The organism is Catenibacterium sp. AM22-6LB (genome assembly GCF_003435615.1).
GTDB lineage: Bacteria > Bacillota_I > Bacilli_A > Erysipelotrichales > Coprobacillaceae > Catenibacterium > Catenibacterium mitsuoka_A.
The window spans coordinates 1-47,825 of record NZ_QTUM01000010.1 but is presented as its reverse complement, the minus strand read 5'-3'; the positions used below and the strand labels follow the sequence as shown (position 1 = coordinate 47,825).

48 protein-coding genes are annotated in these 47,825 nt (G+C 34.1%); 9 read left to right on the top strand and 39 right to left on the bottom strand.

Annotated features, from left to right (window positions below; translation table 11 throughout):
* Nucleotides 1–452 precede the first annotated feature (452 nt).
* Genes DW269_RS03980 through DW269_RS03935 form a run of 10 tightly spaced genes read right to left on the bottom strand, consistent with a single transcriptional unit; the run spans nucleotide 453 to nucleotide 10,477 of the window.
* Nucleotides 453–1,088 carry a V-type ATP synthase subunit D gene (locus tag DW269_RS03980; RefSeq protein ID WP_117458656.1) on the bottom strand — a complete coding sequence of 212 codons (636 nt, stop codon included), beginning with the start codon at nucleotides 1,086–1,088 and terminating at the stop codon, nucleotides 453–455.
* The gene (locus DW269_RS03975; protein WP_022425827.1) at nucleotides 1,081–2,529 is read right to left on the bottom strand and encodes a V-type ATP synthase subunit B; all 1,449 of its coding nucleotides are present in this window, start codon (nucleotides 2,527–2,529) and stop codon (nucleotides 1,081–1,083) included. Before DW269_RS03975 ends, DW269_RS03980 begins: the two co-directional genes overlap by 8 nt.
* 11 nt (nucleotides 2,530–2,540) lie before the next feature.
* Nucleotides 2,541–4,292 (bottom strand): V-type ATP synthase subunit A, encoded by a 1,752-nt coding sequence (locus DW269_RS03970; protein ID WP_117458655.1) that lies wholly within the window; start codon nucleotides 4,290–4,292, stop codon nucleotides 2,541–2,543.
* Between the two features lie 19 nt (nucleotides 4,293–4,311).
* Entirely contained in the window at nucleotides 4,312–4,902 is a 591-nt protein-coding gene (locus DW269_RS03965) for a V-type ATP synthase subunit E (RefSeq protein ID WP_117458654.1), read from the bottom strand.
* Nucleotides 4,903–4,913: 11 nt separating this feature from the next.
* Entirely contained in the window at nucleotides 4,914–5,222 is a 309-nt protein-coding gene (locus DW269_RS03960) for a V-type ATP synthase subunit F (protein WP_006506823.1), read from the bottom strand.
* A gap of 9 nt (nucleotides 5,223–5,231) precedes the next feature.
* Nucleotides 5,232–5,666, bottom strand: a complete 435-nt coding sequence (locus DW269_RS03955; protein WP_006506824.1) for an ATP synthase subunit C — start codon at nucleotides 5,664–5,666, stop codon at nucleotides 5,232–5,234.
* A gap of 14 nt (nucleotides 5,667–5,680) precedes the next feature.
* Complete coding sequence (locus DW269_RS03950; protein ID WP_117458653.1) at nucleotides 5,681–7,579, bottom strand: V-type ATP synthase subunit I; 1,899 nt, start codon at nucleotides 7,577–7,579, stop codon at nucleotides 5,681–5,683.
* Between the two features lie 13 nt (nucleotides 7,580–7,592).
* Entirely contained in the window at nucleotides 7,593–9,119 is a 1,527-nt protein-coding gene (locus DW269_RS03945; protein ID WP_117458652.1) for a V-type ATPase 116kDa subunit family protein, read from the bottom strand.
* 10 nt (nucleotides 9,120–9,129) lie between these two features.
* Nucleotides 9,130–10,164: a V-type ATPase subunit gene (locus tag DW269_RS03940; protein WP_022425821.1), complete on the bottom strand. Its 1,035-nt coding sequence runs from the start codon at nucleotides 10,162–10,164 to the stop codon at nucleotides 9,130–9,132.
* Nucleotides 10,165–10,174: 10 nt separating this feature from the next.
* A complete protein-coding gene (locus DW269_RS03935; protein WP_187012230.1) occupies nucleotides 10,175–10,477 on the bottom strand; it encodes a hypothetical protein in 303 nt (100 codons plus the stop codon).
* 421 nt (nucleotides 10,478–10,898) lie between these two features.
* Here DW269_RS03935 and DW269_RS03930 point away from each other — a divergent pair, with 421 nt between their 5' ends.
* Together DW269_RS03930 and DW269_RS03925 are read left to right on the top strand one after the other, a co-directional pair.
* Nucleotides 10,899–11,663: an HAD-IIB family hydrolase gene (locus tag DW269_RS03930; RefSeq protein WP_117458650.1), complete on the top strand. Its 765-nt coding sequence runs from the start codon at nucleotides 10,899–10,901 to the stop codon at nucleotides 11,661–11,663.
* A 139-nt stretch (nucleotides 11,664–11,802) separates the two neighbouring features.
* Nucleotides 11,803–12,957 carry a homoserine dehydrogenase gene (locus tag DW269_RS03925; protein ID WP_117458649.1) on the top strand — a complete coding sequence of 385 codons (1,155 nt, stop codon included), beginning with the start codon at nucleotides 11,803–11,805 and terminating at the stop codon, nucleotides 12,955–12,957.
* Nucleotides 12,958–12,967: 10 nt separating this feature from the next.
* Here DW269_RS03925 and DW269_RS03920 read toward each other — a convergent pair whose 3' ends face one another.
* The 5 genes from DW269_RS03920 to DW269_RS03900 form a co-directional block, all read right to left on the bottom strand.
* Nucleotides 12,968–13,513: a CDP-alcohol phosphatidyltransferase family protein gene (locus tag DW269_RS03920; RefSeq protein ID WP_117458648.1), complete on the bottom strand. Its 546-nt coding sequence runs from the start codon at nucleotides 13,511–13,513 to the stop codon at nucleotides 12,968–12,970.
* Between the two features lie 83 nt (nucleotides 13,514–13,596).
* Nucleotides 13,597–15,216 (bottom strand): peptide ABC transporter substrate-binding protein, encoded by a 1,620-nt coding sequence (locus DW269_RS03915; RefSeq protein WP_117458647.1) that lies wholly within the window; start codon nucleotides 15,214–15,216, stop codon nucleotides 13,597–13,599.
* Between the two features lie 222 nt (nucleotides 15,217–15,438).
* Nucleotides 15,439–17,058 (bottom strand): peptide ABC transporter substrate-binding protein, encoded by a 1,620-nt coding sequence (locus DW269_RS03910; protein ID WP_117458646.1) that lies wholly within the window; start codon nucleotides 17,056–17,058, stop codon nucleotides 15,439–15,441.
* Between the two features lie 282 nt (nucleotides 17,059–17,340).
* Nucleotides 17,341–18,327, bottom strand: coding sequence for a hypothetical protein (locus DW269_RS03905; protein ID WP_117458645.1), 987 nt, complete (start codon nucleotides 18,325–18,327; stop codon nucleotides 17,341–17,343).
* A 79-nt stretch (nucleotides 18,328–18,406) separates the two neighbouring features.
* Nucleotides 18,407–19,747, bottom strand: a complete 1,341-nt coding sequence (locus DW269_RS03900; protein WP_233502463.1) for an MATE family efflux transporter — start codon at nucleotides 19,745–19,747, stop codon at nucleotides 18,407–18,409.
* 153 nt (nucleotides 19,748–19,900) lie between these two features.
* On the opposite strand from DW269_RS03900, the gene DW269_RS03895 reads away from it, so the two are divergent.
* Nucleotides 19,901–20,446 (top strand): hypothetical protein, encoded by a 546-nt coding sequence (locus tag DW269_RS03895; protein ID WP_117458643.1) that lies wholly within the window; start codon nucleotides 19,901–19,903, stop codon nucleotides 20,444–20,446.
* The gene (locus DW269_RS03890; RefSeq protein WP_117458642.1) at nucleotides 20,446–20,709 is read left to right on the top strand and encodes a DUF1292 domain-containing protein; all 264 of its coding nucleotides are present in this window, start codon (nucleotides 20,446–20,448) and stop codon (nucleotides 20,707–20,709) included. Before DW269_RS03895 ends, DW269_RS03890 begins: the two co-directional genes overlap by 1 nt.
* A gap of 27 nt (nucleotides 20,710–20,736) precedes the next feature.
* Here DW269_RS03890 and DW269_RS03885 read toward each other — a convergent pair whose 3' ends face one another.
* The 14 genes from DW269_RS03885 to DW269_RS03815 form a co-directional block, all read right to left on the bottom strand.
* The gene (locus DW269_RS03885; RefSeq protein ID WP_117458641.1) at nucleotides 20,737–21,228 is read right to left on the bottom strand and encodes a methylated-DNA--[protein]-cysteine S-methyltransferase; all 492 of its coding nucleotides are present in this window, start codon (nucleotides 21,226–21,228) and stop codon (nucleotides 20,737–20,739) included.
* Between the two features lie 50 nt (nucleotides 21,229–21,278).
* The gene (locus DW269_RS03880) at nucleotides 21,279–22,727 is read right to left on the bottom strand and encodes a glycoside hydrolase family 1 protein (RefSeq protein ID WP_117458640.1); all 1,449 of its coding nucleotides are present in this window, start codon (nucleotides 22,725–22,727) and stop codon (nucleotides 21,279–21,281) included.
* Between the two features lie 33 nt (nucleotides 22,728–22,760).
* On the bottom strand, nucleotides 22,761–23,627 hold the full coding sequence (locus DW269_RS03875) for an N-acetylglucosamine kinase (RefSeq protein ID WP_117458639.1): 867 nt from the start codon (nucleotides 23,625–23,627) through the stop codon (nucleotides 22,761–22,763).
* Nucleotides 23,628–23,639: 12 nt separating this feature from the next.
* Nucleotides 23,640–24,992 carry a PTS sugar transporter subunit IIC gene (locus DW269_RS03870; RefSeq protein ID WP_117458638.1) on the bottom strand — a complete coding sequence of 451 codons (1,353 nt, stop codon included), beginning with the start codon at nucleotides 24,990–24,992 and terminating at the stop codon, nucleotides 23,640–23,642.
* A 14-nt stretch (nucleotides 24,993–25,006) separates the two neighbouring features.
* Nucleotides 25,007–25,339 carry a hypothetical protein gene (locus DW269_RS03865; protein ID WP_117458637.1) on the bottom strand — a complete coding sequence of 111 codons (333 nt, stop codon included), beginning with the start codon at nucleotides 25,337–25,339 and terminating at the stop codon, nucleotides 25,007–25,009.
* 11 nt (nucleotides 25,340–25,350) lie between these two features.
* Nucleotides 25,351–26,250 carry an N-acetylmuramic acid 6-phosphate etherase gene (gene murQ, locus DW269_RS03860; protein ID WP_117458636.1) on the bottom strand — a complete coding sequence of 300 codons (900 nt, stop codon included), beginning with the start codon at nucleotides 26,248–26,250 and terminating at the stop codon, nucleotides 25,351–25,353.
* Nucleotides 26,251–26,364: 114 nt separating this feature from the next.
* Nucleotides 26,365–27,201, bottom strand: coding sequence for a MurR/RpiR family transcriptional regulator (locus tag DW269_RS03855; protein ID WP_117458635.1), 837 nt, complete (start codon nucleotides 27,199–27,201; stop codon nucleotides 26,365–26,367).
* Between the two features lie 387 nt (nucleotides 27,202–27,588).
* Nucleotides 27,589–28,839, bottom strand: coding sequence for an RNA-guided endonuclease TnpB family protein (locus DW269_RS03850; protein WP_117458634.1), 1,251 nt, complete (start codon nucleotides 28,837–28,839; stop codon nucleotides 27,589–27,591).
* 370 nt (nucleotides 28,840–29,209) lie between these two features.
* Nucleotides 29,210–29,509, bottom strand: a complete 300-nt coding sequence (locus DW269_RS03840) for a hypothetical protein (RefSeq protein ID WP_117458632.1) — start codon at nucleotides 29,507–29,509, stop codon at nucleotides 29,210–29,212.
* A gap of 41 nt (nucleotides 29,510–29,550) precedes the next feature.
* The gene (locus DW269_RS03835) at nucleotides 29,551–29,760 is read right to left on the bottom strand and encodes a hypothetical protein (protein ID WP_199410061.1); all 210 of its coding nucleotides are present in this window, start codon (nucleotides 29,758–29,760) and stop codon (nucleotides 29,551–29,553) included.
* Nucleotides 29,761–30,033: 273 nt separating this feature from the next.
* On the bottom strand, nucleotides 30,034–30,639 hold the full coding sequence (locus DW269_RS03830) for an RpiB/LacA/LacB family sugar-phosphate isomerase (protein ID WP_117458631.1): 606 nt from the start codon (nucleotides 30,637–30,639) through the stop codon (nucleotides 30,034–30,036).
* A complete protein-coding gene (locus tag DW269_RS03825; RefSeq protein ID WP_147321680.1) occupies nucleotides 30,639–30,860 on the bottom strand; it encodes a hypothetical protein in 222 nt (73 codons plus the stop codon). The genes DW269_RS03830 and DW269_RS03825 overlap by 1 nt, the downstream gene beginning before the upstream one ends.
* Before the next feature lie 102 nt (nucleotides 30,861–30,962).
* Entirely contained in the window at nucleotides 30,963–31,946 is a 984-nt protein-coding gene (locus DW269_RS03820; RefSeq protein WP_117458629.1) for a hypothetical protein, read from the bottom strand.
* Between the two features lie 13 nt (nucleotides 31,947–31,959).
* Nucleotides 31,960–32,349, bottom strand: coding sequence for a MerR family transcriptional regulator (locus DW269_RS03815; RefSeq protein ID WP_117458628.1), 390 nt, complete (start codon nucleotides 32,347–32,349; stop codon nucleotides 31,960–31,962).
* Nucleotides 32,350–32,536: 187 nt separating this feature from the next.
* Between DW269_RS03815 and DW269_RS03810 the strand changes: the two genes are divergently transcribed.
* Nucleotides 32,537–32,869 carry a nucleoside triphosphate pyrophosphohydrolase gene (locus DW269_RS03810; protein ID WP_117458627.1) on the top strand — a complete coding sequence of 111 codons (333 nt, stop codon included), beginning with the start codon at nucleotides 32,537–32,539 and terminating at the stop codon, nucleotides 32,867–32,869.
* Nucleotides 32,862–33,821, top strand: coding sequence for an HNH endonuclease domain-containing protein (locus DW269_RS03805; RefSeq protein ID WP_117458626.1), 960 nt, complete (start codon nucleotides 32,862–32,864; stop codon nucleotides 33,819–33,821). Before DW269_RS03810 ends, DW269_RS03805 begins: the two co-directional genes overlap by 8 nt.
* Nucleotides 33,822–34,109: 288 nt before the next feature.
* Here the strand turns inward: DW269_RS03805 and DW269_RS03800 are convergent, their stop codons facing one another.
* The 9 genes from DW269_RS03800 to DW269_RS12575 form a co-directional block, all read right to left on the bottom strand.
* Complete coding sequence (locus DW269_RS03800) at nucleotides 34,110–34,484, bottom strand: helix-turn-helix domain-containing protein (protein ID WP_117458625.1); 375 nt, start codon at nucleotides 34,482–34,484, stop codon at nucleotides 34,110–34,112.
* 14 nt (nucleotides 34,485–34,498) lie between these two features.
* Entirely contained in the window at nucleotides 34,499–34,873 is a 375-nt protein-coding gene (locus DW269_RS03795; RefSeq protein ID WP_117458624.1) for a YxeA family protein, read from the bottom strand.
* A gap of 744 nt (nucleotides 34,874–35,617) precedes the next feature.
* A complete protein-coding gene (locus DW269_RS03790; protein ID WP_117458623.1) occupies nucleotides 35,618–37,729 on the bottom strand; it encodes a heavy metal translocating P-type ATPase in 2,112 nt (703 codons plus the stop codon).
* Nucleotides 37,730–37,765: 36 nt separating this feature from the next.
* Entirely contained in the window at nucleotides 37,766–37,993 is a 228-nt protein-coding gene (locus DW269_RS03785; protein ID WP_117458622.1) for a DUF6110 family protein, read from the bottom strand.
* 85 nt (nucleotides 37,994–38,078) lie between these two features.
* Nucleotides 38,079–38,933 (bottom strand): EamA family transporter, encoded by an 855-nt coding sequence (locus DW269_RS03780; protein ID WP_117458621.1) that lies wholly within the window; start codon nucleotides 38,931–38,933, stop codon nucleotides 38,079–38,081.
* 48 nt (nucleotides 38,934–38,981) lie between these two features.
* On the bottom strand, nucleotides 38,982–40,955 hold the full coding sequence (tkt, locus tag DW269_RS03775; protein ID WP_117458620.1) for a transketolase: 1,974 nt from the start codon (nucleotides 40,953–40,955) through the stop codon (nucleotides 38,982–38,984).
* Nucleotides 40,956–41,024: 69 nt separating this feature from the next.
* The gene (locus DW269_RS03770) at nucleotides 41,025–42,212 is read right to left on the bottom strand and encodes a M20 family metallopeptidase (RefSeq protein ID WP_117458619.1); all 1,188 of its coding nucleotides are present in this window, start codon (nucleotides 42,210–42,212) and stop codon (nucleotides 41,025–41,027) included.
* A gap of 9 nt (nucleotides 42,213–42,221) precedes the next feature.
* A complete protein-coding gene (locus tag DW269_RS03765) occupies nucleotides 42,222–42,611 on the bottom strand; it encodes a MurR/RpiR family transcriptional regulator (RefSeq protein ID WP_117458618.1) in 390 nt (129 codons plus the stop codon).
* A complete protein-coding gene (locus DW269_RS12575) occupies nucleotides 42,608–42,772 on the bottom strand; it encodes a hypothetical protein (protein ID WP_158546302.1) in 165 nt (54 codons plus the stop codon). The genes DW269_RS03765 and DW269_RS12575 overlap by 4 nt, the downstream gene beginning before the upstream one ends.
* Before the next feature lie 340 nt (nucleotides 42,773–43,112).
* Between DW269_RS12575 and DW269_RS03760 the strand changes: the two genes are divergently transcribed.
* Nucleotides 43,113–44,804, top strand: coding sequence for an ammonium transporter (locus DW269_RS03760; protein ID WP_117458617.1), 1,692 nt, complete (start codon nucleotides 43,113–43,115; stop codon nucleotides 44,802–44,804).
* Nucleotides 44,805–44,821: 17 nt separating this feature from the next.
* Here the strand turns inward: DW269_RS03760 and DW269_RS03755 are convergent, their stop codons facing one another.
* Nucleotides 44,822–46,138, bottom strand: coding sequence for an MATE family efflux transporter (locus tag DW269_RS03755; RefSeq protein WP_117458616.1), 1,317 nt, complete (start codon nucleotides 46,136–46,138; stop codon nucleotides 44,822–44,824).
* 70 nt (nucleotides 46,139–46,208) lie between these two features.
* Here DW269_RS03755 and DW269_RS03750 point away from each other — a divergent pair, with 70 nt between their 5' ends.
* The gene (locus DW269_RS03750; RefSeq protein WP_117458615.1) at nucleotides 46,209–46,823 is read left to right on the top strand and encodes a Crp/Fnr family transcriptional regulator; all 615 of its coding nucleotides are present in this window, start codon (nucleotides 46,209–46,211) and stop codon (nucleotides 46,821–46,823) included.
* Between the two features lie 61 nt (nucleotides 46,824–46,884).
* Nucleotides 46,885–47,724 (top strand): HAD family hydrolase, encoded by an 840-nt coding sequence (locus DW269_RS03745; RefSeq protein ID WP_117458614.1) that lies wholly within the window; start codon nucleotides 46,885–46,887, stop codon nucleotides 47,722–47,724.
* The last annotated feature ends 101 nt before the right edge of the window (nucleotides 47,725–47,825 follow it).

Below are 47,825 nucleotides of genomic sequence, written 5' to 3'. Positions count from 1 at the left end.
TATAAAATCAATAAATTCTAGAAAATTTAACTATTTATTGACATTTAATAGTTTGTCTTATCTATATTTCATTTTATTTGTACATCAGTACTTCTTGTCGACATAATTAGTATATATTCTATTAAAAGTGAATTATGTATGATTTTTAATTTTTTTATGCATTTATTTCAATAAGGTAGTTTCAAGAATCATGGCTAAAATAAAAGACTGTCAACATTTTAGTTTGTCAACAGTCTAAAAACATCCACTCCTGCTTCATATATACTCTCGATAAGCATAGAAGATAGTCAAAGTTCATTAAAATAATACTTTTATACATCCTTTACGAAATTTTCAAAAAGATGAATGACAAGATCAAACTTGTAAAAACGATATGTTTATAGCTATACAACTAAAAAAAGGAGATAGCTTTCGCTATCTCCTAGGCCCTTCCACTATTGACTTAGAGCCTCTTATGCCTTTCTTTTTGCAGCTTCTTGTCTATTCTTTTGTGCTTTAATAACTTTCTGTCTTGAGAATTCTTCTCTGTCCTTTTCATCCAAGGCTTCTGTAATCATCTTTACAGTCGCTTCAAAACGAGGAATAGAGATATTCTGTAATGCGTTAGCACGCTTTTGTGTCTTACGAATATTATTCGCTAGACGATATACAGAGTTTTCTACTTCTGCAAGCTTTACTGTCATTTCTTTTACATGATAGAAACAGATATAAGCATAGTCTACCTTAGAGTTCGCACGTTCAAAACCATAACCAACTCTTAATGGTGTTTTCTCATATTCAATCTTAGGTAATTCTACACCCATAACTGAACGATACTTAACACTAATACCATCATCAATAGGTACACCCTCTACTACATCAGAAATAATACCTAAAGATTCATTTGCTTCACGTAATGCTGCATAAGCACGATCATAAGAATCAGTGATGTCATCACGGATTTCTTTTACATCATCAAGTAATGACATCATTTCTTTAATTAAGACATTTCTTTTCTTATCGAGCAGGTCATAACCAAGTCTAGCAAGCTCAAGAGACTTCTTGGTTGCCATCAAATTCCCTTTAGTAGGGACAACCTGATTAGCCATTAGTTACAGCGTCTTTCAATTCTTTGATGACTACATCTTCGTGTAAATTAAATTCTTTGACTGCTTTTTCATGATCATAGAATTTATCTACAACAGCATTATCAATACGGTCCAATGTATTCTTTGGAAGAACTGATAATAGTAACCATCCAAGGTCTAGGGTTTCTTCGATAGATCTGTTTGTATCGAATCCCTGATTAAGGAAGTGCTGCTCGAAAAGACGACCAAATTCCATATATTTCTTATCAGCTTCTGATAATTCATCTTCACCGATAACTGATGTTAATGATTTAACATCCTGTACATGGGCATAACATGCAAATAACTGGTTGGCAACATCCTGGTGGTCAGCTCTTGTAAAGCCTTCACCGATACCATCCTTCATAAGTCTTGAAAGTGATGGAAGAACACCAACTGGTGGATAAATACCAGTCGCATTTAATTCAGGATCAAGAGTAATCTGTCCTTCTGTGATGTAACCAGTTAAGTCAGGAACTGGGTGTGTAATATCGTTGTTAGGCATTGTAAGGATTGGAATCTGTGTAACAGAACCTTTAGCACCCTTTGCAATACCAGCTCTTTCATATAATGAAGCAAGGTCAGAATAAAGATAACCTGGATAACCTTTACGACCTGGGATTTCACCTTTGCTTGAAGAGAATTCACGTAATGCTTCACAATAAGAAGTAACATCGGTATAGATTACAAGAACGTGCATATCATGTTCAAATGCTAGATATTCAGCAGCAGTTAATGCACAACGAGGTGTTAAGATACGTTCGATGATTGGGTCATTAGATAAGTTCATGAACATAACAACTCTCTGCATAACCCCTGCTTCTTCAAATGATCTTCTGAAGTAGTTAGCTACGTCATTAGTAACACCCATTGCAGCAAAGACAACAGCGAAACCTTGTCCTGCTTCATCAGCAATCTTAGCCTGTTTAACAATCTGTACAGCTAACTGGTTATGAGGTAAACCAGAACCTGAGAAGATTGGTAGCTTCTGACCTCTGATTAGGGTCATTAGACAGTCAATAGAAGAAATACCTGTATTGATATAGTTTCTTGGATATACACGAGAAACTGGGTTAAGAGGCTGACCATTGATATCAGCACTCTTTTCAGCATAGATATCTCCTAGACCATCAATTGGTCTACCTGCACCAGAGAAGACACGGCCAAGCATTTCCATTGATAATGGTAATTCCATTGGATGACCTAATAGTCTTGTCTTAGTATTCGCAAGTGATAAAGCGTTTGTTCCTTCAAATACCTGAACAACAACTCTTTCACCTTCAATTTCTACAATACGACCAGAACGTGTTGAACCATCTTTTAACTGTAGTTCAACCATTTCATCATAAGATGCATCTTTAACGTGATCTAATACGACGAGTGGTCCATTAATTTCACTTAAACCTACATATTGAAGTGCCATGTTACCCCTCCTTAGTCAATAGATGCACAAATTGCATCAATCTTCTTATAATAGTAATCAAATTTACTTAAATCATTATTAGGTACATCATATTTCATTTTAACAACTTCATCGAAGATACCTGTTTCAATGATTGTACGAATAGGTTTACCCTGAGCAACAACCTGCTGACAACGGTTATTTAAGTAAAGGATTACTTCCATCATCTTAAGCTGTTTTTCAAGTGGTACATAAGTATCATCTTTATGGAAAGCGTTCTGCTGTAAGTAACCAACACGAACGACTCTGGCTACTTCAATAACAAGCTTCTGATCATCTGGTAAAACGTCAGAACCCATTAACTGTACGATTTCCATTAATTTAGTTTCTTCTGCAAGAATAGAAGCTAATTCCTGTCTATCTCTCATGAATTTAGAATCAACATTCTTTGAATACCATCTTTCAAGATCTGGAATATATTCTGAATAAGATAAGTTCCAGTTGATAGCGAAATAGTGTCTTGCATAAGCTAATGCTTTATCAAGTGCCCAGAATGTACGTACGAAACGTTTAGTATTCTGAGTAACTGGTTCTGAGAAGTCAGAACCCTGTGGAGATACGGCACCGATGATTGTAACTGAACCATTTGTGTTATTTAAGTTCTCCATATAACCAGCTCTTTCATAGAACTGAGATAATCTAGAAGGTAAGTAAGCTGGGAAACCTTCTTCTGCTGGCATTTCTTCAAGACGACCAGAGATTTCTCTTAAGGCTTCAGCCCAACGAGATGTTGAGTCAGCCATGATAGCAACATGGTAACCCATGTCACGATAATATTCAGCAAGTGTTACACCTGTATAAATAGATGCTTCACGGGCAGCAACTGGCATGTTTGATGTATTAGCGATTAGGACAGTTCTGTCTACTAATGGCTTACCACTCTTAGGGTCAACGAGTTCACGGAATTCTTCAAGAACCTGAGTCATTTCGTTACCACGTTCACCACAACCTACATAGACGATAATGTCGGCATCACACCATTTAGCAAGCTGATGCTGAGTCATTGTCTTACCAGTACCGAATCCTCCTGGGATTGCAGCTGTTCCACCTTTAGCGATAGGGAACAATGTATCGATAACACGCTGACCAGTAACAAGTGGCATACTGATAGGTAAACGTTTATTAACTGGACGAGGTGTCTTGATTGGCCATTTCTGAGTTAATGTACATTCATGAGCTACACCTTCATCATCAGTGAAGACCATAACTACATCGTTGATTGTATACTGACCATTTTCTTTTACTTCAGTAACTGTACCTGACATACCTGGCATAACCATACATCTATGTTCGATCATGTCTGTTTCAGGAATCTTGGCATATACAGTACCACCTTCAACATGGTCACCCACTTTAACTGTTAAAGTGACGTCCCATAATTTTTCTGTATCAAGTGGTTCTACAGCACTACCTGTAGGAATGAAAGCACCACTTTCTTTTGCGATTTCTTCTAGTGGTCTTTCGATACCATCATAAATATTTCTTAAAATACCAGGACCAAGTGTTACAGAAATAGGCTGACCTGTTGGGAATACTGGTTCACCTGGTTTAAGACCTGTAGTTGTTTCATAAACCTGGATAGTAGTAAATTCTTTAGTAATAGAGATAACTTCACCCATCAATTTACTGTTACCTACATAAACCATTTCAAGCATTGAAAAGGCATCTGTATCTTTTACTTTAACAACCGGGCCGTTGATTGAATAAATTAAATTTTCTTTCAACTTGTTTATCCCCCTTCTTTTATTTATTAATGATTAAACCAGAATGCTGGTTAAACCATTCCTTCTGATTCTTTAATGCGAATTCTAATGTTTCGTTATGAACAATAGAGCTGTCTGTATTTTCAACAATTAAACCACCAATAGTGATCTCTCCAGCTTTCACTTCAGCATCACCATAAGCAGCTTTTAAATCATCAGCAAGACCTAAATCTTCTTCTTTTACATAAATAACTGAATGAGGCATATAATCACCTGCAAGCTTCTTAGCCTTGTTGACCATGAACTCTTTGTATTCAGGTGTTTTTGTAAATGCGACTAATTCTTCTCTTGCATTCTTGAAGATAGTAGCCACATACTCATCACGTTTATTAATAAGCTTTTTCTGTCTCTCAACATGGGATTCAGAAATTTCTGCAGCTGATTCTGACTGCATTTCATCTAATTCCTGTTTTAGTCTTAAATCTGCATCTTTCTTAGCTTCAGCACGCATAGAAGAATAAGCTTCTTCTTCCATCTTCTTTACTTCAGCCATGATGGCATCGACTTCTCTTTGAGACTGTTTTTCAATCTCATTCTTCATTGAGAGAAATACTTCTTGATTTTCTTCCATTGTATACTCTCCTATAACTTAACGCCTATTGCTTCAGAGACATAACCATCGATGGCTTCACCAATCTTAGAATGACCATGACGGTCAGGAATCTCTGTAATAAGAGGCTTTGGCTGTTTTAATTTAATTTCTGAGATAATATCAGGACAAAGTTCAATTAACTTAGTAGTCACTAAGATAATTGCAATTTCAGGATCTCTCATCTTATTTTCAAGTAAGGTTAAGAAATCATGACGGGTATGAACAACTTTGCCTTCAATACCCACGAGTCTTAGACCAGTGAGGGTATCGATATTATCACTGATCAGAAAGAACTTCATAGTAATCTCCTATAGTGTGTTGATAATTAAGATTGAGATTAATAGACCATAGATGGCAACACCTTCACCTAAGGCAACGAAGATCAATGATTTACCGAAGTTTTCAGCATTTTCAGAGAATGCACCAATTGCAGCAGGAGCAGCAGCAGCTACGGCAATACCAGCACCAAGAGCAGATAAACCAGTTGCAAGAGCAGCACCAATGAAACCAAGACCCTGAGCGATAGAACCAGTCATCTTGTCAGCACCAGCAGCTAATACTGGGCTATTTGCATATGTAAGGAATAATACAAGTGCTACAGCACCAAAGAAACCACAGATATGAGTACCAAGACGCATTTTAGCGCTCTTAGCAGTAACTTTACCTTTGAATACATTTACTAGTGGTAAAGATAATAATACAACAATTAATGCAGGGATAATGAATGTTAAGATAGTAGTCATTTTTTCTTCCTCCGTTATTCTAGACTTTCTTTCATAGATACAAATGGTTTACCATTACCTTCATAGTAACGACTGAATAATTCATAGAATTCAAGACGTAATACCTGGATACCGACAATTAATCCTTCTAGACACATTACAAATGCGTTACCAATAATAAGAACGATAATATAACCGAATCCACCAACCATTTCAGCTAATGTGTAAACAACAAGCATCATACCAGCGTGTGATAAGACGAAACCGCCGACACGTAGGAATGACATAGTGTTGGCAACAAATGTCAACAATACTTCGATCATTTCGAAGAATGATTCAGTAAAGAAGTTACCAAATCCATGTGGGAACATCTTCTTACCTTCAAGTTTGTAAGTAAGAGGTTCTTTTAAGAAGATCATTACAAGTGGGGCAATGATAAAGATTGCGACATAGATACCCATAGGGATATTTAAGCCAAGGTTTAATAACATATTCATTGCGAGTACTAATACTGCAACATAGAATACTAAACCAGCGACACCATTTTGAGAGAATAATAATTCTCCCCAATGTTTCTTCTTCAAGTTTAAATAGATATTGAATAGGATTGAGATGATGATTAAACATACACCTACACCAATTGCAACACCTAATAGCGTCATAGTATTTTCAGATGCCATTGGTGCAAAGAATGGAACGAGGATTTCTTCTGATCCAAATACTGAACCAAAGATAACACCAAATATTGCAGATGAAATACCAATACGCATACCTACTTCACCAAGCTTCATGCCTTTTAATTTATAAGCAAGGAAACCAATGATTGAAAGCAGGATACCTTGACCAACATCGGCGAACATCATACCGAATAAGAATGTATATGTTACCGCAACGAAATTTGTTGGGTCAAAGTCTGTATAAGATGGAACACCATACATCTCAACGAACATCTTGAATGGTCTTGAGAACCAGTTGTTCTTGAGTTTTGTAGGTGGATAAAGTCTTGAATCTCCCATTGCTGGTTTGATTTCAACATGCACCTTGTCCATCTGTTCGAGTTCTTCTTTTAAAGAGTGTGCATAATGTTTATCACAGAAACCATAGATAGCAGCATTGTTTCCAAATACCACGACATATCTCTGTGCTTCACTTGTCTTATTAAGTTCCTGACATGAAGCATAAATGATTGATAAATCTTTTTCTTTTTTACTGAATAAATCTTTTAATTTACCATCACATTTCTTGATAGAGGCTTCTGCAGTTGCATTCTCTTCTTCAATAATTTCTAATGATTCACCTGGAGTTCCATGAAGGAATTCAGGAATATGAATACGTTCAAAGAATAGTGAAGAGAATATGTTATCTATTTCAGGTGCATTAGAAGGAGATGTTATATAGAAACAATAACATGTCTTTGCATCCTGATAGATTGATTTAAATAAGAATTCCTGTGAATCATAATAAGATAACTTATCAAGATTCATTGTAGGTAACTTACCAAATCTAACCTGAATATATTCGCTTGAGAAAAGGTCATCGAAGTCCATCTCGAGATCCTTCATATATTTCAAGTACTTCTTGGCCTGATTGTTTTCATCAATCATTACCTGTAATTCATTTTTAACACGTGAGATTTTGTTTGCTTCATCAAGACATTCGCAGAAGTAATCATCTGCTTCTACAATATTGATGATCTGAGGCTTTTCTGATGTATTGATATTAATACCATACTTCTCTGCCGCTTCATCCATACGTCCTAATAAATCAGCATAAGGATTGTCCTTATTCATGACCTTAAGACCTCTTACTGAATCCACAAACTTTGATGCTGGCTCTGGATGAAATTCTTCTGAATCAACAAGCTTAGATAATATTTCATCACTCATTGTTTCAGGGAATTCTATCTCAACGAGCTGCAATTTTGAGATAGCCATAGTATCCTCCCTTCTATTGTTTCTTATCGAGCGCTTTCTTAATGAAGTTCAATACAATGCCTAATACAAGTACAACAACTAATGGTAAATAAGAGACATGCCAAGTTGTATCTACAGCAATTGCAACATAAGCAGCTACTGCAAGTCCCATGACGATGCCAACGACACCCTTAATAGAGAATACCTTATTAATCATTGATTGTTCGTTATAGATAGCTTTTACTTTACCAATGCAGAACTGTCCTACAATAAGTAAGAGAATCGCATTAATGAAGCGCTGATAACTAAATGCATCTGCAACAGGGATTACTGATGGATAAAGATGAATACTATAGAAAGCATCACCATAAATTAAACCTCCCACAAAAGATGCAATACCAAGAACAGTAATCATCTTTCCTGAAGTTTTCTTTCTCATAAGTAATCCAAGTAATACAAGCACAACACCTAAACCAATATCACCTAGCATTAATGCAAATACTAAGATAAATAGTACTGCAGTGGCTAAAGTAGTATCCACATGATCACTCTGTTTAACTTTAGAGATCACTTCAAATGGTTTAGCCCATGGATAGTTATTAGTAAGTGTTGGTGCAATAATCTGCTGATCACCATAAATATTTGCAGGCAAGTCCTGATATTCTACGTTGTACTTTTCAAAAGCCTTTTTAATATCTTTAGCGACTCTTACAGGTACAAATCCATAGATAGCATATTTAGATTGATAATCAACAACAAATACTTTGAATTCTTCAATTCTAGCAGCAAAAGTAAGATCAGCAAACATCTTTAATAATTCTTCTTCATGTGCATCTCTAATACCTTCTAAACGGCTGTCTGCTTTACGAATAGAAGCATTCATACTTTCAATTTCTTCTAGTAATTCCTTCTTTGCGTCTTCCATTCTACCATGGACGAAATCAGGAATTTCAATTTCTTCAAAGCCAACTGACTGGAAGATGTTATCTACCTTTAAGATAGCTGCCTTAGTTGTCATATAGAGACAATAAACACTTTTAGCATCTTCACCAAGATCTAAGAACATAATTGACTGTCCTCTATAATAGTCAAGTTTGTCTTTGTTTCTTCTAGGAATACGGCCAAATCTTGCTTCCATATATTCGCATTCTTTAACCTCATCCATATTTAATTCTGTATTAGAAAGACCTTCTAGGATTTCATAAGCAGCCTGATTCTGTCCACGTTCAGTCACAAATTCTTCTTTAATATCAAGATATTTCTTTGCTTCTTTTGTCACATCATCGAGTGCCTTACGATAATCTTCTTTTGCGAAATGAATAGATCCTTCTTTTACACTTGATGTATCAAGCTTTACATGTTCAGCAAGCTCTTTTAATTCATCAAGCATGTTCTTATAATCCTCATCAGGTGTCATTGTAAATACATCTTTAACGTTATTTACAATCTTTGTAGCTGGCTGAGGATAAAAATACTTTGTTTCTTTTAACTGACATAGAACCTCTTTTAAGTATTTCTTATCAAAGGTCATGTCCAGCAATTCCATTTCTTCTATTGCCATGTTATTCCCCCTAGTAGATAAGCAGCTGGGCTATTTTTTCAGCCTCTTCACCATATCTTAAACCTTCAATGATATGTTTTAGATTTTCAACTTCGTTTTCGAATACAATCAGATATGTCATGTAAACCATGGCAGCATCTGTAGTAAATCTCATATATCTCTTTGCAAGATTATATTTAATTTTATCTGTATAGTATTCAATATAAACGAATTCCTGATCATCCACATATAACTTGTAAGGTGATGAAGCAAGCTTCTTTAAGAACTCCTCTGCATCTTTTGTTTCAATCAATTCATTCATTACTGATTGTGGAATACGTGAGTAATCCAAGATCAACTGTTTCTTGATTTGTTCAGGCTTAGAATTAAAGAATCGTTTAAATCTATAGATCTTCGTAATATTTTCTAACTCAATCTGAGTATAGATCATAGTAAGTAGATCCTTCTGTTTTTTACCTTTAAATGTAGATTTCACTGTTTCAACGAATAACTTATAGTAAGCACGCTTGAAATCAAGTTCCATCATGTTTGTATCGATCTTCTCATCATCTACAGGCATATATTTCTGTAATATATGGTAATAACGTGTTTTTTCCATATATCTTAATAATGATGGGTAATCTTCAATACTTAATAAGCCATAAAGATCAAACGTTGAATAACGAGGTAGGTATGAAGGTATATCTAATTCGGAATTCAATGTCTCATCACTATTGAATAAACGTACTTTACTCAATAGCACAGCTATTTCACGTCTAATAATACCTAGCTGATAAAACTTCTGGTCACCCTTAGGTGCATAATGAATCAATCTAATAGCACGTAAGAATTCTTCTTCATCAAGAAGTGATTCTAACTGTCCTCTATGAATACTTGTTTCTTTCAAGCCTTCAAGAATAGGACCATAAGCTGTTTCACTCTTTAAGTAACTGACAACATCGTTGACAGTTCTTTTCTTTAGAAGTTCATCATAGCTTTCAGGAGTGAGATGTTTACCATACATAGATCTTGCTTTAGCAAGAACTGCATTAGATGAAAAACTCATAATCTCACCTCTAAACTTCTTTACATCTGTCTACGATAGATGCAACCCACTCCTCCTTGTGGGCTTCATAAAGGCTGGTGATCTTCTCAACAGAAGAATTATAATCCTCTTCATTCTTCTTCTTTGTTGCGTCAATTCTTTCCTGTAACTCTTTCTTCTTTGCATCAAGTGTAACCTGATACTCTTTAACGAAAGAATCGTAGATTTCCTTCTTCTTACTGTTCATATCTGCAGTTGTATCCTGTCTCTTCTTTTTGGCATCTTTTACAGCCTGAGCACATCTGTGGTCTACAGCTATGATATCAAGAATCATTTTATCCAATCCACATACCTCCTTCTCTTTGATTCTATAGGATAATACTCCTAAAAATTTTAAAATTCAACCAAAAACACTTCATCGTGATAAAAAAGCATCATCTATATCAAACAGACATATTCAGATATATCAAATGTATATGTATCTTGGTTGATGAATCCATTATACTCTTAATTTTGTAAAGCGTTAACATAATTTTTGTGAAATAACGAACATAATGAATATCTTTTTTAGGAAATAGGCAATATGACCATAAGTCATTTATTTCATACCTATTTTCTGCATTAGTTATACACCTTTCGTATGAATGCAACAATAAACAAATATCCATCTTTGTTTAATGTAAGCGTTTCACTTCATTTTGGTATGGCTTTTTTTGTTTATTTTCCTTATTCTTATATATATAGGAGAGAAAAAGATGAAAATTTTGGCGAGTGATTTTGATAATACATTATTTTTTAGTGATGGTGTACACAAGGAAGATGTAGAAGCGATTCGTACATTCCAGAAACAGGGAAATCTATTTGGATTATGTACAGGAAGACAGTTAGAAGGTATTAAATACCCTTTTGGTGGAAATAGAGAGCATCCATTAACTGATATAGACTTTGATTTCTATATTACTTTAAGTGGTGGTTTGATCTTTAATAAGAAAGAAGAAGTTATTTTTGAAAAAGATATCCCTATGAATATAGTAAAAGAAATCTCAGAAGCGATTCCTGTACATATGTCTATTGTATATAAGGATGAGATTTATATGTATCGTCCAGAAGATGAAAGCTGGGGAACTACTATTGATTCTTTGGATGAACTTACATTTAATGATTCAGATGCATTCTCATTTCATTTTCCTGAAGGGGATCTTGAAGATGCGAAAAACGCTATGGATTATATTAATGAACATTATAGTAATACATGTGCGGCATTCCAGAACAAGAATCATGTAGATGTATGTGGTGTAGGATGTTCTAAGGGAACAGGAATTAATCACGTTGTAGATTATTTTAATATTAATAAAAGTGATGTATATGGTATAGGAGATTCATGGAATGATCTTCCTTTATTAGATAGTGTTAAACACGGTTATACATTTACTTATGCCCCTAGTGAAGTAAAAAACAAAGCTGAAAAGGTTGTAGGAAGTTTAAGTGAAGCCATCCAGGATATTTTAAAAGAGGATTAATTCCTCTTTTTTTGTTTAATTTCTAAATAATCCAATATTTATCGCATATTATACAAATTTTAGTTTATAGATAATTGACAGTATTATATGAATATGGTAAATTTGATACAATTCTAATACTATCGGGGAGGAATTTTAAATGATTATTGGTGTTATTGGTCTAGGAACTGTTGGTTTCGGAACTGTTGATATTCTTACAAAAGAAAAAGAAAGACTAGAAAAAACAATCGGGGAAGAAGTAGTCGTTAAGTACGGTTGTGCACTTGAGGATGTAAACCTTCCTGATGGTATTATTTATACACAGGATTATCATGAAGTGATTAATGATGAAGATGTAGATGTTGTTGTAGAACTTATTGGTGGTACAACTATCGCTAAGAAGATCATCTTAGATGCATTAAATAAGAAGAAACATGTAGTTACTGCAAATAAAGCTCTTATTGCCCATGATGCGAAAGAACTCTTTACTGCTGCAAGAGAAAATGGTGTCAACCTTTATTATGAAGCAAGTGTTGGTGGAGGTATTCCAGTTGTAGTACCTGCTAAGGAAGATCTAGTAGCAAACAATATTAATAAGATTGAGGGTATCTTAAATGGTACAACTAACTTTATTCTTACATTAATGGAAAGAGATAATCTTGATTTTGAGGAAGCGTTAAAGATTGCTCAGAATCTTGGTTATGTAGAAGCCAATGCTGCACTAGATTTAGATGGTTATGATGCAGCACATAAAATCTATATTCTTACTATGAATGCTTTTGGTACATTCTTTGATTTTGATAAGATCAAATGTACTGGTATCCGTAATGTCACTAAGAAAGATATGGATTATGCAAAGAAGCTCGGTTATAGAATTAAGTTGATTGCGATGAGTAAAAGACTAGAAAATGGTTTAGGTATTGATGTATCTCCTACTCTTGTTCCAATGAGTGAAATTGTAGGTAATGTCATGGATGCTTATAATGTAGTAGAAATTACATGTGATTATCTAGAAAACGTATTATTCTATGGTAAGGGTGCAGGACGTTATGTCACTGCAAGTGCTGTAGTGGCTGATATTATTAAGACAGCTAAGAAAGATGTATGGACACATGATTATGATTATACTGAAGACGTCTATCCTATTACATCTTCTAAGTATTATGTAAGAAGTGAACAGCCACTCAATTTAAATTATGATGAATACTATTCATTTGGTGAAGATCATATTTATATTACTGATAAAGTAGAACTTAAAGATTTAGAAGACGCTTTAAATGATACTCCAGCAACATATTTCAAAGTAAGAAGCTAAAAGGTGGAATTTAACCCACCTTTTTTAGTATGTTGATATTCTCTTTTGCATATAGGTAGAATGATAGAAGAATAAGAAGTGTAGAGATAATTGTAAGAACAATAGAAAAAGTATAGGAAATATTATAGAAGACAATATGCACAATAATCATGAAATCTAACATGAATGTAGCAACTTTACCATGCCACACTGCCCCATGTACTTCCCCTGTTTCCTTAATAACAATCATACCAATACAACTCATGAACATTTCTTTAATAAGAATACAAATAAAAGGAATAGCAAGCCATCTAAAGCGTGTCATAAGACATAGGAGTACTACTGCTTGGGTTGCTTTATCCGCCACAGGATCAAGTATTTTACCTAGATCACTCATCATATTAAATGTGCGGGCTATATACCCATCTAACAAATCAGTCAGACCTGATATAACTAATAATATTCCTGTTAAGACATAATCTTTTTGGTTTATATAGGTATATACAATTACCGGCAACAGCAACAATCTAAACATAGATAATATATTAGGTATTGTGAATATATTCTTATTTCTCATTCTATCACTTCCTTATTATTAATACTAAAGTGTATAGCGTGAATTATCAACATAAAAGAGGCAGTTGCCTGCCTCTTTGTTTGTTATTTAAGTGTTACGTATTTGAATGTATAAGGAGTTCCAGTTGCTGAATGAACTAATCCCTTAACATTCTTAGCCTTTAATGCTGCAGCACCCTTTTCGAATACTGGAATATAAGCTAAATCATCAAGTGCAGTCTTTTCTACCTGAACCATTAAGTCCCAACGTTTATTTACGTCTGATTCAGTCTGAACCTGTTTCATTAATGAATCAACCTTTGCATTGCTGTACTTACCAAAGTTATTTGAGTTACCAGTCAAGAATAAGTTTAAGTAAGTTGTTGGATCAGCGTAGTCTGGACCCCAACGAGTACATGCAATCTCGTAGGTACCATGTTCTTCTCTGTTGTAGATTCTGTCTTTCTTAACAGTTGCAACCATGTTTACCTTTAAGCCTTTTAACTTAGAGAAAGAACCCTGTAAGTATTCAGCCATAGTATCCATTGGTGATTCATCAGTACCGTATAATAAATCAACTGTGATTGTATCAGTACCTAATTCCTTCTTAGCTGCATCTAAGTATTCCTGAGCCTTCTTAACATCATAATCTACAAGAACACCTGCAGTATCACGGAAGTCTTTACCAGCTGGGCTAGTAGATAACTGTGATGGAACCATACCAGTAGCAGCTCTAGAACCATCCTTTAAGACTTTTTCACATAAGTCTTTTCTGTTGATTGCATAAGATAATGCTTCTCTTACGTTCTTATCAGCAAGAGTCTTAACTTGGAAATTTAAGTTTAAGTAGAATAAGAAACCTTCATTGAAAGTTGTGAAAGTATCTTTACCTTTATACTTATCTACTAATGTAGAGTTGATTGTTGCATAGTCAACTTTGCCATTGTCAAAGTTCTGTGCAGCAGTCTTAGGATCCTGTACTAGGAACATTTCAAGGTTCTTAGTCTTAACTGCTTTAGCATCATAGTACTTATCGTTCTTAGTGAATGCTGCTTTGTTACCTTTGATCCACTTAGTCATTGTATAAGCACCATTAGATAATGTGTATTCTGGTTTAGTACCATAGTTCTTACCACATTTTTCAACGAACTTTTCGTTCTGTGGGAAGTAGCATGGGAATGCCATTAAGTCTGTGAAATATGGAACCTTGTTGTTTAATTCAACAACTAAAGTCTTATCATCAGCTGCTTTAACACCTAAAGTGTTCATCTGTTCATCAGTTGCTTTTGGGCCTAGGTCAATCAACTGACTCGCATTCTTAACTGATGCACCATCATCACCTAACATGTAAGCATAGGTACCTGCATTTTTAATAATTTTCTTCCAAGAATAAACGAAATCGTTGGCAGTGACTTCATCACCATTTGACCACTTAGCATCTTTTAAGTGGAAAGTGTAAGTCTTACCATCAGCACTTACATCCCAGCTCTTAGCTAATGCTGGAACTGTCTTGCCTTTGTCATTTACTGCTGTTAAGCCGTCTGTGATTGCGTGGATTGCGTTGTATGACATACCATCATCAACTACTGTAGAATCCATACCCTGGATATCTAATTCACTTGCAAATCTGAATGTATCAGTATCTGTCTTAGAACCACAGCCAGCAAGCATACCTGCAGCAGTAGTTAATGCAAGCAATACCTTTACTGTTTTACCTGTTTTCATTAATTTTCCCTCCAAAATTTATTATTAATGTTAACTGTTGTGTAGTTTACGCTTTACGTCAGATATAGTCAATCGTTTTGTACATTTTCTTTGTAATAATATTAAAATTTCATTACTTTTTAGTGATATCAGAAATATTGTAAATGTTTAATCAAAACACAAAAAAAGGAGACAGCATTTCTGCTATCTCCTAGGCCACTCTGTTTTGACACAAAGCAGAGGTTATTTTAATTTAACATATTTGAAAGTATATGGAGTTCCTACTGGTACCTGTACTAATCCTTTTACGTTCTTAGCCTTTAATGCTGCAGAACCTTTTTCGAATACTGGGATATAAGCCATATCTTCCATGATGACTTTTTCAGCCTGGATCATTAAATCCCAACGCTTAGTTAAATCTGATTCTTTCTGGATCTGTTCCATTAATGCATCATACTTAGCACTAGTATATTTACCATAGTTGTTTGAGTTATCAGTTGTAGCTAAGTTTAAGTAAGTTGTTGGATCTGCGTAGTCTGGTCCCCAACGAGTACATACTACCTGGAAGTTACCATTTGCTTCTCTGTTGTAGATTCTGTCTTTCTTAACAGTTGCAACCATGTTTACCTTTAAGCCTTTTAACTTAGAGAAAGAACCCTGTAAGTATTCAGCCATAGTATCCATTGGTGATTCATCAGTACCGTATAATAAATCAACTGTGATTGTATCAGTACCTAATTCCTTCTTAGCTGCATCTAAGTATTCCTGAGCTTTCTTCTGATCATAGCTTACATATTTATCTGCATCATCACGGAAGTCTTTACCAGCTGGGCTAGTAGATAACTGAGATGGGACGAAACCAGTTGCAGCCTTAGAACCATCTTTTAATACGTTTTCACATAAATCTTTTCTGTTAATTGCATAAGCTAAAGCTTCTCTTACGTTCTTGTTAGCAACAGTATCGTTCTTGAAGTTTAACTGTAAGTAGAATAAGTAACCTTCATTGAAAGTAGTGAATGTATCTTTATCTTTATACTTATCTACTAATGTAGAGTTGATTGTTGCATAGTCAACTTTGCCATTGTCAAAGTTCTGTGCAGCAGTCTTAGGATCCTGTACTAAGTACATTTCAAGATTCTTAGTTGCTACTGTTTTAGCATCATAGTACTTATCGTTCTTAGTGAATGTTGCTTTGTTACCCTTAACCCACTTAGTCATCTTATAAGCACCATTAGATAATGTGTATTCTGGTTTAGTACCATAGTTCTTACCACATTTTTCAACGAACTTTTCGTTCTGTGGGAAGTAGCATGGGAATGCCATTAAGTCTGTGAAATATGGAACTTTGTTTTCAAGTTCTACTACTAAAGTCTTATCATCTTTAGCTGTAACACCAAGAGTAGCCATCTGTTCGTCAGTTGCATTAGCACCTAATTCCATAAGGGCATCTGCATTCTTAACTGAAGCACCTCCGCTACCTAACATATAAGCATAGTTACCAGCATCTTTGATGATCTTACGCCAAGAATAAACGAAGTCATTTGCAGTAACCTTATCACCATTTGTCCATTTTGCATCTCTTAAGTGGAATGTATAAGTCTTACCATCATCACTTACATCCCAACTCTTAGCAATTGCAGGTGCAGTCTTACCTTTTTCGTTAACGGCTGTTAAACCATCTGTAATAGCATGAATAGCGTTGAATGACATACCATCATCAACTACTGTAGAATCCATACCCTGGATATCTAATTCACTTGCAAATCTGAATGTATCAGTATCTGTCTTAGAACCACAGCCAGCTAACATTCCTGCAGCAGTTGCAGCGGTAAGCAATACTTTTACTGTTTTACCTGTTTTCATATATTCTCCTCCTGTAGTATTTTGTTTTCTACTATGGTGATAAGTTTAGTCTAAAAATTGTATACTGTCAACATAATTTCACACAAATTTTTGTTTTTTAGTGACATTTATTATTTTTATTACTGTATTTACTAAATTTCAAACAAGTGTATCTATTTTTTGGTAACTTTTTATCACTTTAATAATAGATTGTGCTAAATTTTGTACAATATTTTAAATTGTAAAGGACGTATATACAAAAAATGAACAATACAATCCTGTATTGTTCACTTTATGTGTTTTCTATTTTTTTAACTTATTTTGATAGTCCTGCAGGGCATCTGTAGCATAGGATCTTGCATTAGATTCATTGATCTGATTGTAGTATTTTGCCTTATTTGTGACCTTTGTAGAGAATTCTTTCTTATAAGTGGCAATGATACGATAGTCAAACAACTTACTATAATCACTGCTCATTGTGTCATAAGATTCTACAAGGGCATATTCATAAGCATGATATATACTATGAAGCAATGCCTCTAGTAGAGTTGTAGAAGAAGCATGATCTAATTGACTGATATCAAAAGTAATCTCTTTTGATTTATTATTATACTGACAATAGGCATGTGTTAAGTTACTTCCAGCCCCTACTTTGATTCTTGCAGATATACCGAGATAGTCTCTTTCGTTATTACATACAGTTTGTAATGAATTGAGCTTCTCTTTACGTGTGAGTTTAGACCAGTTATGTAAGCTTTCAAGTGATTTTTCATCATATTTTCTCATATAGACATCTGTATTATTTGTAATCTTTGTAGATGATTGAATGATAGAAGAACCAAATAAAGTAAAGCTTAATACAATAACAAGTGATAAGAGAGAAGCCAAACCAATCACAAGCTGTGATTTTTCTAATAATGAATTATAGTTTCTTCTTTTTACTTTATAAAAGTAAAATCCTACATAAACTAGATCAAGACCAATAAGTAATACCCATACTATTCCTAGTGGTATAGGAAGAAGTAACATATAGGCAAGTGTTGTATAGATACCAAAAGGTATGAGTACGTTTGTCGCAATGCTTAAGTAGTTTCTTCTATCATCCTTTTCAAAGTAGATGAGTCCAAAGCTAAGTACTGTGAGCAAGAATAATACAAGCTTAGATTGTAGTAATGAACAGCCTGGGATGACTTTGAATATAAATAAACAGAATATAATAAGAGTGACACAATATGCAATGACTGCCCTAATAATGAAATCTTTAAGTGTAAATGTATTATGTTGTTTCATAACTTCCCCCCTCCTAATATTAATTATATCGTAAATACAAGTGAAAAAGAAGGCCAAAAGAAAAAGCCAGAGAACTGGCTTAGTCATTCGTGAGTTTTTTCTTTTTTACAACTAAATAGGCAATCACAATAGATGCAGAAGTCACTGCCCAGCTGATTGGGTAGACAACTAACACTGACTGGAATGTATGAATTCTTGCGAAGGCAATAAAGATCCAGGCCAATCTTAGAGCACAAGTGAAAACGATACAGAGTACTGTAGAGATCATTGGATTTCCTAGTCCTCTAAGTGCACCTGACATGATTTCTATAGTCATATTGAGTACTTCAAATGTGACTACAATAGAAATACGAACACAGGCTATTTTCACAATAGCAGGATCTGATGTAAAGATTCCTGCTAGGACTGGTGAGAACGATACGAAGAGTGCACTGATAGCACCTGTAAAAAGTGTACCAAGTAACATACACCATCTAATAGACTGGATACATCTTTTGTAGTTCTTTGCGCCATAGTTTTGTGATGTAAAGGTAATAGCTGCCTGAGCAAATCCTGTAATTAAGAAATAAGAATACATTTCAAAGTTTAAGGCAACAGTAGATGCTGCAACAATATCAGCACCTAAGCTATTAATAGCTGATTGAATAATAATATTAGAAATATTGAACAACATTCCTTGTATTGCAGCAGGAATACCTATAATAAGTATTTCTTTTGTATAGACCCATTCCATCCTCATATTGTCTAATCTAACCTGCAAAGCGCCTTCTTCTTTATACAGAATTCTAAAGAGTAATAAAGAACTAGTTGCATCAGCAATCGTAGTAGCTAAGGCTACACCAGCGACATCTAACTTAAAAAGAATGACAAATACTAAGTTCAATACAACATTAATAGTACCTGAAATAATTAAACAATAGAGTGGTCTTTTGGTATCTCCACCTGCTCTTAGTATGGCCGATTCAAAGTTATAGATAGTTAAGAAGAACATCCCTATGAAACATACTCTTAAATACAGTACAGCAAGAGGTAGTACTTCTTTTGGTGTGGACATAAGTTCTAGTAGTGGACGAGCAATAATTTCTCCAATAATAGAAACAATAAAACCAGTAATAATAGATAATACAAGTGCTGTATGTATGGCCTGATTAGCTCTATCTTCTCTTTGTGCTCCTAAAAAACGTGAAATAATCACATTAGCTCCTACTGAGAAACCTACAAAGATTGTGATAAATAGATTAGTGATTGGGGCCGTACTCCCTACTGCCGCTAGTGAATGACTTCCTGAAAACTGTCCTACAGTCGCTACATCACAAGAGTTAAATAACTGCTGAATAATACTTGTAGCTGCTAAAGGTAATGCGAATGCAAGGATCTTATCCCATAACGATCCTTCTAATGGATTAATTCTTTTAGCCATAATTTCCCCCTTCTTGCCTATTCTATCTTTAAAGCACGCTTTAAGGTCAATACTTTTCCTACTAGAATACTATACTTATTTATTTTTTATGATGCATTATTTCACAATTAGAAATTATTTTCCTATATAATTAATATGAAAGGAGGTCTCGGTATGAAGAAACTATTTACATTATTATTATCGTGTATGGTAGTGTTTGGTTTAAGTGCATGTACCAACAATAATAAGGATACAGGACAGAGTAATCCTACTAAACAAACTGATACACCAACACAAACAGAACAATCAATTGATGAAGCATTCTATAAGGATTTTAAAACAGCATTAGAAGAAAGATGGAAAATAGAAGAAAATGATGCAGAACTCACTACAGAACTCTATACTCGTTATGTAGATACTGAACTTAAATATCTAAGCAAGTATGAACATAAAGAAGATTCATTTAATAATCATGAAATTGGTGATGCTGCTGAAGATTATGTAGAAGCCTTAGTTGAAGGTAAACAAATGGCTTACCTCATCGATAAAGATTATACTAAATGGCACCAGGAGTATGAGGATGAAGTATTCGAAGAAAGTACTGAAGCTATTTATAAGTTGAACGCTATAAAGAAGATTACTTTTGAAAATGAAGAGAACCAGAAGAAGTTTGATCGTCTTGTGAAATATGGTGAAGAATATAGTAAGAGGGATGACTAATGGATAATATTGTCGTATTGAATGATAATGATGGAAATGAATTAGAGTTTGAATATCTTGATTTAATTGAACATGATGAAGAAACATATGTTGTATTGTTACCAGTAGACGAAGAAGCAGATGAGGTAGTGATTTTGAGATGTGAAGAATCAGAGGATGATTCTGATGAAGAAAACTATCGTTCAGTAGATGATGAAGCACTACTTAATGAACTATTTGAAATCTTTAAAGAAAAAAATGCAGATAAGTTTGATTTTGATTAAGAACGAGGGGCACCTGATGGTGCCCCTTTATTGTGCTTCTAATTTTAATAACGCTTCTTTTCTATCTATACCACCTGCATAACCTGTTAAGCTTCCATTACTGCCTAATACTCTATGACAAGGGACTATAATACTTATTCTATTATGTCCTACTGCTCCTCCTACTGCCTGTGCAGAGAATCTTTTAACACCTCTTCTTTGTGCTAATATATTCGCTATTTCTCCATAAGTCATTGTATGGCCATAAGGAATATCACATAAAATTTCCCATACTTCTTTTTGGAAATCTGTACCTATGAAGTGAAGAGGAAAATCAATGGATGGCTGTTCTTTCTTAAAATAGAGATCAAGCCATCTTTGTACTTTTAGAATTAGTTCTGTGTCTTTTTCTTCATAAGGTTCTATTAATCCTGATGCATAATACTTCTGATTTTCAAACCATAAACCATATACACCTATTTCATCTGTCGCAATAAGTATATCTCCTAATGGTGATTGATAGTGTCCAATATAAGTCATATGAAATCCTCCATATGTCTATCATATCAAAAAAGAGACTCGTAAGTCCCTTAATTGAATTGTTTATGCTTATTTTCAATAAAGTCATGATACCATTTAAAGCTATCCTTCTTATATCTCTTATAAGTACCCTGACCTAGATTATTGGCGTCCACATAAACAACGCCATAACGTTTCTCCATTTCACAGCTTCCTGCAGAAACGATATCAATCACACCCCACATGATATAGCCAATAACGTCTACACCATCATCAATCGCTTCATCAATTTGTTTAAAGTGCTGTTCAAGATAATCTATTCTATATGGATCATGAATCAAACCATCTTCCATAATATCATGTGCACCAAGTCCATTTTCACATATAAAGACAGGTTTCTGTGTTCTATCATACATCTTATTCAACATGATTCTTAGTCCTACAGGATCAATCTGCCATCCCCAGTCACTTGCCTTAAGATGAGGGTTCTTTGTAGATACAACGAGATTACCCGCAGTCTGTTGACCATCTTCCTTACATGTTGCGATAGAACTTGAATAATATGAGAAGCTGACAAAGTCACATGTATATTTTTTAAGTAATTCTGAATCTTCTTCTGTAATAGTTAGATGAATATCATTTTCTCTAAAGAAACGATCCATATAGCTTGGATAATGACCATTCGCAAGTATATCCACCGCAAACCACTGATGGATTTCTTCATCTCTGACTGCTTTTAAGTTATCTTCTGGAGTAGAAGTAAGCGGATAGTAACAGAAACATGCCACCATACATCCAGATTGGCTCTTAGGAGAGAGTTTTTTCGCAATCTTAATTGTCTTAGCACTTGCTACAAATTGATGATGTAATGACTGGAATACGAGTGTCTGATTATAAGGCTGATCCTTTTCTTTTACTAATCCTACACCATTATAAGGACTAAAGTATCCAGCATTTATTTCATTAAACGGGAGGAAGTAATCAATATATTCTCCCCAGTTTTCAAATACAACTGTCGCAAATCTTTCATAGAATTCAATCAGTTTTCTATTTGTCCATCCACCATAATGTTCTACTAGGTATAATGGAACAGCATAATGATTCATTGTGAGAAAGATCTTCATACCTGCTTTATGTACTTCTTTGAAGATATGATCATAGAACTTAATTCCTTCTTCATTAGGTGTTTCTTCATCTCCATGAGGATAAAGTCTTGCCCAGCTGATTGAGAAACGATAGATATCAATACCTAATTCTTTAAGTAAGGCAATATCTTCATCAATATGATGGTAACCATCACTACCCTGCCTAAATGGGTAGTGACCTATTCCTTCACATTTCTTTGCTTCATCAATAATATCTTGTGTAAGTAATCTTGTAGATGTTGTCGCATCAGATGTTCTTTTTAAATAGGGTCTACAATCCTGTGTATCTAAGCCTTTACCGCCTGCTTTATAACCACCTTCATATTGACTGCTAGCAGTGGCTCCACCCCATAATATATCTTTTGTCTTTTTCATAGTTGTCTCCTTTATTTAAAAAAACTAAGGTTTTCACCCTAGTTTCTTTGCAAGCTTGTAAGCACCATATTCCGGTGTATGGATAGGTGAAATAAGATGATCTATTGTTTCATTCAAAATAGGTAGAATATAGTGAGAAGCATGATCAAATACGCCTCCAATATAAGAAATACGAGGTGTTGAATCATATTGTTTTAAGAGTGTTTGTAAGAGTGAACGAATTTCTAATGCTGCCTGTTTATATATTTCTATCGCATAAGGATCTCCCTGATTGGCAGCTAATCCATTGATATAAGCATAGGATGCAATAGATGTACGATCAAGACTATTCATAAATGTGATAATATCATAGTCAATATCTAGATCACATTCTTCCATAATTAGATCATAAAGCACTGTCTTTTCTAGTCTGCCATCTATTTCTTTACAGAATGTATGAAACATCTTCTTCGCAATCCAATAAGCACTGCCTTCATCGCCTAATTGATAACCCCAGCCTCCACAACGTGTGAGCTTATTATTCTTAAGTGATAAGGCAATACTGCCTGTTCCTGCAATGACCACAATACCATCATGCCCATCTAATGCACCTTCTATCGCAATTCTTACATCACTTTCTACGACAAAAGGTCTATCTCCAAATGCCTCTTTACATATATATTCTATTGTGTCTCTTAGTTCTTTCTGTTGGCCATATCCTGCAAGTCCTGCACCAATAATGGCAGTATGATCAGGATCTAGCTGATTGACACCATCTCTTAATATTTCAATAGATTGATCTTGTGGCTGAGTTAAAACATGTACTGTAGGAAGGATTAATTCTTTTAAACGAGATCCGTTCTCATCAAAAAGAACCATCTTTGTTTTTGTACCTCCACCATCTATACCTATATACAACATTTCTGTTACCTCTTAATTCTCAGATGCTTCGTTTGCCTTTTCTTCTTCTAATAATTCATTATCATACATCTTAAAGAATGGATAATACATGATTACTGAAAGTAGGATTAATACAATACTTAATACTGCTGCTCTCCAGTCACCACCACATGCCAAATAGGCACCAATTGGGCCAGGAAGTGTCCAAGGGGCAATAGTTACTGCACAGTTTACTAAATGCATAGCTGTTGCAATCCAAGCAATAGTTGCAAGAACTAATGGGACTAAAATAAATGGAATCAACAACATTGGGTTTAATACGATTGGTGCACCAAAGATCATTGGTTCATTGATATTAAATAATGAAGGAAGGATAGTTGTTCTACCAAGTGTTTTACCATATTTACTCTTAGCTGCAAAACAGAATAGAATCGCAAGTCCTAAAGTAGCACCAGAACCACCAATATGGACAAACCACTGTAAGAATGGTTCTACACCAATATGAGTGGCAGCCTTACCTGCTGCAACTGCTGCAGTATTCTGATCTAATAGAATTAACCAGATTGGTCTAGCAAGTGAACTGACAATAGAGTCACCATGAATACCAAATGACCAGAAGAACATGATTAAGAAAATAATTAATAATGTAGAAGGTAATGTATCAGTCGCATTAACCAAAGGTTTAATTAAGTTACCCACAATGCTGTGAACATCTACACCTAACCACATAGTGAGCGTAGAAATACCTAAGATAATGATAATAGTAGGTGTCAAAGATTCAAATGATCTTGCGACTGCAGGTGGAACAGCTGCAGGCATAGTGATTTTTAATCCTTTCACCTGTGTGAATCGATATACTTCTACACCAATAAAGGCAGAAATGATACCTATAAACATACCTGCTGAACCTAAGTGTTCTGCAGGAATAACATAACCAGATGGCAGCTGCTGTAAAAATGCATTTAATTCAGCATTCTTAGTTGCAAGAGTCGCAATAGAGTCTGTAACATCTGGAATAGATGCTGGTACAACTGTAAGCAAGAATGTAAGTTCTGCCATGATTGCACCACTTAAACCATCTAAATCATATGATTTAGCTAAAGAGTAACCAATACCAAATACAGCATAAAGTGTCATGATATACATTGACATTCTATATGGTAGTAGAATTGCGACTGCATTCGCTTTAATGAATTTTGCGAGCGCCCAGTCTGCAGGCATCTGGTTGTAAGAAAAAGCAACAACCATTAATAATGAACTGACGATGATGATTGGTAATGTCGCAATAATACCATCACGGATCGCACGTAAATGTCTTTGATTAGAGAGTTTTTCTAAAGGACCCGCTAATTTACCCTCAATGACGTTTGTAATTGCATCGAACATAATTTAATCTCCTATTATTTAATCATTAATATTAATACAAAGGCCATCAAAGAGAAGAGACCTGTTACAAGATAGAAGTTTTTACATAATCCTTCTTTTCTTTCAATGAAATACTGGGAATAAGCAACACTGAGTCCACATGCAAGACCACTAATTAGTGCGTTAGGGAGTCTGAAGTCGATGTGGAGGTAAGTGAATCCATTTACACAGATGATAAGTGACAACATAGTAGAAACAAGAATAAGTAATGCACTCTTGAACCCAAACATAGGGATATCATAATCCGTCATACCAAAGACATTCTTGTTTTGTTTATTGTTTTGATTCTTTACAACGTACTTATTCATCTCATACCCTCCTATAGATTACTTTTTACAGTTTTACTGATATTTCCATTGTTTTTAAGAAGAGCTTCTTCACATTCTTTTTCATCTTTACCTGTTAAACCAGATAGAATCGCAATCTTTACATTGTAGTGACATTTAGTTAATAGTGCGATTGATTCTTCTTCAGAACAATCTAAAGATTGTGAGACAATGTTGACAGCTCTGATCTTAAGTTTTTCATTAGTAGGCTGTACATCAACCATAAGGTTTTTATAGACCTTTCCTCTTTTGATCATTACAGATGTAGAAAGCATATTTAAGACAAGTTTTTGTGCGGTACCTGCCTTCATTCTTGTAGAACCAGTCACGACTTCTGCACCTGTAATTACTTCTATTGGATAGTGGGAATATTTTGATATTTCCCCATTGTGAACACAACAGATAGAAACTGTCTGGCATCCTAGTGTGCGCGCATAGTGAAGTCCGCCAATGACATAAGGTGTTCTGCCTGATGCTGCAATACCACATACAACATCTTTGTCTGTTAAGTGGATATTCTTTAAGTCCTCTACAGCGAGTTCCTGAGAATCTTCTGCACCTTCTATTGCAGTTGTGAGTGCGATGTTCCCACCAGCGATTAATCCTTTTACTAGACGAGGATCAACACCATAAGTAGGAGGACACTCTGATGCATCTAATACACCTAATCTCCCTGATGTACCAGCACCAATATATATCAGTCTGCCACCTTGACTCATCTGTTGATAGATACAGTCAACAGCATCACAGATTTGCGGTAAGACGTCTCTTACAGCTAATGCTACCTTCTGATCTTCATTATTAATAGTAGTGAGAATATCTATCGTAGACATTTCATCTATATGTAATGAGTCAGGATTTGACTGTTCTGTATCTAAATTATTTAAGTTCATTCTTGTTCCCTCCTTCCAATATCATTATAGACTTGTTGAAATATTATTTCAAGTATATTTCATTATAAATGAAATGTTATTTCTAAAATAAAAGACTCATAGTGAAATATGAGTCTACTTTTTGAGTATAGAGACATTGTCTTTAGAATCTATGAGATTCTTTTTATGTTCTTCAAAGTTCTTCTTAAATACACCATAGTACAATAAGTCAGTTATCACAAATGAAGAGATACGAGAAGAGACAGCACCAATACGCAAAGCTTTTTCTTCACTTGGTACTTTGAGTGAATAGGTACTGAGTTTAGAGATTGGATTAGAGTTAATTTGTGTAATAGATATAAATGGTATTTGTTTTTCATGTAACACTCTAGCAACGTCTACTAAACCAGTCGTAGAACCTGAGTAACTAATAATAAGTGCTGCATCATTTTGATCCATGCTTTGGGCGAAGGTCATCTGTACATGTAAATCAGCGTTATAGATCACCTTCTTGCCTATACGCATTAACTTCTGGTAGATATCTAAACCAATAACTGATGAACCACCTACACCAAAGAGATAGATAGTAGAAGCATTATTAAGTAAGTCTATTGATTGTTCAAGGGTATCAATATTTATTAACTGATATGTTTTTAAGACTGTATTCATATTTAATCTACAGCCTTTTTCTACTAGTGTACTGATATTATCTTCTGGTTCAAAGATGAGATCTACTTCTTGTTGTTTCTCTTCTTTAGTAGATTGAGCTAAGTTCATCTTTAGATCACTAAAGCCTTTAAAACCTATTTTCTTTGAGAAACGGATAATAGCAGCTGCAGAGGTATTTGTCTTCTCACCTAGTACCTGTGCAGAATCCTGTAGGATATCATTTTCTAGTATGTATTCAGCTATAAGCTTTTCTGTTGCAGTATAGCTATCATTGTATTCTTTAATTCTTAAATATGCGTTCATGAGATCACCTCCGATTAACCTTATTATAGCATATAGAAAGAGTTGTTTTGTATATAAAAATATCCCCTAGAGGGGGGATTGGAAATCATGAGGTTCCGTACTTGCCATTTTATACTGTCAAAAATTCAGTTTTCAACTTTTTATAGAAAACATCATAATTAAGTTGTTCACATCATTTTAATCAGTGCTTAAAAAGATTACCAAGATTCAACCTATTTCATTGTCCTTCTTATGATTTTTTGTTTATTATTCTTATCAAATTATATTTTCCCTTCAAGAATTAAATATATCACTTTACCGTGAACTACCCATCACCTAAAGGTAATGGGCTTCAGAGAGCCTAACGGCTCTTTTTAAGAAGTTTGATATTTAAGTTTCCACCTATTGCTAGGCAATCTTTATTCTTACAGGCGTGTCCACCTCGCCTCTACTGTATAGCCCCACAAGGGACACAACATTACTTTTACGCAAAATATTTAATGCACCATTTACATCAGCATTAAGACATTTACCATTCAAACATTGATACATACCTCTATGTATTCGCTTTCCACTAAATGTATAGCTTTGCGGGTTGTCGTTATTGTAAATAGGAATATCATCCTTATCCCAAAATGATGCTTTTGAAGTATAGCTTTCTTCCTGCTTTACAAAGACAATGCCATTAATCTCACAAAGGTACTCTACCTTAAAACGAAGTTGTCCATAAGGTATATTTACAAATGTCTGATTATTGACTTTACCAATACTACTGTTCTTCTGGAAAGTTTCATTATAGCCAACTACAAGTGTTCCAATATCATTATTGATGCAATAATCTATGATTGTGCGTGCAGTCTTGTTCATATAATCATTAATCTTATTATTCCTGCTGCGAGTATTGGCTTTTTGCTTATTGGTAGGTCTTTTCCCAATATTTTGTTTATCTTTTATAGACTGTAAACGTGCATTTTGCTTATTGTACCACTGATTTATGGATTTAAGTCGCTTACCATCAATGATGAATGTCTTGCCATTACTTGATACCGCTGTTACAAGATTATTAATACCAAGATCAATTGCCAGTGCATTATTTATATTTAAGTTTCTTTGAATACATTCAGCTTCATAGATATATTGAATTTCAAAGAACCTGGCGTTTGCTTTCGGTATGATACGGATTTCCTTAACTTTCTTATCAAGTAATATAGGTGGGATGGTAATCTCTACACATTTATGTGCTTTCTTGTAAGCATTTGAATATGGTAAAATCAGTTTATTACCATTAAGTCTTACAAAACCTATGACAAGCGTAGTATATCCATCTTTTGGAAGATAGTTTGGCAAACGACAATCCTTAAAAGCATACTTGCCTTTTTTAGCAAGTTTAAGTAGTCCAAAGAATGATTTGAAACTGCCATCGACCTCTTTAAGTATCTGTTGAGCCATATTTGAATTCAGCATCTTGTAATTGTTAGATGTTTTTAATAGAGCATAGTTCTTTTCATAATTAAGGTATTCGCCCTCGTTAAAGTAATACTGTCTTACATTATAGATTGCTTGATTAGTGAGATTCTTTGCTATATGGCAAAGATGCTTAATATTTTTGTAATCTTCTTTTGAAAGATGTTTTACTTGTTGCTTTACTGTAAGGTACATAGCATTTCTCCTTTCTAAAGATTTAGAGAAATGTTCTCCATGTACCTATTATATCGCATATTCTAATGTAATATCATCATTTCAGTAAAATATATAATTTCTTGTCGCTTATATCCCATCACCTAAAGGTAATGGGTTTTACGCTCATCTCCTATAAAATATAATTCTTTTTACCTTTATGTTTTTTAACTTTTTTCCTCTATTCTTACCTGACAACATTTTATTCCAATATTTATCTATTTCTTCATCAGTCAAACTATCGTCAAATACCTTTGAATACTTAATAAATTGTTCTCTGAACTCCTCATTAGTCGAAGGATTTTGAGAATATTCCCCAACAAAAACCTCCATTCTATTCCCAAACATACCTTTACCGTATATATACTTCAAATTTATCGTTTGATACACTAACTATATCAGGTCTATCTGTTCCCCTTAGTATTCTCATACTTACCATACCACTGGTAATATCTGGATCATTAATTTCATTATATTTATTCAAAAAAGAATTAATACTTTTATCTTTTTTATAAATCAACTTTTCTTTTACCTTTTTCTTAACTCCAAAGAAACTATTTTCTAATGTGTGTTCAGTTGTACTTTTTGATTTATTTGTTGTACCGCAGCTTACTAATACTAAGCAAAGAAGCAGTATGATTATTTTTCTCATATCAACACCCCTTATTCATTTCACATTTACATTAAGCATTCCTATTTGTTAAATCCGTATTTTAATTTCACATTTAACCCATATCCAATTATTGCACCAACTATACCACCGACAATATGTGCGATATTTGAAATATTGTTCTGAACTGCAATACCCTCATATACCTGCTGTCCAATATGCAACCAATAGAAATGTAATAAGAATTTCTTCTTCTTTAAAATCAATAAATGAAACAAACATAATAAAAGCAAAAACTGCTCCACTCTACTTCTTGTTGTTTTTCTTCTTTAGTAGATTGAGCAAGATTCATCTTTAGATCACTAAACCTGTTTTCTTTAAGATACTGATATTAGCTATTGCAGAATCTTGTAGTATATAACTAGCTATTAGCTTTTCTGTAGCAGTATATTGTCTATTCTTAAGTATGCATTCATAGGACTACCACCGATTAACTATATTATAACATATAAAAAGAATTGCTTTGAATATGAAAATATCCCTCGAAGAGGGGATTGAGAACTATTTTAAATAATCTTAATTACATTACTTGTATCTATCAAATTAAAACTATTGTGCATTTTATGTTTTACTTTCTTAACCATATCCAAATCTAACTTATTCAAAAACATTTCAAAATCAATTTGTGATTTTGCTTTAATTTCTTTTAGTTTTTTAGCATCCGCAATCTTTCTTTTTGCTTCACTTTTAGTATATCCACCACCAAATGGTTCTAAAAATAATGCTTTGATTGTTTCCTCTAAATTCTTTTCACCTGTATATGTATATTCTTCTCCAAGAGGTAAAGATACTACATTTCCATTATTGATCTGTGCAAATAAATAGGCATCTTTCACAGTTGGAACATACCCGCACAAAACACCAGGCATACTATTACAAGCAAGCATCATCCCTTGTCCTGAAGAACACCCAGTTACCACAAAATCAACTATACGACTGTTTATGAGTATTCCAATCAACAACGCAATCTCAACATAAGTATAGTTTTCATCTTCATCTACAAAACATCCAAGATTAATAACTTCTGCATCTTTAGCATATTTCTTTGTATATTTATAAAGCATCTCATTTTTTGATACTTGTGAACTTGCTTGTACGACTGCTATCTTCATTAATATTCCTCCAATAGTGTATCTATGTTTTTAAGACTGTATTCGTATTTAATCTGCTTTTTGTTTTTCTTCTTCAGTAGATTTATCTTTAGATTAATAAACACTTTAGAGCCTGTTTTCTTTGAGAAACGGATATTAGCTGCTGCAAAATCTTGTAATATATAACTAGTTATTAGCTTTTCTGTAGCAGTATAAATATCTATTTTTAAGTATGCATTCATAGTACTACTACCGATTAACCATATTATAACATATAGAAATAGTTGTTTTGAATATGGAAATACCATAAGCAAAGGACCTAGAATCAACCTAGGTCCTTTACCTTAAAATTCTATTTCATACTTTAAAATACTTTTCTCTTCATTTTGTACTTCACTTAATACAGTTGTATTCCCAGCCATCTTCAAACTTTTCAATATCATATCAAGCTTTGCAGCATCATTTTCTTTTAAACCTGATGTACTGCTTAATTTGATACTTAGTGTCTGATGGTTTATAGGTCCCTTAGTATCCATACGCATATCTATTAAGTTTTGAACATTCTGATCATACTTCAGATATCTTACATGAGGTTCAGCTGGATCATGTCCTGGGAAACTATTTTCAGCTTCAATTTCTACTTTATCGTATTGTTTTGATAGTTTATCACCATCAACTGACACTGTACCATCTCCATCTTTAGCTTTTCCGTCTGCTTTTCCATTCCACTTCTTCTTAATAAGTGAAGATTTTTCTCTCATATATGTAACTCTGAATTTTTTTGCACCTAAATCTTGTGCAATCTTCTGTAATTCATTCACACGAGCCTGCTTCAAACGATCAAAATATTCATCTAGCACAATATAGTTATCTTTATCAGTAGGATCTACATAATAGAAATTAACATCTTCGTAAGGATAGAAATTCAGCCCAAACTTATTGACTGAATCTTTAAAGATATTCACCCATCTCTCACCCTTACAGGTAGCCCAATATCCAATTGATCCTCTACATACTTCTATATCAAACTTCTTATCTCTTTCTACAATTCTCACAAGTCGTGAATATTGCATACCATTTAAATCTTCAGAGAAGATTGGTTTCAGTCTTTTCAAATCCCATTGACGTTTCATTTCATCCATCTTTACTGCAACATCATGAGCTTTTTCTAATGTAGCATCTTCAAGTTCTTTTGCCTTACCTCTTGCAGCATCCCCAATTTCCTTAGCATGCTTATCTAACTCTGCATCATCAACTGCTTTAACTACTTTCTCTCTTGCATCATCAATACCATCTTTAACACCATCAACCATTTTACTAATTTTCATAAGTTCTTCCCTCCTACATACCTTGTTCTTTTCTTATTAGTTTTATCTGATCTTTATATGTCTTATTATTTTCTTCACTCTTTACTGGAATAGAATATCTCTGTATATATTCTATCACTTTCTTTTGTTCCTCTAATACTCTTATCGTATTATTGATTTTATTTACTTTCTCTTCTATTACTGTTTCCTGTTTCACTCCTTCTAAAATCAGCTTGATTTCCTTTAAATCAAAACCCATTTCCTTATACCATAAAATTTCCCATAGTCTTTCCATTGTCTCATCATCATAAAGTCGATAATTATTCTTAGTACGTTTCACAGGTAATATACCTTCATCATCATAATATTGTAATGCACGCTTACTGACTCCTGATAACTTACTCACTTCATCAATCTTCCACACGTTATTTACTTCCTCGTAACTTGAGGATACGCTATCACGTTAACGTGATAGCAATACCCACACTACGAATCTCCTTTCCATTAGAAAAGATGTAAATTTCGCGTATTTAAAAAGATGATAATCGTATCATCACCAATGCTTTTATATCTGTTTTAATAGTTGTATGATTAATGAAGAGGTGATACCAATGAAACATATCTACAACAAGCTAATTAGAGATCGTATTCCTGAAATCATAGAAAATGATCATAAGACTTGTGCAACAAGAATACTCAATGATGAAGAGTATCTCAGATGTTTAAAAAGCAAGTTATTAGAGGAATGTCATGAAGTAATAGATGCTGAAGGTGAAGATATTAAGAAAGAGATAGCTGATGTATTAGAAGTATTAGAAGCATTAGAGAATACACTTCATATTGATCATCAAGAAGTACTTTCTATCAAAGAAAAGAAGGCACGTAGTAACGGTGCCTTTGATAAGAAAATCTATCTAGAATATGTAGAGGATTCCTATGAATAAGTATATACAGGATTGGCTTGACGTAATTGAGTATATGAATAATGATAATACATATAAGTTAGCCTGGGGCCGTGCTATTCTTGAGAATGTTTATACACTTAATCACATTGAAGAAAACAATGTAATTACTTTTGATGCAATAGCGCATAAGATGGTGAAGTATTACTGGAATCAGTCATTCTTTTTTAACTTAAGACAAGGATCTAACATTAAAAAGAAACCTGTCATTGTTCAACAGGTTGATTTACTAATTGATAAGTATAAAGAATTAACAGGGTCTTCTATTCCTATCTGGTTTGATAAAGCTGAAGAAGAGCTTAATAAGGAACAAGATTTCTATAAGAGTGTATTGAAGAAGTGTGCAAGAAAGTTAAAAGATGATGTATCCTGGCGTTTTATGAATGTGAATAAAGAGAAAAAGGATCTTTATGTACTCAATAAGGATTATCTCTACATCTCCATCAACAAAGAGCAGGTATTGTTGCTGAAAGAGTATGGTTTTGTCTTATCACAATTACTCAATTATAAATGGGCACAGTTATTAGAGAAGTTCAATAATGCGCCACGTATTACATCTAAAGTAAAGGGTATCTCTGACAATCAGATTAGAAGAAATAATCTTACAAAATATAAAAACATATTACTAGAGAATATGAATAAACCGATTGATTTCTATACAGGTGATGAATTAGATATGGATGATATTAGTGTAGATCATGTGATTCCTTGGTCATTCATGTATAGTGATGATATCTGGAATCTTGTACTCACTTCTAAGAGTCATAATTCTTCTAAATCAAATCATATTCCTAGTAAAGAAGTCATTGAACAGTTGAACCAAAGAAACAAAACTCTTATTGAAACTATCAATAATAGTAAATACAAGGAAGAACTTAATATTGCGATTATGAACAACTATGTAGATAAGTTCTACCTATCAATGAAACTATAATTTTTTCTAGTTTTTTGAATTTTATTGAATTTAGTAATAGAGTTTTCTACAATAATCATAGAGGAACTTAATTGATATTAAGTGTACTCCTTAAATAAAAAAGCCTATTGAGATGCTCATCTCGCCAGGCTTTTTTAGTTTGTATAACATAATATTTATAAGGGGTTTTAATTTAAGTTTTTTATTTGTTTTTTTGTATTCATTTGCATTGATATCAGGAATTTATTAGTATACTTATAGAATGTTTTTTTCATAATATATTTTCCTTTTTGTCTGGCCTGTCTGTTATTAGACAGGCTCTTTTTCTTGTATACATTCAAGTAAATCTACAGCTTCAATCTTATATAATCTTGACAAAGCAATTAGATTGGTTGTATTAGGTTCACTTGTTCCATTCTCCCATTTAGAAACAGCTTGTCTACTTACACCTAATGTTTCTGCGACAAATTCCTGAGTCATATTACAACGCAAACGTTTTTCTTTAAGAGCTTCTCCTAAAGATTCCGCGTTGATTTTCTTCTCTTCTCTTATATCCTTAGAGTTAATATATTTCTTTAGAGCTTTCACTATTAATATGAAGAGATAGATGGATGCGCAAAGGAAGAAAATCATAAATGCAATGTAAAGAATGGCAATAATATAACTAATCACTTCATAATACATATCTCTTTTCCTTTCTATGTTGTTCCATAGCATTTTATTTGATTTAAAGCACGTTGAGGAACTTCTGATCTTGATACAATCCTTTGGTCAATGACTACATTCTTTTTTGTTTTTAACTTAATGTAAGTTCCTGGACAGTAGGTGTTGATAAATGTAACACGCTTTCTTTCTCCTAATGCATTAAAAGATACAAGAACATATTCTTTTCCAATAGGTTGTTTATGACCATAATCATCGATGAGCCATGATTCTCTATTCACATTACTACAAGGAATCTGTGTATAGTAGCAGTCAGATACAGTGTGGTCAGTACTTAAGTATCTCACTGCTGTAATTGTAACTATACTGATTAAAATGATAAATACAACCGATATGCCTTTCTTTTTCATAAAACCCCTCCAATCATTTTTTATTGAATAATAGAAAGAAAATAAGACTTCCGATGAGCAGGAAGTCTTATATGAGATGGGTTATAGGTATTAAGCAGGATGTGACAGAAGAACATGTTGACTACATATTGAAAGCTTTATTACATTATCCGGTTTTTATCTTCTGTTTTCTAGGAAATTGAGAGTATCCGTATTTTTCATTTAATCCTATTATGAGTGGAAAGAAGTCGAGAAATGTCTAATTCTTGTAAAATTGAATAATTAAAATAACCTATAACCCCAATATCTCATATTGGCATAACTATTCACCCTATGCGGTGCGTGACAAGTGGTTAATATAATAACTAGAGAGCATATCTTATAAAAGATATTTATTGGTACATTAGGCAGGAGAATAACTGATGTCCATTTTGTGCAGGATCGTGTGAGAAGATACGATATCATTAGGGCATATTCTACTTTCTTAATATCTTTCATCAGATAGTAATCGTAAAGGTTCTAAGATGCTTGTCTATTTTATAGGGTAAGAGTTGTTCCCCTCTACTATGCCATATATATTTCCTTGTTCAGATGCCGGTTCATAAGGAAAGGGGGATATATAGCCTAGTACAATTCTTTTCTATGAATAGTGCCTCTACAAGTGTAGGCCTAAAATACAGTTACCTCCACCAACTATCATGTAAACTTAAGTTGACATTTGTATTTTTCCTAGGAAATAAAAAAGCCCCAAAATGGGGCTATACATCAATTTTCTAATAATGATGTAGAAGATGACATCGCAAATATAAATGTAGAACCATTATGAATAAGTGATGTTGTACTTGCTGGTAAAATACCAAACATACCTAATAATATTAAACCAGTATTTAAAGTGACTATTCTTGTATAGTTACGTTTAATACGTTTCATTAATAGTGCAGATAATTGTTTAAATACGACAATTTCTTCTAGTGAAGAAGATGTTAATGTAACATCTGCAAGTTCTCTCGCAATATCTGAACTATCCTGTAAGGAAATAGATACATCTGCACAAGATAAGGCTGGGGTATCATTAACACCATCTCCTACCATAACAACGGTATGTCCTTCATCTTTAAGTTTCTTGACATAATTAGCTTTGTCTTCTGGTAATACACCAGCTAAATAGCCATCAATATTGAGTTCTTCTGCAATATGCTTAGCAGCATTCTCACTATCACCTGTTAACATGATGATATTCTTAAAACCACTACTTCTTAAATTTTGAATAGTTTCTTTCGCTTCTGGTTTAAGTGGATCATAAATAGAAATAATACCAGCAAGTTCTCCACCTATCGCTAAGAATATTAAAGAGCTTGCTCCTTCACTTTGTAAATTATTAATAAGTGTTTCTATTTCTTCTGTTTTAGTAATATGTTCATCTTCAAATACAAAGTGATCACTGCCAATGACAGCGCGTTGATCACGATAAATAGTCGCAATACCATGCGCAATAATATACTTCACTTCAGCATGTTCTTCTTCATGATGTAATTGTTCGAGTGATGCCTGTTTTACTATCGCATTCGCTACACTATGTGGGAAATGTTCTTCTAAACAAGCTGCAATACGTAATACTTCTTCACGTGTATAGTTTCCTAATGGTGTCACTTTCTGAACAAATGGCTGAGCATTTGTAAGAGTTCCTGTTTTATCAAATACAATCGTATCTGCTAAGTCCATTGCTTCTAGGTATTTACCACCCTTGACCATGATTGAATGACGACCTGCTTCCTGCATTGCACTAATTATAGAAATAGATGTAGAAAGTTTGATAGCACATGAATAATCTACAAGCAATACAGAAGATGCACGTGTCAAACTTCTTGTGGCAAGAAGTAATCCAAAGAAGGCAATAAAGCTATAAGGAACAATCGCATCAGCTAGATGTTCTGCACCTGATTGAATACCTGCTTTAAGTGATTCATTTGTATCAATCATATCTACAATCTTATTAATACGACTGTCTAATTGTAGATTTCTTACCTTGATATAAATCTTTCCTTCTTCTACAACAGTACCTGCAAAGACGGAACTACCTTGTTTAACCATCTTACTGAGTGGTTCACCTGTAAAGCTTGATTCATTGATCATAGCTTCACCACTCTCTACTTCACCATCTACTGGAACCATAGAACCTGTCTGTACAATCACAATATCTTCTTTTTGTAAGTGTGAAGTAGGAATCTGTTTTTCTTTTCCTTCTTCTAATACCCATACTTTATCAATATTAACAGACAATGTTTCTTTAAGCTGTAATGATGTTGTTTTCTTTGTATAGTCTTCAAGTAATGAAGAGATATTCAATAAGAACATAATATTACGTGCTGTACCCCATTGTCCTGATAATAATGAAACAGAAATACTTGTTGCATCTAATACTGGTACATCAATACGCTTATGTACAAGAGAATTAAGTCCTTCTTTTACATAACGAATTGTATGATAAATAGTTAATACGTTTCTTACTGGTAATGGTAAAAACCATTTAGAGGCATATCTTCTAACAATAATACCAGTAAATTTTCCAATGTATTGATCGTTGATATCACGGTGATCTATAAGATACTTATTTTCTTTAATGATCTTTTCATAGGGTGCATTATCAAAGTGAGGGATATCTAGAGAGTTGATTTTGTCAATCAAAGCATCTCTTTGATCAACACTGTACGTGAACAAAATAGAACCTGTTCTTTCATTGACATCGGCTGATTCAACCATATCCCATTTACATAATGCAAAATGTAAGGCTAGTGCCTTATTTCTAGAAAAGCGATAACGTCCATAACGTATTCTCATACGTCCTGGTATGTCATGTACTATACGATACTCTAACATTCTCTTATCACCTAAAAAATAGGAAATGACTATTTCCTATTTTGCTTCTTTCTTGCTTTTTGCTTCAGCATAGATATCTTTTGCGTCTTCTACAATTGTATCATATGATGCAAGTGCCTGATCCTTTAACTGCATACCAGTAGCAACTGATTTTACAGCTGCATTTCTTGCGCAATCGCTCTTTACGAACTTACTACCTGCCACTGTAGCGGCTACACCACCTACAAATGACCATAATAATTTGTTTTTAAATAAGTCTTTCATATTCTTTTCCTCCTCTGTTAGTCCTAACTAACAAAATTATAATAACACTATAGAGAAGGTTTGTGAACAAAAATGTTAGAGTTTGTTAGAGAAGCATAACCAAGGTACCAGATACTATTAGTATTAATCCAAGTAATGATTTCTTAGAGAGTTTCTCATGAAAAATAAGATAAGAGAATATTACAGTAAAGAGAATACTCAACTTATCAATAGGAGTGATAAGACTTGCTGGTCCAATTTGTAAAGCGTGATAGAAGCATAGCCATGAACCTCCTGTTGCAAATCCTGACAACACAATAAAGAGATATTCTTTCTTAGGAATACTTTTCATATTCATTTGACTATGTGTCACAAGGACCACAATCCAGCTCATAATAAGTACAACACTTGTACGAATGGCTGTACCTAGATTACTTTCAATATTTGTGATTCCTATCTTACCAAGTATAGTCGTCAAACTTGCAAAAATAACTGAAAGCACGGCATAAAGTAACCAGGCATTATTTGTCTGTTTATTATCTTCCTTCTTTTCTACCATTAAATATGTACCTGTTGTAAGAATGATCATACCTATGATCTTATAGACTGTGACACTTTCTTTAAAGAATATAAGAGAAAGAATAATCGTCAATACAACACTTGTCTTATCTACAGCTGTGACTTTATTAATATTACCTAGCTGTAATGCCTTAAAGTAACATAACCAGCTCGCTCCAGTAGATATTCCAGAAAGAATTAAGAATAGGAATGTCTTATGCGTGATTGTACTAATAGAAGAGAATGATCCAACTATTCCTACCATAATCCATGAGAAGACAAGTACCACAATTGTACGTAATGCAGTCGCTAAGTGAGAGTTTGTATGTTCAATACCACATTTTGCGAGAACTGCTGTAAGTCCTGCAAAAAAGGCAGAACCTAATGCAAAAAGAATCCACATAAAAAAGCCTCCTTATAATACTATTATAGGAGGCTAAAACAAATTTGTTTAGAATTCTTTGATAGCTTTGATTACATCTTCTACAGTTAAATGGAATTCCTTGAATAAGTCTGCTGGCTTACCTGAAGCACCAAATGTATCCATAGTGACATATTTGCCCTTGAGTCCTACAAATTCACCCCAAGATAAACGGCTTCCTGCTTCTACAACAATTCTATTTTCTACACATGATGGTAAAATAGATTCCTTGTATTCTTCAGACTGTTCTCTGAATAATTCCTGACAAGGCATAGAAACGATTCTGATATTTAAGTTAGAGTCTTTTAATTGTTCTTTGGCTTTGACTGCTAAGTCTACTTCTGAGCCTGATGCAATGATGATGATATCTGGCTTACTCATACAGTCATCAATAATATAACCACCTCTTAAGGCACCTCTGTTACTTCCTACCATCTTAGGTAAGTCCTGTCTAGAAAGGATGAGAGATGTAGGTGTTTCTTTTGAGCTCATTGCGACATACCAGCCTGCTTTTGTTTCAAACTCATCACATGGTCTAAATACATACATGTTAGGCATTGCACGAAGCATAGTCAACTGTTCTACTGGTTCATGTGTTGGTCCATCTTCCCCTACGCCAATACTGTCATGAGTAAATACATAAGTAAGTGGAAGCTTCATTAATGAAGATAAACGAGCCATAGGTTTTACATAGTCACTAAATACAAAGAATGTAGCCACATATGCTTTTAATCCACCATACAACATTAAACCATTACCTACTGCAGCCATAGCCTGTTCTCTTACACCAAAGTGAATATTACGTCCACCATAGTTGTCTGCACTGAATTCACCTTCACCATTTAAAACTGTCTTATTAGAAGGTCCTAAGTCAGCTGAACCACCAATGAAGTTAGGGGCAAAGTTCTTAATAAGGTTCATTGTTTCACCACTTGCAGCACGTGTTGCAATATTGTGATGTTTATTAGCCCAGAATAATGGGTTATCCTTAAAGATTCTTGCAAAGTCAGGGTTAAAATACTGTTCCCATACAATCTTCATTTCTGGATATTCTTCAAAATATTTATCCTGCATAGAAGTCCATGCATCATATAAATCATCTACACGTTTTTGTGTAGAAGCTAGATAGTCATATACGTCTTCTGGTACATAGAATTCTTCCTGTGGAAGACCAAGTTTTTCTTTAAGTGCTTTGATGTTATCAGCACCTAATGGTGCACCATGAGTGCTTTCTGAACCTTCATTTGGACTATCTTTACCGATTGTAGTCTTGATTTCAATGAACTTAGGTTTACCTTTAATAGTTTTTGCTTTTTCTAATGCAGCAAGTACTTCATCTAAGTTATCTCCATCTTCTACAGTCAATGTTTCAAAACCAAATGCCTTTACTCTGTCTGATACATTTTCTGTAAATGTGATGTTTGTGTTACCTTCGATAGAAATGTTGTTTGAATCATATAAGATGATGAGCTTTTCTAACTTAAGTGTACCAGCGAGTGATAATGCTTCTGAAGAGATTCCTTCCATCATACATCCATCACCAGCTAATGCATAAACATAATGATCAAATAGATCATAACCTGGTTTATTAAATACAGTGGCTAAATGAGCCTGACCCATTGCCATACCAACAGCCATGCCTAAGCCCTGTCCTAGTGGACCTGTAGTGGCATCTACACCTACTGTATGTCCATATTCTGGATGTCCTGGTGTAAGTGAACCTAACTGTCTAAACTGCTTTAAATCATCCATAGTTAAGCCATAACCATATAGATGTAATAAGCTATAAAGCATGCTTGAACCATGTCCTGCTGATAAAATAAAACGGTCTCTGTTAATCCATTCAGGATGCTTTGCACTATGGTTTAATACCTGTGACCATAATACATGAGTGAATCCAGCAGCCCCTAAAGGAAGTCCTGGATGTCCTGAATTTGCTTTCTGAATCATATCTGCACAAAGTGCTTTAATCGTATATACTGTTTTTTGATCAATCTTGTTCATTTTTTCTGTTTTCTCCCATTCATCATTGTTAAATATTATACCTTTTCTCTTTTTGTGAATGCAAGATATTTAGTACTTCACATTCCAATTCATTGCAGCATTATATAAGAAATACAGGCCATACATTAAGCAGCCTTCATCAAAAATAGTGGCTTTGTTATGAAGACCATAAATATAACCATCCTGTTTACATCCTGCAGCAAGAGTAACAAAGAGTGAAGGTACATTGGCAGTAATATGGCCAAAGTCTTCTGAGATAGTAAGAGGAAGTTCTAACTTCTTGATATAACCACCAAATACATCTTTTTCTACATCCATAATAGATTTAAGTAATGCAGGATCATTATAGACACTTGGTGCCTGCTGTAAGATTGTGATACCTGCCTGGGCATGATACATAGAGGCAATACTTTGAACTAATTCATTGACTCTTCCCATAATATATTCCTGATCATCTGGACGATAACTTCTTAGTGAACATTTCATATAGGCTTTTTCTGGAATAATGTTATGGGCTTTACCTGCATTCATAATACCAATTGTAAGTACATCATCATGACTCATACTGATTTCTTTAGGAATGATTTCCTGTAATTGCTGATATATATGAACAGCCACACGCAGTGCGTCAATACCTTTTTCTGGCATAGAACCATGTGAACTCTTACCTGTAATATTGATTTCAAAGATTGTAGACGCTGTTGTCATCGCTTTACGGATTGTACGTATAGTTCCTGTCTTATCTTCTGTGGCAGGCATAACATGTAACCCTACTGCAGCATCAACACGAGGATACTTTAATACCCCATCTTCAATCATCATCTTACAACCCACTAGTCCTTCTTCATGAGGTTGGAAAACAATCTTGATCTGCCCTTTGAGTTTCTTTTCATTCTTTTTTAATAGTTTGGCACACATCAACATCATAGAGGCATGCATATCATGTCCACAGGCATGCATAGATCCATTAATAGATTTAAAAGGTAAGTTTGTATGTTCTACTAAAGGTAATGCATCCATATCACTTCTAAGTAAAAGTATCTTCTTATCATGAGGTCCTACAAGTACTTCAATACTTCCTCCGGGATTCACAATAATATTCTCATAACCATACATTTCAAGCAGTTTCACTATATATTCCTGTGTCTGAGGAAGAGGATGACCTACTTCTGGATGTTCATGAAAATGTCTTCTCAGTCGTATTAATTCCTGTTCGATATCCTTGTTGTTTGATATCCATTTTTCTATCTTTTCCATAACTTACACCTACTTTTCCATTTCTTGAATAATACGTCTTGTATTAATAATCTTTTGTGCATATTCTTCTTTATTACGTTTCACTAATCCATAGTAAAGAAGATCAACAACAATAAGTGAAAAATAACGAGAACTCATCGCTCCGATACGTAATGGCTGTTCCTGTGAAGGAATAGTTAATACATGATCTACTAACTTACCAGGCTTATTATAAGCAGATTGTGTAATTGCGACAGATGGGATGTTCATTTCCTTTGCCCATTTAGCAGCAGTGACTATACCTTTTGTTTCTCCACAATATGAAACAAAGATAGCTAAATCTTCTTGTGTCATAACAGATACAAAACTCATCTGTAAATGAATATTAGGACAATCACTAGAAGACTTCCCTATCCTCATAAGTTTATGTCTAAAATCATCACAGACAAAAATAAATAAACATGTTTCGCTTGTTCTAAAGCTTTCACAACATCTTCTAGTGTAAAAGCACTAAAAAGATGATATGTTTTATCAATAGTCACAACCTGAGAATGATGTGCTTTATTCATAAGTACAGCCATATCTTCTTCTGGATGGAATAAAAAACTTTCCCCTCTTTTATAATTACCCTTAAAAAAAGTATACCATGATTTTCTTTTTTATCGCATTTTTTATGTCATAATATAAAAATTATACATTATTTAATAATTTTTTATCACTTTATAATATCTTTTATTATCTTTTGATAATTCATTTTATCATGAATATATGGTCTATTTTTTCGTTTATTCCGATATATGTGTATGATAAATTAACGTTATGATGATAATTTCTTATTGACTTGACTATTTTCTATTCGTATAATGCAGTCATACCAGAAAGGTAAAAAGAAAACATAAACATGATAAAGGGGGAGTGCTTATGGCAAAGGTTTTAACTGAAGTTTTTGGTATATGGTATTTAATTGGTGCCGCGTTTGTATTCTTTATGCAGGCAGGCTTCGCAATGGTTGAGGCAGGGTTCACCCGTGCTAAGAACGCCGGAAATATCATCATGAAGAACTTGATGGATTTCTGTTTAGGAACTGTTGCTTTTCTTATTGTAGGTTATAGCTTCTTATGTGGGAGTGATGTAGCTAACGGATTTATTGGATGGGTTGGTTTTGGAAATGGTCCATTAACTAACTTTGCATCAACTGATTGGTCTAGTTTCGTATTCAACTTAGTATTCTGTGCAACTGCAGCAACGATCGTATCTGGAGCAATGGCAGAAAGAACTAAGTTCTTAAGTTATTGTATTTATTCATTCGTTATTTCTTTAATTGTTTATCCTATTGAAGCTCATTGGGTTTGGGGACCTGATGGCTGGTTAACAGCAATGGGATTCCATGATTTTGCTGGTAGTGCAGTTATTCACTTCGTTGGTGGTTTAACTGCTTTAATTGGGGCTAAACTTCTTGGTCCTCGTATTGGTAAGTTTAATAAAGATGGAAGCCCAAATGGTATTCCTGGTCATAGTTTAACTATTGGTGCTTTAGGTGTATTTATTCTTTGGTTTGGCTGGTATGGATTTAACGGTGCGGCTGCTAAGAATGGTACTCAGTTAGCAACAATCTTCGCAACTACTACTGTTGCACCAGCACTTGCAACATGTACTGTAATGATCTTTACTTGGTTAAAATATGGCAAACCTGATGTAGCTATGAGCTTAAACGGTTCACTTGCAGGTTTAGTTGCAATCACTGCTGGATGTGATGCAGTTAATGTAATGGGTGCTTGTATTATTGGTATTTTATCAGGATTTACTGTTTGTTTCTTTACTTGGTTATTAGATTATAAATTACATATTGATGATCCAGTTGGGGCTGTCGCTGTTCATTTTGGTAATGGTTTACTTGGTACTATCTGTGTTGGATTATTTGCCTGCGGTACTGATACAATGCCTAAGGCTCAAGGTCTATTCTATGGAGGAGGCTTTAAGTTATTAGGTACTCAGTTACTTGGCTTATTATGTATTGGTGTTTGGACTGCTGTATTAATGACTATTACATTCGTAGTTATTAAGCATACTGTTGGTCTTAGAGTTACTGAAGAAGAAGAAATTACTGGTCTTGATAAGCTTGAACATGGTTTAGAAAGTGCTTATGCAGGTTTCGCATTAGAAACAGAAACTTGTACTGGTGCTACTGCTGCAACTGTTTCTGCTCCTGAATTAAGTATTACAGAAGCTGTTCCTACTGTTGCAGTCAATGGGGAAGGTAAGATCAGTAAGATTGTTATTATTGCGAAAGCAGAAAAGATGGATGCTTTAAAAGTTGCTATGAACGATATTGGTGTTGCTGGTATGACAGTGACAAGAGTATCAGGCTGTGGCGTTCAGAAAGGACAGACTGCTTATTATAGAGGCGCTAAGGTTGATATCCAATTATTGCCTAAGGTAAAGGCTGAGATTGTTGTGTCTAGTATTCCTGTACAGACAGTTGTAGATGCAGCAAGAAGTGTTCTATACACTGCTCATATGGGTGATGGTAAGATCTTTATCTATAATGTAGAGAATGTCGTAAGAATTTCTTCTGGTGAACAAGGCCCTGAAGCCTTAAGCTATGAAGACTAAAGAAAAATGAGACTCGATTATTCGAGCCTCATTTTTTTGACGAGTAATAAACCTATAATAAGTGTAATGATATCACTGATACATTGTGCAAGAAGAATTCCCATATAGCCTAATAATGCCGTAAGGACAATCATTACAACAAAGAATATCACGCCCTGTCTTGATAAAGAGATGATCATTGCCCCTGTCGCATAACCTGCTGATTGAAAGAGTGTTGTAAGTATTAATACACCCCCTACAAAAGGTGTAGAGATAGATAAGCATCTCAACATTGTACTTCCCTGTGAGACAATTGTTTGATTCTTCATGAAACATGACATGATAGAAGGTGTAAAGAGACATAATACAAGTGTCATAACGCAGGCAAAGGATATAATGACTAAAGCATCAAAGCGTAAGACTTCTTTAAGTCTCTTTTTATTGCGTGCTCCGATACAATATCCAATGAGTGGCTGTGCACCAAAGGCAAAGCCAACAAGAACCATCATAATAATCATATTGACTTTTAATGCGATTCCCATGCTGGCAATCGCATTTGATCCATAGGGACGTAAATATTGATTAGTAAGAGTGACTGCAAAAGACTGCATAATATTTGTAAGAGAAGCCGGGATACCAATAAAGATGAGACCTTTTATATGACGTGTATCGCAATGGGCATCCTTTAAAGAAACACTGAGTTCTGGGCATTTACGTTTAATCACATAAACCAGATATGCATCTGTGACAAAGTTAGAAAATATAGTCGCAATTGCGACACCTGTGGCTTCCATATGAAAAACAAATAAGAAAATAGGATCAAGAATGATATTGATAACACAACCAAGAATTGTACCTATCATAGCATCCTGAGCATGTCCTGCACATCTGATAAGATTTGTAGGAATCATCGATAGAATAATAAAGACACCACCAACTGAAATCACATGATAATACTGTAAAACATAAGGTCTTGTAGATGCTTCTGTTCCAAGTAATGAAAGAATAGGATTCTTAAATAGAATCATGATTAAAGAAGTAAGAAGAGAGACCCCAATAGCATAATAAAAGCATACAGCACTGACTCTTTTTGCTTCTTCAGTTTCTTTATTCCCAAATAAACGAGAGATTACTGAACTGCCTCCTAGTCCAAATATATCTCCTAAAGCAATCATTAATGTAAATAGAGGTGCACATAATGAGACACCTGCAACAAGATTTGTATTTTGTGTTTGTGATACAAAGAAAGTATCGACTAAGTTATAGACTAAAGTGACCATCATAGAAAGAACTACTGGTAAAGCAATCTTAAAGTAAGCTTTCTTGACAGGCATTGTTTCAAATAATTCATTCATTGTATTAACCTCCTGCCCTATCTTATCAGTTTTGTTTGTGATTTATTGTGTCATATGTCACAATAAAGATATGAAAGAAATAAAAGATAAACTGTTAATAGAGAAATATAGTGATTCTATATCTTCTTATGTTCATTTAGATAATGTAAGTCTTCAGATGTTTGAGTTTGAGAAAGGAGAGTTAATGATTCAGCCTTCTTTTCATTTTCATTCTATATATTTTTTAGTGAAAGGAAGCGTAAATGTTTATTCAATTCAAGCAGATGGCAGACAGTTTGTGACAGGTGTAAAGAAAGAAATACCTATTCTTGGAGATATTGAGTTTGTCACAAAAAAGAAGCCTCACTTATTTGTAGAGGCTTTAGAGAATGTAGTGGTATTAAGTATTGATACATTAAGATATGAGAAAGAGTTAAATGAAGATGTGTTGTTTCTACATTCAGTCATTCATTCCTGCGTAGATATTATTCAATCTGCACAGCATGAACAAAACTTTATGAGCCTGGAAGAGAAAGTTATCGCATATATGAAATATCAGTGTGATGATCATATATTAAGAAGAATAGAAAAAACATCAGAAATACTTCACTGTAGTAGAAGACAATTACAGAGAGTACTTCATGAATTAGTGGAGAAAGATATACTTACTAAATTAAGTAAAGGTGTTTATTGTTTCAAAAAATGATGGATTGATACTGTTTAGGTTATTGTTTATGTATAATAAGAAATATATAAAGGAGACAGATATGGGTAAAATAATATTTCTAGATGTAGATGGCACATTAATTGATTATGATGCAAAGCTACCTGCTTCAGCAGCTAAGGCTGTGGACATGGCACGCGCAAATGGACATAAAGTATATATTTGTACTGGATGTTCTAAAGCTGAAATACTACAGCGTAATTTATGTGATTTAGATGGTGTGATTGGTGGTAATGGTGCTTATGTAGAAGACCATGATGAAGTTGTAATGCATCAAGGATTATCAAAGGAAGATGTAAAACATATTGTAGATTTGTGTAATGAGAGACATTTAGGTTTCTATTTAGAAGCCAATAGCGGTATGTACTGCAATGACTATATGTTAGAACAAGGTCCTGAAACAATGGTTAAATATGCTCAGGGTAAAGGAGCAGACCTAGAGAAAGCAAAGGAATCTTCTAAAACTTTCATGGATGGATTTATTCATTTACAGGGCGAAGATTTATATAGAGACGATGTGAATAAGATCAGCTTTATCTTAAGCTCTTATCAGGATCATTTAGATTCTAAGGTAGAGTTCCCTACTCTTGTAGCGAATACATGGGGTGGTAAGGGTGAAGTAGCCTTATATGGTGATTTAGGACCGACTGGTATTACTAAGAGACATGCGATTGAAGTATTGATGGAACATCTTGGAGCAGATTTTAAGGATACTATTTCTTTTGGTGATGCAAAGATTGATCTATCAATGTTTGCATGTTGTGCTTATAATGTCGCTATGGGTAATGGTGGTCCTGAAATAAAAGAAGCAGCAGACTATATTACGACTGATGTCAATGATGATGGACTTTATAGTGCATTTAAACATTTAGGACTAATTTAAAAGCCGTTGTGAGTGTAATGCTCACAACGACTTTTTTAATGCAAAGAAAGTAGACTAACCTATCACTAGGCTAGTCCCTTATCAAACCGTACGTGCACTAT

What these genes read in the sequence shown, in the direction of transcription:
- DW269_RS03875 (WP_117458639.1), bottom strand. Translation starts at nt 23,627, where the DNA reads ATGTTGTATATAGGTATAGATGGTGGAGGTACAAAAACAAAGATGGTT.
- DW269_RS03855 (WP_117458635.1), bottom strand. Translation starts at nt 27,201, where the DNA reads ATGAACGCATATTTAAGAATTAAAGAATACAATGATAGCTATACTGCA.
- DW269_RS03925 (WP_117458649.1), top strand. Translation starts at nt 11,803, where the DNA reads ATGATTATTGGTGTTATTGGTCTAGGAACTGTTGGTTTCGGAACTGTT.
- DW269_RS03805 (WP_117458626.1), top strand. Translation starts at nt 32,862, where the DNA reads ATGAATAAGTATATACAGGATTGGCTTGACGTAATTGAGTATATGAAT.
- DW269_RS03900 (WP_233502463.1), bottom strand. Translation starts at nt 19,747, where the DNA reads ATGGCTAAAAGAATTAATCCATTAGAAGGATCGTTATGGGATAAGATC.
- DW269_RS03960 (WP_006506823.1), bottom strand. Translation starts at nt 5,222, where the DNA reads ATGAAGTTCTTTCTGATCAGTGATAATATCGATACCCTCACTGGTCTA.
- murQ (WP_117458636.1), bottom strand. Translation starts at nt 26,250, where the DNA reads ATGAACTTAAATAATTTAGATACAGAACAGTCAAATCCTGACTCATTA.
- DW269_RS03940 (WP_022425821.1), bottom strand. Translation starts at nt 10,164, where the DNA reads ATGAGTTTTTCATCTAATGCAGTTCTTGCTAAAGCAAGATCTATGTAT.
- DW269_RS03885 (WP_117458641.1), bottom strand. Translation starts at nt 21,228, where the DNA reads ATGACTTATATTGGACACTATCAATCACCATTAGGAGATATACTTATT.
- DW269_RS03930 (WP_117458650.1), top strand. Translation starts at nt 10,899, where the DNA reads ATGAAAATTTTGGCGAGTGATTTTGATAATACATTATTTTTTAGTGAT.
- DW269_RS03975 (WP_022425827.1), bottom strand. Translation starts at nt 2,529, where the DNA reads ATGGCACTTCAATATGTAGGTTTAAGTGAAATTAATGGACCACTCGTC.
- DW269_RS03765 (WP_117458618.1), bottom strand. Translation starts at nt 42,611, where the DNA reads ATGAGGATAGGGAAGTCTTCTAGTGATTGTCCTAATATTCATTTACAG.
- DW269_RS12575 (WP_158546302.1), bottom strand. Translation starts at nt 42,772, where the DNA reads ATGGCTGTACTTATGAATAAAGCACATCATTCTCAGGTTGTGACTATT.
- DW269_RS03935 (WP_187012230.1), bottom strand. Translation starts at nt 10,477, where the DNA reads ATGATTCTTGATATCATAGCTGTAGACCACAGATGTGCTCAGGCTGTA.
- DW269_RS03915 (WP_117458647.1), bottom strand. Translation starts at nt 15,216, where the DNA reads ATGAAAACAGGTAAAACAGTAAAGGTATTGCTTGCATTAACTACTGCT.
- DW269_RS03910 (WP_117458646.1), bottom strand. Translation starts at nt 17,058, where the DNA reads ATGAAAACAGGTAAAACAGTAAAAGTATTGCTTACCGCTGCAACTGCT.
- DW269_RS03760 (WP_117458617.1), top strand. Translation starts at nt 43,113, where the DNA reads ATGGCAAAGGTTTTAACTGAAGTTTTTGGTATATGGTATTTAATTGGT.
- DW269_RS03920 (WP_117458648.1), bottom strand. Translation starts at nt 13,513, where the DNA reads ATGAGAAATAAGAATATATTCACAATACCTAATATATTATCTATGTTT.
- tkt (WP_117458620.1), bottom strand. Translation starts at nt 40,955, where the DNA reads ATGAACAAGATTGATCAAAAAACAGTATATACGATTAAAGCACTTTGT.
- DW269_RS03795 (WP_117458624.1), bottom strand. Translation starts at nt 34,873, where the DNA reads ATGAAAAAGAAAGGCATATCGGTTGTATTTATCATTTTAATCAGTATA.
- DW269_RS03825 (WP_147321680.1), bottom strand. Translation starts at nt 30,860, where the DNA reads ATGAATGCATACTTAAAAATAGATATTTATACTGCTACAGAAAAGCTA.
- DW269_RS03905 (WP_117458645.1), bottom strand. Translation starts at nt 18,327, where the DNA reads ATGAAACAACATAATACATTTACACTTAAAGATTTCATTATTAGGGCA.
- DW269_RS03955 (WP_006506824.1), bottom strand. Translation starts at nt 5,666, where the DNA reads ATGACTACTATCTTAACATTCATTATCCCTGCATTAATTGTTGTATTA.
- DW269_RS03890 (WP_117458642.1), top strand. Translation starts at nt 20,446, where the DNA reads ATGGATAATATTGTCGTATTGAATGATAATGATGGAAATGAATTAGAG.
- DW269_RS03880 (WP_117458640.1), bottom strand. Translation starts at nt 22,727, where the DNA reads ATGAAAAAGACAAAAGATATATTATGGGGTGGAGCCACTGCTAGCAGT.
- DW269_RS03895 (WP_117458643.1), top strand. Translation starts at nt 19,901, where the DNA reads ATGAAGAAACTATTTACATTATTATTATCGTGTATGGTAGTGTTTGGT.
- DW269_RS03840 (WP_117458632.1), bottom strand. Translation starts at nt 29,509, where the DNA reads ATGAGAAAAATAATCATACTGCTTCTTTGCTTAGTATTAGTAAGCTGC.
- DW269_RS03790 (WP_117458623.1), bottom strand. Translation starts at nt 37,729, where the DNA reads ATGTTAGAGTATCGTATAGTACATGACATACCAGGACGTATGAGAATA.
- DW269_RS03950 (WP_117458653.1), bottom strand. Translation starts at nt 7,579, where the DNA reads ATGGCTATCTCAAAATTGCAGCTCGTTGAGATAGAATTCCCTGAAACA.
- DW269_RS03750 (WP_117458615.1), top strand. Translation starts at nt 46,209, where the DNA reads ATGAAAGAAATAAAAGATAAACTGTTAATAGAGAAATATAGTGATTCT.
- DW269_RS03755 (WP_117458616.1), bottom strand. Translation starts at nt 46,138, where the DNA reads ATGAATGAATTATTTGAAACAATGCCTGTCAAGAAAGCTTACTTTAAG.
- DW269_RS03965 (WP_117458654.1), bottom strand. Translation starts at nt 4,902, where the DNA reads ATGGAAGAAAATCAAGAAGTATTTCTCTCAATGAAGAATGAGATTGAA.
- DW269_RS03770 (WP_117458619.1), bottom strand. Translation starts at nt 42,212, where the DNA reads ATGGAAAAGATAGAAAAATGGATATCAAACAACAAGGATATCGAACAG.
- DW269_RS03850 (WP_117458634.1), bottom strand. Translation starts at nt 28,839, where the DNA reads ATGTACCTTACAGTAAAGCAACAAGTAAAACATCTTTCAAAAGAAGAT.
- DW269_RS03980 (WP_117458656.1), bottom strand. Translation starts at nt 1,088, where the DNA reads ATGGCTAATCAGGTTGTCCCTACTAAAGGGAATTTGATGGCAACCAAG.
- DW269_RS03820 (WP_117458629.1), bottom strand. Translation starts at nt 31,946, where the DNA reads ATGAAAATTAGTAAAATGGTTGATGGTGTTAAAGATGGTATTGATGAT.
- DW269_RS03865 (WP_117458637.1), bottom strand. Translation starts at nt 25,339, where the DNA reads ATGAATAAGTACGTTGTAAAGAATCAAAACAATAAACAAAACAAGAAT.
- DW269_RS03780 (WP_117458621.1), bottom strand. Translation starts at nt 38,933, where the DNA reads ATGTGGATTCTTTTTGCATTAGGTTCTGCCTTTTTTGCAGGACTTACA.
- DW269_RS03810 (WP_117458627.1), top strand. Translation starts at nt 32,537, where the DNA reads ATGAAACATATCTACAACAAGCTAATTAGAGATCGTATTCCTGAAATC.
- DW269_RS03745 (WP_117458614.1), top strand. Translation starts at nt 46,885, where the DNA reads ATGGGTAAAATAATATTTCTAGATGTAGATGGCACATTAATTGATTAT.
- DW269_RS03945 (WP_117458652.1), bottom strand. Translation starts at nt 9,119, where the DNA reads ATGGCAATAGAAGAAATGGAATTGCTGGACATGACCTTTGATAAGAAA.
- DW269_RS03800 (WP_117458625.1), bottom strand. Translation starts at nt 34,484, where the DNA reads ATGTATTATGAAGTGATTAGTTATATTATTGCCATTCTTTACATTGCA.
- DW269_RS03785 (WP_117458622.1), bottom strand. Translation starts at nt 37,993, where the DNA reads ATGAAAGACTTATTTAAAAACAAATTATTATGGTCATTTGTAGGTGGT.
- DW269_RS03830 (WP_117458631.1), bottom strand. Translation starts at nt 30,639, where the DNA reads ATGAAGATAGCAGTCGTACAAGCAAGTTCACAAGTATCAAAAAATGAG.
- DW269_RS03870 (WP_117458638.1), bottom strand. Translation starts at nt 24,992, where the DNA reads ATGTTCGATGCAATTACAAACGTCATTGAGGGTAAATTAGCGGGTCCT.